The sequence below is a fragment of the Pseudomonas sp. SJZ080 genome (assembly GCF_007828295.1).
Classification (GTDB): domain Bacteria; phylum Pseudomonadota; class Gammaproteobacteria; order Pseudomonadales; family Pseudomonadaceae; genus Aquipseudomonas; species Aquipseudomonas migulae_A.
In genome coordinates this window covers 1-57,315 of record NZ_VIUK01000007.1, presented here as the reverse complement: position 1 = coordinate 57,315, position 57,315 = coordinate 1, and the positions used below count along the sequence as shown (strand labels likewise).

Below are 57,315 nucleotides of genomic sequence, written 5' to 3'. Positions count from 1 at the left end.
GATGCCGTTCGACGGGCAGCGTCTGGTGTTCGGTGGTTTTGAAATGATCGTGAAAGCGTGAGCCTCAACCGCAGGATCACTCCGGCGCCGGGGTGATCCTGCAACTTTTTCGATTACGGATCTCGCTGTCCGTCGGTCGCTCCCTGACGAACTCGAAACGCGGCTCACCTTCGCTATAGTGAACCAGCCAGCCCCATTCCAGCTCTGACTCATCCTGACCCGGTTGCGGTGGCGTGGCCCACCATGGCTCTTTGCTGATGATCTCTCGCATGGGGCCCTCCCGTCGATTCGGTTGGTTCAACTATAACGTGCGTGTCAGGAGGTGCCAGGCGTGAGCGACGAAACCCCGGAGCCGGTCAAACGGCTGTTTTTTGCATTGGGTTGCCCGCCCGAGCAACGCAAGGCCATCGCCCAATGGCGCAGCGCGCTGCAATTGCGCAATGGGCGCCCGGTGCCGGCGGAAAATTTTCATCTGACATTGCTGTTTCTGGGCTCGGTGGGTGTAGCGCAGATTGCCGAGATCTGCGTGGCGGTGGCGAAGGTTCGTGTGCCGGGTGTGGTGTTGCGGGTGGCACTGGATCGGCTGGATGTCTGGCGCAGGGCAGGGGTGCTGATCCTCGCGCCGGAGCAGGCGCCGCCGGAGTTGTTGCGGCTGGTGTATGCGCTGGAGCAGGCGATGTTGCCGTTCGGCTTTGACGAGGCGTCGAAGGAATTCCGGCCGCACCTGACGTTGATGCGCGACTATCGGGCGCCGGTGCCTGAATCGGCGACGCCGCCGGAGTTTTTTCTGCGGGCAGACCGATTTGCTTTGTTCGAATCGCACAAGGGCCGCTATCGGGCGCTGGCCGAATGGCCGCTGGTTCCGGCATAAAAAAAGCGCCCGAGGAGGGCGCCAAACTCACCTTAACCGAGGAAGCCAGGTGAGGCCGTTCGTCAGAGAGGAGTGCAGCGGTGGTAAGGCGCTGCGTGAACGGAAAACGGTAAGTGGCCAGCATCTATGTTGAAGGTTATGGCCTCATCGCCAGCAAGCCGGCTCCTACAATGATCTGCGGCGCGACGCATACCCTGTAGGAGCTGGCTTGCCGGCGATGGCGATTTCGGATTCAGCGACTATTTCCCGAGCTTCACCCGCGTCCAGCCACGGGTCATCACCCGCTGAATCCCGATCGGCATGTCCGGAATCGCATACAACGTCGCCATCACGGCCAGAGGCGGATACGACCCCGGATCATTGCGGATCGCCTCATCCACCAATGGCGTCGCCGCTGCGTTGGCGTTGCTGTAGCCGATGTTGTTGGTGATTTCGGCAATGATGTCCGCACGCATCAGGAAGTTCATGAACAGGTAGGCGTTCTCGACGTTCGCCGCATCCCGCGGGATCGCGACCATGTCGTAGAAACTGCCGGCGCCTTCTTTCGGAATGCTGTAGTCGATCTTCACCTTGTCGCCCGCTTCCTGCGCGCGGGCCTTGGCTTGCAGCACGTCGCCGGAATAACCGACCGCCACGCAGATGTTGCCATTGGCCAGGTCGGAGATGTACTTCGACGAATGGAAGTACGCCACCGACGGCCGGATCTTCATGAACAGCGCTTCCGCTTCGGCGATCTGCGCCTTGTCCTGGGAGTTCACCGGGTAGCCCAGATAGTGCAGGGCCGCGGGCAGCATCTCGGTCGGCGAATCGAGGAAACTGATGCCGCAGGCTTTCAGTTTTTCCGCGTTTTCCGGTTTGAACAGCAAATCCCAGGAGTGGGTCGGGGCGTTGGCGCCAAGCACTTCCTTGACCTTCTGCGGGTTGAAACCAATACCGATCGAGCCCCACATGTACGGGAAGGCGTGACCGTTATCCGGATCGCTGGCAGAGGCGTTTTTCAGCAGGACCGGGTTGAGGTTTTTCCAGTTCGACAGCTTCGACTTGTCCAGTTCCTGGTAGACGCCAGCCTTGATCTGCTTGGCCAAAAAGCTGTTGGACGGCACGACGATGTCGTAGCCGGATTTGCCCGCGAGCAGGCGTGCTTCAAGGGTTTCATTGCTGTCGAACACATCGTAGGTCACGCGGATGCCGGTCTCGTCTTCGAACTTCTTGACGGTGTCCGGGGCGATGTAATCCGACCAGTTGTAGACGCGCAGTACCTTGTCATTGGCCTGGGCGCCGGTGGCCATTGCGCCCATTAAGGACAGTGTCAGCAGAGTCCTGCCAAACATTTTCATCGGTACAACTCCATTCTCTTTTTATTCAAAATCACACAGCAAGAAAGCTTGCACGTTACTTGTAGGAGCGAGCTTGCTCGCGAAAAACCTGAGGACGCCGCGTTCAATCAGACAGCCCGCGTTATCGTTGAAGTCCATCGCGAGCAAGCTCGCTCCTACAGGTGAGGGGGCGGTGTTACGCCGTCGCTTCTACCACCTGCTTTTTCGGCTGTTGCCAGGATTCGCTGGCGGTCTGGTCCATCGCTTCCTGGATCGCCCGTTTACGGGTGGCTTCGGCGCGGCGGCTGAAGTACCAGACCATGAAGGTCACGATCGAAACGGCGAGCAGAATCAGGCTGGCCACGGCGTTGATCTCAGGCTTCACCCCCAGACGCACCGCCGAGAACACTTCCATCGGCAGGGTCGTCGAACCCGGGCCGGACACGAAGCTCGCCAACACCAGATCATCCAGCGACAGGGCAAACGACATCATGCCGCCGGCCGCCAGCGACGGCGCGATCATCGGAATGGTGATCAGGAAAAACACCTTGAACGGCTTCGCCCCGAGGTCCATGGCCGCTTCTTCGATGGACAGGTCCAGCTCACGCAAACGCGCCGACACCACCACCGCCACATACGCCGCGCAGAACGTGGTGTGGGCAATCCAGATGGTGACGATGCCACGCTCCATCGGCCAGCCGATCAGCTGCGCCATGGCCACGAACAGCAGCAACAGCGACAGCCCGGTGATCACTTCCGGCATCACCAACGGCGCGGTCACCAGACCACCGAACAGCGTACGACCCTTGAAACGCGTCACGCGAGTCAGCACAAACGCCGCGAGCGTCCCCAGCGCCACCGCCGCAATCGCGGTGTAGCAGGCGATTTCCAGCGAGCGCACCACCGAGCCCATCAGTTGCGTGTTATCGAGCAACCCGGCGTACCACTTGAACGACCAGCCACCCCAAACGGTGACCAGCTTGGAAGCGTTGAACGAGTAGATCACCAGAATCAGCATCGGCAAGTAGATAAACGACAGGCCGAATACCAGCATGAACTTTGAAAATCCGAAGCGTTTCATCCCCGTGCCTCCATCTCTTTGGCCTGGCTGCGGTTGAACAGCAGAATCGGCACAATCAGGATCAACAGCATCACCACCGCCAGGGCAGATGCCACCGGCCAGTCGCGGTTGTTGAAGAACTCTTGCCACAGCACACGGCCAATCATCAGGGTTTCCGGGCCGCCCAGCAGTTCCGGAATCACGAACTCACCGACCACCGGAATGAACACCAGCATGCAACCGGCGATGATCCCGTTCTTGGCCAGCGGCACGGTGATTTTCCAGAAGTTGTTGAAGTTGCTCGAACCCAGGTCAGAACCCGCTTCCAGCAAGCTTTGATCGTGCTTGACCAGGTTGGCGTACAACGGCAACACCATGAACGGCAGGTAGGCATAAACCACGCCGATGTACACGGCTGTGTTGGTATTGAGGATCTCGATCGGGTGATCGGTCAGCCCGGTCCACATCAAAAACGCGTTGAGCAAACCGTTGTTGCTGAGGATGCCCATCCACGCATAAACGCGGATCAGGATCGCGGTCCAGGTCGGCATCATGATCAACAGCAGCAAGACGTTTTGCGCTTCCTTGCTCGCTTTGGTGATCGCGTAGGCCATCGGGAAGCCGATCACCAGGCACATCAGCGTGCTGAAAAACGCGACCTTCAACGAGCCGAAGTAGGCCGAGATGTACAGCTCATCCTCGGTCAGCAGCAGGTAGTTACCGACATTCAGGAACAGCTGGAATTTCTGTTCGGCGAAGGTATAGATCTCGGAGTAAGGAGGAATGGCCAGCGCCGCTTCCGAGAAGCTGATCTTCATCACCAGGAAGAACGGCAACAGGAAAAACAGGCACAGCCACAGGAATGGAATCCCGATGACGAGCTTTCGACCACTCGGCATCAGCCGCATGAACTGCTGATTGAGTGTTTTCATGAGCGCAGTACCACGCCGCTGTCGTCTTCCCACCACACGTAGACCTTGTCGTCCCAAGTCGGACGCGCGCCACGGCGTTCGGCGTTGGCCATGAACGACTGCACGACTTTGCCGCCAGGCAGTTCGACGTAGAACACCGAGTGTCCGCCGAGGTAGGCGATGTCATGCACCTTGCCCTGGGACCAGTTGTAGCGGCTTTCGGGCTGGGTGGTGCTGACCAGCATTTTCTCCGGACGGATCGCGTAGGTGATCGACTTGTCCTGCACCGAAGTGCTGACGCCGTGACCGACGTAGATCTTCTGTTCCAGATCCTTGCTGTGAATGATCGCGTGACCTTCAAGGTCTTCCACGACCGTGCCTTCGAAGGCGTTCACGTTGCCGATGAATTCGCAAACCATGCGGCTGACGGGGGCTTCATAGATGTCGACCGGGCTGCCGATCTGGGCGATCCAGCCCAGGTGCATGATCGCGATGCGCTGGGCCATGGTCATGGCCTCTTCCTGATCGTGGGTCACCATAACGCAGGTCACGCCGACGCGCTCGATGATTTCCACCAGTTCAAGTTGCATTTGCGAACGCAGCTTTTTATCCAGCGCGCCCATCGGTTCGTCGAGCAGCAACAGCTTCGGACGCTTGGCCAGGGAGCGGGCGAGGGCCACACGTTGACGCTGACCGCCGGACAACTGATGGGGTTTGCGTTTGGCGTATTGGGTCATGTGCACCAGGCGCAGCATTTCTTCTACGCGGGCGTCGATTTCACTGGCGGGCAAACGGTCCTGCTTGAGGCCGAACGCAATGTTCTGCGCCACGGTCATGTGCGGGAACAGGGCGTACGACTGGAACATCATGTTGATCGGCCGTTCGTAGGGCGGCATGTCGGTGATGTCCACGCCATCGAGCAGAATCCGCCCTTCGGTCGGGCGCTCGAAGCCGGCGAGCATGCGCAGCAGCGTCGATTTGCCGGAACCGGAACCGCCGAGCAGGGCGAAGATTTCCCCTTGATGAATCTCAAGCGAAACATCGTCCACTGCGGTGGTTTCGTCGAATTTCTTGGTGACGCGGTCGACTTTCACCAGCACCTTTTTCGGTGACGGGTGACCTTCAAGAGCCTTCCTGTAAATGCTGGAGGCGTTTGCCATGTGAAACTCCCAACAGGTTTCAGTCGTCGGGCCAACGCGGCCTGACTTAAGAGTGGATTGCAAGCCCGGGGTGCAGTGATCCCCTGTGGGAGCGGGCTTGCCCGCGAAAGCGGTGTATCAGGCAACAATGATGTCGACTGACACGCTGTCTTCGCGAGCAAGCCCGCTCCCACAGGGATTTGCGTTTGGATCAATTGCTTCATCCATACCGCTCGGGCTTATTCGGCGCCGCCGTCCTGGCTGCCTGGGTCGTACTTGTTGTTATTGCAGTGTGTTGTTGTCGCGAGCCACGGACGCGCAAAGGCACGCCCGCCAAACTCGCGGGGGCAGTAAATGGGTGTTTTGGGTCAGCGGGTTTTACGCAGCGCGGCCCGTCGCCGGCAGGCATCGCCGAACGCCTGGAAAATTCTCAAATAGGGCGGATTCGAAAGCACCTGCCATTCCGGGTGCCATTGCACGCCGACGGCGAAGGTCGGGCTGTGGTCCACCGAGATCGCCTCGATCAGACCGTCTGGCGCAATCGCTTCGGCACGCAGGCCGGGCGCCAGGCGATCGATGCCCTGGCTGTGAATCGAATTGACCATGAATTCGGCCGGCAGCTCCAGCGCTTCGAACACGCCACCCGGTCGCACCGTTACCGCATGCGCCGGGGCGTATTGCACCGCCAGCTCGGGGCTGTCCGCTTCGCGATGATCGAGCATGCCCGGCAGTTCATGCACCTTCTGGTGCAGGCTGCCGCCGAACGCCACGTTCATTTCCTGAAAGCCGCGGCAGATGCCGAGCACAGGAACGCCCGCCGCAATGGCCGCACGCAATAAAGGAAGGGTCGTGGCGTCTCGCGCCGGATCGTGATCCGTGCCGGGGGCGCTGGCCGGGCCTTGATAGTGGAAAGGCTCCACATTCGACGGCGAGCCGGTCAGCAACAGACCGTCGAGGTGCGCGAGCACATCCTCGATTTCGGTCAGTTCGCCTAAGGAAGGAATGACCACAGGCAGCCCCAGAGCCGCGACGCTGACAGCACGCAAGTACTTGTCGCCGCTGATGTGGTAGGGGTGCGGGCCAATCTGTTTGATGCACGCAGTAACACCGATCAATGGCTTGAATGCCATTTTTATCACCTCGAAGTTTCACACTTGAACGAGCTTTTCCGGAGCTTAGCCTTGTTGATTTTAATTAACAACTCTCATGTAAAAAATTCTAAACGCCACACGTCCGATCGCTAGTCTTTGCGCGGCGTCCAAGGCTCATCTGGCACTCTCGTGCCCAAAAAAGCCCCGAAAATAAAGGATGAGAGGCTGAGTGTTCGCTATTGACTTCACTTTGCCGTTCGGGTTGACTGGGCTCGCAACAAGGTAGCGAACATAATAATTAACAGCTAATAGGTGCATCATGTCGGTCCCTCTGCGTGCCGTTCAACTCAACGAAGCAAACGCATTCCTTAAGAAATATCCTGAGGTTTTGTACGTCGACCTTCTGATTGCGGATATGAACGGTGTGGTGCGCGGCAAGCGCATCGAGCGCACCAGTCTTCATAAGGTTTACGAAAAAGGCATCAACCTCCCGGCGTCTCTGTTTGCCCTCGACATCAACGGCTCTACGGTGGAAAGCACCGGCCTGGGTCTGGACATCGGCGACTCCGACCGGATCTGCTTCCCCATCCCTGGCACCCTGAGCATCGAGCCGTGGCAGAAGCGCCCAACCGCTCAGTTGCTGATGACCATGCACGAACTGGAAGGCGAGCCTTTCTTCGCTGACCCGCGTGAAGTGCTGGCCAACGTGGTGCGCAAATTCGACGAACTCGGCCTGACTATCTGCGCGGCGTTCGAGCTGGAGTTCTACCTGATCGACCAGGACAACGTGAACGGTCGTCCGCAGTCGCCGCGTTCGCCGGTATCGGGCAAGCGTCCTGTGTCGACCCAGGTGTATTTGATCGACGACCTGGACGAATACGTCGATTGCCTGCAAGACATCCTCGAAGGCGCGAAAGAGCAGGGTATTCCTGCCGACGCCATCGTCAAGGAAAGCGCCCCGGCGCAATTCGAAGTGAACCTGCATCACGTCAATGACCCGATCAAGGCCTGCGACTACGCGGTGTTGCTCAAGCGTCTGGTGAAAAACATCGCCTACGACCACGAGATGGACACCACGTTTATGGCCAAGCCGTATCCGGGCCAGGCGGGCAACGGTTTGCACGTGCACATTTCGATTCTCGACAAGCAGGGCAACAACATCTTCGCCAGCGAGGATCCCGAGCAGAACGCCGCGCTGCGACACGCGATCGGCGGTGTGCTCGAGACCCTGCCGGCGCAGATGGCGTTCCTCTGCCCGAACGTCAACTCGTACCGTCGTTTCGGCGCGCAGTTCTATGTACCGAACTCGCCGAGCTGGGGCATCGACAACCGTACCGTCGCGGTACGTGTGCCGACCGGTTCAGCGGACTCAGTGCGCATCGAACACCGCGTTGCCGGTGCGGATGCCAACCCGTACTTGCTAATGGCTTCGGTGCTGGCCGGTATCCATCACGGCCTGACCAACCAGATCGAACCGGGTGCTCCGGTCGAAGGCAACAGCTACGAGCAAAACGAGCAGAGCCTGCCGAACAACCTGCGCGATGCACTGCGCGAGCTGGACGACAGCGAAGTCATGGCCAAGTACATCGACCCGCTGTACATCGACGTGTTCGTGGCCTGCAAGGAAAGCGAGCTGGCCGAGTTCGAGAACTCCATCTCGGACCTTGAGTACAACTGGTACCTGCACACCGTTTGACGAGATCTGCGTCGTCCACACCTCTCGTGCACGACACAAAACTCTGTAGGAGCCGGCTCGCCGGCGATGGCGGCCGCTCAGCCACCACAAATGCCCAAGGCCACCCAACATTCCTCTGCGTCGAGTCACAACCATGACAAACACTCGCAGCGACTGGGAACAACGCTTCCAGTCCCTAACCATCGAAGGCCGTGCCTTCATCGATGGCCAATACCGCGCCGCCCTCAGCGGTGACACCTTCGAATGTGTCAGCCCGGTCGACGGCCGATTCCTGGCCAACGTCGCCAGCACCGACGAAGCCGACGCCAACGAAGCCGTCGCCGTCGCGCGTAGAACCTTCGACTCCGGCATCTGGGCCAACCTCGCTCCGGCCGAGCGCAAGCGCATCCTGATCCGCTTCGCCGACCTGATTCTGGCCAACCAGGAAGAACTCGCCCTGCTCGAAACCCTCGACATGGGCAAGCCGATCAACGACTCGATGAACATCGACATCCCGGCGACCGCCAACGCGATCCGCTGGACCGCCGAAGCCATCGACAAGATCTACGACGAAGTCGCCGCCACGCCACACGACCAACTCGGCCTCATCACCCGCGAACCTGCCGGTGTTGTTGCCGCCATCGTGCCGTGGAATTTCCCGCTGATCATGGCCAGCTGGAAGTTCGCCCCGGCGCTCGCAGCGGGCAACTCGTTCATCTTGAAGCCCTCGGAAAAGTCGCCACTGACCGCGATCCGCATCGCGCAGTTGGCACTGGACGCCGGTATCCCGAAAGGCGTGTTCAACGTCCTGCCGGGCTACGGCCACACCGTCGGCAAGGCGCTGGCGTTGCACATGGACGTCGACGTGCTGGCCTTCACCGGCTCGACCGCGATTGCCAAGCAGCTGATGATCTACGCCGGCCAAAGCAACATGAAACGCGTCTGGCTCGAAGCAGGGGGGAAGAGTCCGAACGTGGTGTTCGCCGATGCGCCGGATCTGCGCGCGGCAGCACAAGCGGCGGCCAGCGGCATCGCCTTCAATCAAGGCGAAGTCTGCACCGCCGGTTCGCGATTGCTGGTGGAGCGTTCGATTCGCGAGCAGTTCATTCCGTTGTTGGTGGAAGCGCTGCAAGCCTGGAAACCGGGGCACGCCCTCGATCCGCAAACCACCGTCGGTGCGGTCGTCGATCAGCGTCAACTGGACAACGTGCTGCGCTACATCCAGGTCGGCAAAGACCAGGGCGCGCAACTGATCGCGGGCGGCAGTCGCACCCTCGAAGCCACCGGCGGCCTGTACGTGGAGCCGGCGATTTTCGACGGCGTGACCAACGCCATGACCATCGCCCGTGAAGAAATCTTCGGCCCGGTGCTCTCGCTGATCACCTTCGACACCGCTGAAGAAGCCCTGGCCATCGCCAACGACAGCATCTTCGGCCTGGCCGCCGGCGTCTGGACCAGCAACCTGAGCAAGGCCCACACCTTCGCCCGCGGCTTGCGCGCCGGCAGCGTCTGGGTCAACCAGTACGATGGCGGTGACATGACCGCGCCGTTCGGCGGGTACAAGCAGTCGGGTAACGGTCGGGACAAATCGCTGCACGCGTTCGACAAATACACCGAACTCAAAGCGACCTGGATCAAGCTCTAACACTTCTACAACGGCGGCCGCCGGCACATGCCAGCGGCCATCGGAGAAACCTATGAAACAGACTCATGTAAACAGTTACTACGCCGCAACCCGCAACTTCACCGGCGATTTCCCTGTGCTGGAACAAGCGGTGGACTGCGACGTCTGCGTGATCGGCGCCGGCTACACCGGTCTGTCCTCGGCGCTGTTCCTCGCCGAAGCCGGCTACAGCGTGACCGTGCTCGAGGCCGCCAAAGTCGGGTTCGGTGCCAGCGGTCGCAACGGTGGCCAACTGGTCAACTCCTACAGTCGCGACGTCGATGTCATCGAAGAACGCTACGGCGACAAGACCGCCGAAGTCCTCGGCAGCATGATTTTCGAAGGCGCCGACATCATCCGTCAGCGCATACAACACTACGACATTCAGTGCGACTACAAGCCGGGCGGCATCTTCGCTGCACTGAACAAAAAACAACTCAAAGGCCTGGCCGAGCAGAAAAACAGCTGGGAACGCTACGGCAACAAAAACCTGACCCTGCTCGACGCCGCCGACATCAAGCGCGAAGTCGGTTGCGACAACTACGTTGGCGGCCTGCTCGACATGCAGGGCGGCCATATCCACCCGCTGAACCTGGCCCTCGGCGAAGCCTCGGCCATCATCGGCCTGGGCGGCAAAATCTACGAACAATCGGCAGCGGTGGAAATCACCTACGGCGAACCGATTACCGTGCGCACCGCCAAAGGCCTGGTCCGCGCCAAATACCTGTTGATCGCCGGCAACGCTTACCTGCCGCAGGGCCTCGACAATCGTGTGACCGCCAAAAGCATGCCGTGCGGCTCGCAAATCGTCGTCACCGAACCGTTGTCGGAGAAGGTTGCGCGCAGCCTGATCAAAAACAACTACTGCGTCGAAGACTGCAACTACTTGCTCGACTACTACCGCCTCACCGCCGACAACCGCCTGCTGTACGGCGGTGGCGTGGTCTACGGCGCCCGTGAACCGGACGACATCGAGCAACTGATCAAGCCGAAAATTCTCAAGACCTTCCCGCAACTGAAGGACGTGAAGATCGACTACCGCTGGACCGGCAACTTCCTGCTGACCATGTCGCGCATGCCGCAATTCGGTCGCATCGAGAAAAACGCCTACTACATGCAAGGCTACAGCGGCCACGGCGTCACCTGCTCGCACCTGGCCGGCAAACTGATCTCGGAAATGATCCGCGGCGACGCCGAACGTTTCGATGCTTTCGCATCCTTGCCGCACATGCCCATGCTCGGCGGCCGCACCTTCCAGGCCCCGCTCACCGCCATGGGCGCCGCGTACTACGCGCTGCGCGACCGATTCGGCATCTAACCCTGGTGTAGATAATGGGGGGGATAAACATTGATTAACTGTGGGAGCGGGCTTGCTCGCGAAGGGGTCAAGCCAACCACCACCAATGCCACCTGACACACCACCACCTGTAGGAGCCGGCTTGCTGGCGATGGCGCCCGTTCAGCCAACAATTGCCTTGGCTGACACACCGCCATTGCCAGCAAGCTCAGTTCCTACAGTAGATTTAGGGTGTACACAAAACCTGTGACCAACCCGAACCAAACTGTGGGAGCGGGCTTGCTCGCGAAGAGGCCATAACAACCACCATCAATGCCACCTGACACACCACCACCTGTAGGAGCCGGCTTGCTGGCGATGGCGCCCGTTCAGCCAACAATTGCCTTGGCTGATACACCGCCATCGCCAGCAAGCCTGCTTCTACAGCAACACCCACAAACGTGATTTAATACCCGCCTTTCACAATTACGGGACAGGGAAGCGGTACTTTCGCGGCCAAAAGTCGCCCGCCATCCACCCCCATAACCCTTAAGTTTTCCTCGCATAAGGCTGTCATGGACACGGGCTCACGACTCAAATTAGTACGCGAAAGCTACAAACTCTCCCAGCGCGAGCTGGCCCGGCGTAGCGGCGTCACCAATGCCACCATCTCCCTGATCGAACAGAATCGCGTCAGTCCCTCCGTCAGCTCCCTGAAAAAACTGCTCGAAGGCATCCCCATGTCTTTGGCGGACTTCTTCACCTTCGACCAACCGCCACGCGAGCATCAATACGTGTTCCGCGCCAACGAACAGCCAGATCTAGGGCGTCATGGGTTGCGGTTGCTGTTGATTGGCGCTTCGGTGCCGAGCCGGCAAATGCGTTTGCTGCGCGAGCAATACGCGCCGGGCGCGAGTTCGGGGGAAGAGCCGATTGTGCATTCTGAAGGCGAGGAGTGTGGGCTTGTGACCCGTGGCACTGTGGAACTGACGGTGGATGGGCAGATTAGTGTGCTTAACGCTGGGGATGGCTACTACTTCCCGACGACCTTGCCGCACAAGTTCCGCAACATCGGCCAGGACGAAGCAGAAATCATCAGCGCCAACACCCCGGCGAACTTCTGATTTCTCCGGGGCTTGAACGCTGTACCCCCTAATGGATCGTGTGCGTATGGATGCCCGAACGTTTCGCTACTACCTCTGTGCATGGCTGATGGTCTTTGCCAGTTCAGGTTTTTACTCCGTGATATTGATGGCGGGGCTGAAGCAAATTTTTGGTGTGGATGACGCGTATCTCAAGGCGGTGGGACTTGCCTCTTTCGTGGTCTTTTGCATTTTCGGCGTGTGTTACCTGGCGCCGAGGTTGAAACGGATTGAGTTCGGCGAAGAGGAGCGATACACGAGTGTATAGGGTTCGAGGGTAGGGATTGTCGTCGGGGCTTCGATTGGGACCGTTCTCAGTTTTCCGGTCATTGATAAAGTCGGGTTTTTGAGAGAGTTGCCGCATTGGGGCTCGGTTGGAATTTTGTTTATTGTTTTCGCGTGTCCTGTGTCCGTGTTCTCTCACTATTTCTGGAAACCCGGCCGCAGACATTGATTAGCATCGTGACCGGTACACACTCTGCCAAGTAAATGGGCTTCACCTCATGACCACACCCCGCATCCGCCCCCTCGCACTCTGCATCTTCCATCACGATGGCAAGATACTGGTCAACGAAGCTCGCGACCCCATCACTGAAAAGCCGTTTTTCCGTCCTATCGGTGGTGGAATCGAATTTGGCGAAACCAGTGCCCAGGCTGTTACGCGAGAAGTACGGGAAGAACTCGGTTTGCCCATTACTGATGTTCGCTTGCTCGGCACGCTTGAAAGCCTATTTACGTATAACGGCACACCAGGGCACGAAATCGTGCAGGTGTATGACGCGAAGTTTGTGGATGCCAGTGTCTATGAGTTGTCGCACTTGAATGCTCAAGAAAGCGATGGTGCGGCCTTTATCGCCAAGTGGCTTCCTTGTGCTAGCTTTACTGAGGAAAAGCCATTGGTGCCTGATGGGCTCTCTGAGTTATTGAAGAAAGTCGCGTTACGAGACTAATCCCGTCATTCAGTCATATAGGGTGAAACAGTGACAGGTTGTTTTCAGGAAGGTCAGGGGTGTGCGTGATGATAGTAATTATGTAAGTCGCAAAAAATTTCGATTAGGCATCGTATTTTTATCATACGCTTAAAGGCTCTTAATAAAATTTGGCAGGCTGGTTTAAAGCCACTATGTCATTGCGTAAGGGTTCTGCACTGATTGCGCATATCGTCATTACGGATGTTTTCGCAACCATGGCCACTCTGTTTGGCTTCGCACAAATTACGTTGATCATCGTCGCGGATGTTATTGCACCCGCTACCGGTTGTTTCCCCTTTGCAAGCATTTCTCATGTCGTCGTTTTTGATGTTATCGCAACCACTGCCGCTCTGTTTGGCTTCGCACAAGTTACGTTGATCATTGTCGCGGATGTTATTGCATCCGCTACCGGTTGTTTCCCCTTTGCAAGCATTTCTCATGTCGTCGTTTTTGATGTTGTCGCAACCACTACCACTTTGCTGGGCCCTGCAATAGGCACGCTGGTCATCATCTTTGATGTTTTCGCAGTTGGCATAGGTGTACCCACTGAACATCAACAAAATCAAAAGAATGGCTCTCATCATTGGCATCCATGATTTGTCAGGAAGCAGCCTGACGCTGATTGATCCCGAATTTTTTACATCTGTGCGCCATCATATCGACATCACTTTGCAGAAAAGTTCCGTGATGGAAAGCTATTTGAGGAGGCTGTCAAAAAAACAGGTAAGTGCTCTATTCATGCTGTATAGCGTGTGAAAGAAGGTGACTAAAAAGGTGGCCGATCTACTTGGAAAATGGTCGGCCACCTTTTTTACTGGTAACCCCTTGTAGATGCTAACTGAGTACAGGCCAGGGTTAAGTCCCGGACAACCGCGGATAAGGAGTTACGAGGTAACAAAAAACGCGTCAACGCGGGTTTTTTTGAATGAAATTTGGTCACTGACCTTTGGATGTCTCAAACCCACGCTGCTCAATCACCCCAAACACATCGCTCACGTCCTGAACCAAAATCCGGGCGATGTTGGTGACGGTGTTGATGTCGTTTTCGGCGTAGTCCGGCAGGCTGGTGCAGGCCATGAGGTTGAGATACTTGAGGACGGCGTTGAGGCGTTCGCTGACGACGTTGTGCAATTCGCGGAGTGGGGCGTCGCTGTCGATGAGGAGGACGGGGTAGTCGGTGGCGAATTGGGACATGGGGGTGAAGCGGCGTGGCGGGTGTTGGGTTGTCATGGATGTAGTCCTAAAAAGATGAATCACAATCGCCATTACTCGTTTGCCGACGGAGGTCGGCTGCGCGCGTCTGGCGGTCTTCGGTGTCTTCTCTTTTGGGCTGCGAATCCCGGTCACCGACAATGGCAGCGACGGGGAAACTATAGGCTGCGATTTTGGCGCTCACAACCGGGCTGTAGGACTGTTGGGCGTTTGTTGTGGCAAGGCTGAATGCCACTGTTTTCGGGCTTGTCGCGGTGATTCGGGCCGTGTGGAGCGCCTTGGGAAATAGGGGGCAGGTTTTGGTGCCGCTTCGCGTCCCAATGGGGATAAATACCCTCACCACAAAGGGTGAATTCCTACGAGTTTTTCGGAGCTGAAGATTGAAAGATCGCAGCCTTCGGCAGCTCCTACACGGATTGAGTGGCGGCTGATCATTCAAGCTATCCAGCCAGAAACGACAAAGCCCCGAATCCTCGGGGCTTTGTCGTTTCAAATCGTGCGGTTTCCAAATCGTTAGCGCGGATTGTCCGGCGTCATTGGCGAGCCTGTGGTGAATGTGGATTCGGATCGGTGTGTTTGGGGCCGGCCAATACCCACGCGATCAGTCCGAGCAGCGGCACAAACACGATGACCACCATCCATACGAGTTTGTTGCTGGATTTGCCTTCGGCTTTGCGTACCCGGGTTATCGCCCACAACTCAACCAGCAAAAGTACTGCCGCGAGTACGATCCAGATCGTTTCTATTTGCATGAGTCACCTCCTGATAGTCATTCAGTTAGGTGGAGAGCGGTAAGTGGGGTTCATTAAATTTTGAGGATTTGTGGGTGTTTGGTGGGTGTGTTCGCGAAAGGTGTGACAGTCGAGGGTGATGTTGAATGTCCGGGCCCCTTCGCGAGCAAGCCCGCTCCCACAGTGGGGTGGTTTAGGCGGGCGCATTGTTGCGTCCGCCTGTGATCCCTTTATGCGGCGTTGCCAATCACTTCGATGATGCGCTGCGCGATGTAGTCCACGTGTGTTTCGAGGGCGAAGTGTCCGGTGTCGAGTAGTTCGACTACGGCATTGGGGTTGTCGCGTTTGAACGCTTCTGCGCCAGGCGGGATGAAGAAGGGGTCGTTCTGGCCCCAGATGGCCAGTGTCGGCAGTTGGGTCTCACGGAAGAAGCGCTGAAAGTCCGGGTAGCGTTTGAGGTTGTTCGCGTAGTCCAGGAACAGGTCGAGCTGGATGTCTTTGTTGCCCGGCCGCTCCAATAGCAGCGCGTCGAGGGTGTAGGACTCGGGGGCGATGAGCTCCGGCGTGCTGACGCCGTGTTCGTACTGCCAGCGCGTGCCTTCCAGGTGCAGGATCGCATCGGCGATGACTTGGCGGTTCTCGGCCGACGGTTCTGCCCAGTAAGCTCTGATCGGCGCCCAGGCATCGCCCAGTCCTTCGAGGTAGGCGTTGCCGTTTTGCGAGATCAGCGCGGTCATTCTTTCGGGGTGTTTGACCGCCAGTCTCAGGCCGGTCGGTGCGCCGTAATCGAAGACGTACATCGCGTAGCGTTTCAGCCCGAGGGTCTCGACGAAATGGCCCAGCGTTTCTGCCAGTGCGTCGAAGCTGTACGCGTATTCGCGCTCCGCAGGCACCTCGGTGAATCCAAACCCGGGCAGGTCCGGGGCGATGATGTGGAAGTGCGCAGAGAGCAACGGGATGAGCTGGCGGAACTGGTGGGATGAGCTGGGAAAGCCATGGAGCAGAAGGAGGGTCGGCTTGCCTGGTTCTCCTGCCTCACGGTAGAAGACGCGGACGCCGTCGACGTCGGCGAATGTGTAGCGAATGGGTGCAGTGGTGGTCGTCATGATTATTGTCCTCGTAACCGCCTGGATGAGTTCAAGCCGGTTTGCGAGGCTGAATCTGGCACGATAAAAGTAACCTGTCAAAGTAATTTTAAGGGGTTACTTATTTTCGACCTCAAGCATCGATGACTTTCTTTTGCCGTTCGCGATGGGCCGCCGCTTTCGCCCTGTTTCCGCAGACCGCCATGCTGCACCAGCGGCGTTTTCTGCCACGGGTGTGGTCGACGAACATCAGGGTGCAACCCGGTCCTTCACAGCATTTGACGTTGGTAAAATCTTCATCGCTGACGAACTGCGCGAGCACTTCGCCCAGGGGCAGCAGCAGGGAATCCGGGCTGCGCCAGCGGCGTTTCAGTTCCCAGGCGAGTTTCGGTGTTTCACCGTCCTGCAGCGTGATCTGTGTGTACTTCTCGTCCCGTTCGAGCAAGCGGTTCAAGGCGTCGAGCTCTGTCAGGGCTGCGGCCTCCAGCGGTTTGCCTTTGTATTTCAGGACAAAGCCGCGAAACCACTCGCGCAATGAACGTGCCTGCGCCGCAACTGTTTCCAGCTCGCCCGGCATCGCTTGGGCTTGAAGCCGTTGCAGTATCTCGTCTTCCACCCAGCCCGATTGTTTCAGCCAATCGAGCCAGCCGTTGCCGTCGTCGATCCAGTCGACGGGTTCATCGACGGGCGTTGCTATCGAGTTCAGGAAATCGAGAGCGGCGGCGTCGGCGACGAAGAGGGCCGGTCCACGGGAAGTGCTGTTCATGAGGGGGTCCACTAAAGCCTGGATTGATAAGGTTTAGCGTAACCACTCAAAAGGCATTCGACAAGTTACTATTGAATTGATAACCTCTTTGTGATTCTCAGTGTGGTTACTGATCCGGCTCAGCTCTTTACCTCCTGGTTCCTGCCGTAGACATCTTCCAGACGCTTGATATCGTCCTCGCCCAGGTAGCTGCCGGTCTGCACTTCGATAACTTCCAACGGGATTTTTCCGGGGTTGGCCAGCCGATGTACCGATGCGATCGGGAGGTAGGTGGACTGGTTTTCAGTGAGCAGGAACACCTTGTCGTTGCATGTCACCTGGGCGGTGCCTGAGACCACGATCCAGTGTTCGGCGCGGTGGTGATGCATTTGCAGGGACAGTTGCGCGCCAGGCTTCACGGTGATGTGTTTGACCTGGTGGCGGATGCCGTTGTCCACCGAATGGTAACTGCCCCAAGGACGATACACCGCACAGTTGTTCTGGGTTTCCGAGCGGTTTTGGGCGTCGAGCGTATTCACCAGTTTTTTCACGTCTTGCACGTTGTCGCGGTGCGCGACCATCAGTGCATCCTCGGTTTCTATCACGACCAGATTTTCCACCCCGAGCAGGGTCACCAGCTTGCTACTGCCATGTACGTAGCAACTGCGGCTGTTGTAGCTGACGACATCGCCCTTGAGTACGTTGCCGTTGGTGTCCTTTTCGTGCACATCCCACAGCGAAGACCAGCAACCGACATCGCTCCAGCCAGCGCTGAGCGGGACGACCCAGGCGCGCTGGGTGCGTTCCATTACCGCGTAGTCGATGGAGTTGTCCGGGCAGCATTCGAAGGTGGCCCGATCGATGCTGGTCACGCCTTCGCTGCTGGGGCTACGCTCCAGGGCGAGCACGCAGTTCTCGTACATGTCCGGTTCGTGCGTGCGCAGCTCTTCGAGATAGCGGCTGGCACGGAACAGGAACATGCCGCTGTTCCAGAAGTACTCGCCGGAGCGGACAAATTCGGCGGCGGTTTGCGCGTCGGGTTTCTCGATAAATTTTTCGACCTTGAAAGCACTGGCGTCGGCATCACTGCAGTCGGCCTTGATGTAGCCGAAGCCGGTTTCCGGGCGCGTTGCCGGAATGCCGAACAGCACGAGGTTGCCTTTGAGCGCTTCCTCCTGCGCGTTTGCCAGTGTGGCGCGTAAGGCGGGAACGTCGCTGATCACATGGTCGGCAGGCAGTACCAGCATGAGCTCGTCGCGACCATCGGCGATCAGTTTCAGGGCCGCCAGCGCCACCGCCGGTGCGGTGTTGCGACCGAAGGGTTCGAGCAGGATCGCCTTCGGGGTGCAGCCGATGGCGGCGAGTTGCTCATTGACGAGGAAGCGATGCTCCTGATTACAGACCACGATCGGCTTGCCGATGCCATCGAACGCCAAGCGCTGCAGGGTTTGTTGAAACAGCGATCCTTCGCCGGCCAGGCTCAGGAATTGTTTGGGGTACAACTTGCGCGACAGCGGCCACAATCGCGAACCACTGCCGCCGGACAGGATGACTGGAATCATTTTTCTTACCTCTCGCACCTTCATCAATCGACATAAAGGCGCTTCGCACAGCGAAGGACTGCCTTCCATTATTCAAAACACAAGCCCGATCCAGAATGGCCGCATCGGCTGATGCAGTTATTCCTTCTGGTCAGCAAAGAGCTGGGTGATGTCGCCGCCCAGGCGGTAGTTTTTCATCGGCTCGACTGACTGGCGCCAGCGGTCGGTTTGCGCCGAGCAGTCGTACAGCGCGCAGTAGGGCTCCAGCCAGGCAAACTTGCCGTCCTCGTTGAGGTCCTCAAGTGCCTGCTTGTAGCCGGTTTTGCGTTCAAACAAACCTGGGTCCTTGATGCCTTCTTCCACCCGTGCGGCCAGACGCCGCATGGCGCCATTGTTTTCTTCGCGCAGGTCGACGCCGTTGGCTTGGGCGAAGGAGGCGATCATCATCAGCGGCCCCATCGCGTAGTTGTGGTAAGCCAGTGCGCGGGTTTCGCGGCCCAATTCGTTGGGCAGATAGCCGTCCGCATCAACCTGGGAAGCGCCGATGCGAAACTGCGCAACCGACCAGTCGAACAGATCGCGTCGATCGACCACCACTGAGGCCGCCATGACCGACCATGCCGCCCAATACTGGTGGTTGTTGAGCCGGTCCAGCGGCTGATCGCGCCAATCGCGCACCACCTGTTCGGCAACCTTGCCGATCCAGGCTTCGATCGGCCGGGTCTGCGCCTCGCGGCCTTTCAATGGTTGCGAGCGCGAAAACTTGAGACGCAAATACGCCGAAGAAATACTGCCCAGCGCCCATTTGCGCATCGACTTGCCGGTATGGGTGTAGGTGGTACTCAGCAGCGCCTGCGCCTTGGCCCAGTCGCCCAGCCAGCTCAACGTGCAGTCCACATGACCGGCGCGACCTTGCCGCAAATAGGCGGCGACTTGTTTGTTGACGCCTTTTTCCAGTTCGTTGATATCGCCTGACATTTCTTTGTAGCGTTTGTTGGATTCGGCGTTGAGCTGATCCCGCGCCTTGCCTGAGCCTTCGTACTTGCTGGGGATCAACAGGTCACCGGTATAGGGTTTGGGTGTCGTCGGGCAGCTCGGCGCGTCGCCTTTTTTGTCTACGGCCGGCGCGTAATAGCCCTGGGGCGGGCGAAGTTGAGCGGCCGTCACCGGCACGCTCGACACCGCCAGAATGAAGGCCACGCTGATGGCGGCCCAGTGCGCCTGACGGATCATTGTCCCTCCGACTGCGCGGTGCGCAGAGACGGTGCCGCCGTGATGGCGGGTTTGACACACAAGCGGGTCGAGAGCGACGTGGCGTTCATGCCCGGCGGTGGCTGCACGTCCATGGACAGAAACGTCTGATCGTCCCAGTCACCGTCGCCGCGCAGCTCGAAGGCGAAGCGGCCCTGGGTATTGACCGTCGGGGAACGGCTCAAACTGATATTTTCCTGGCGACCGTTCATGTAGGTCAGGGTCGCGTTCATCATGCGCACGCTCGGGTCGGCGAACCTGAGGTCGACCTGATAACGATTGCCCTTGATCGGATACACATTGCCGCCACCGCCGTTGAACAACACCTGGTTGCGTCCGCTGTGCAGGTTTGCCTGGCTTCTGAGCAGCGGCGTCTGGTTTTCGCAGCCATCGCTCAGCGCCGCCATCGCCTGCCGGTAGAAGCTGGATTTGCCGAGGCTGTCGAGATTATCGGTTTCCCAAACCAGCACGGCTGGCGGGTCTTTCTGGAAGTCGTCGCCGAGCAGGTAGGCGATCATCGAATCATCGTAGCCACCGCCCGGTACGCTGAAATTTCGCACCGGCGTCTCCAGGTATTGTTCGAGGAAACCGGCAAAGTTGAACAGTTCGCCGCTGGCACTGGTGCCGATCAAGGAGACCTTGGCGGGGCCTTTGGCGTTGCCCTGGGCCCGGGTTTGATAACGGGTGACGTACTGCGCCGCATAGCCGTTGCCGCAGATCTGCGCGGCGGCTTTTTGCAACGTACCCGAGCGTCCCAGCAGGCCGGTCGGCTGGCTGGTGAAGGTCTGGTGCGGCAACGCCTTGAGCACATCGCTGCCCTTGAGCGTCTGCGCCACCAACTGGGCACTGCGGTCGGCGCCAAAGGGTGTCCAGTTGTGGTCGCCCTTGAAGTAGAAGGGCTGCCCGGCGGGCTGGGGCGCACCCAGCAGGTTGCTGAAGTCGGCGACCTGAATGCCCAAATCACGCACCCGGTCCAGCGTTTGCACGTAGTTCTGCCGTGCCCGGGCCTGATCGAAGGTGGCCAGTTCCAGCGGCGTCAGGCGGTCGGCGTGCAACAAGCCGCGACTGGGTGGCATCACCAGCACCAGTTCGACCCCGCGTTGGGCGAGCCCGTCGCGCAAGCGCTTGAGGGCTCTGTAACCGTTGTCATCGAGGCCGAAGTCAGTGCGCAAATCGCTACGGGTGCGGAAGAGCCACTGGTCTTTGGCCTCCACCAGCGTCGCATAATTTTTCAGCTCCGGTTGCTCGTAAAATGTTGCCTGCGCCGCTTGCGGGCACAGCTTGCAGCAGGCTTCGGCCGTGTACTCCGGCAGCGCCTGTGCCCCCATCGACATGGACAGCAGGTACACAGCGGCAAATCCATGAAGGGTGTTCATCGGCAGGCTCCTCACAGTGTCTCGGGCAAAATCAGCGCGGCGGCATGGCGGCGCAGGAGGATGTCCATCAAGTCGCCCTGAACCTCTCCCAGCAAACCGGTGAAGGCCAGGCCGTCCTGTTTCTGTGGCGCCAGAAAGGTCAGGTCATAGAGTTCCAGGCGCGAGGGTGAAAACACAGCGATGGGGCTGGAACCGTTACCGATCAGCTTGCCGCCGACCACGGTGAGCGACAGTTTTTCTTCGTAAGGGTCCTCTTTAAGATCGCGGTCGCTGCCACGCAAATCCTTGATGTGACCGTAGATCCCGGTCAGGGCATTGGCCATCAGCTCGTTTTCATACAGCCGCACGCCGGTGCTGTTGCGCACCCGGATCCCGTGCCGGTCATTGTCCGCCGCGCGGTTGCGCCACATCAGGTTATTGCCGCTCTCGTACAAGGTGATGCCGTCGGAGCGATTTTTGTAGGTCTCGTTGTAGGCCAGCAGGTTATTTGAGCTGGAACGGTCCAGGACAATGCCGGACAGCTGATTGTTGTAGGTGCGGTTGTAGATGATCCAGCTGTCGTTGACCTCGCGCGAGAGGATGATGCCGTGCTTCTTGTGGGTGTCGAAGACATCGTTATGGGCAATGATCAGCCGACGCGAACGATCGTGCGGGTCGATGCCATAGACGATGTTTGCGCGATAGGTGTTGCGCAGAATCACCACGTCGTCGGCTTCGTAGCAATAGAAGCCGAAATAGTTGTCGACGAACTGCGAATTGATCAGCCAGCCGGTCGGTTTTTTGCGCTTCATCTTCGGCGCCATGCTCGGGCTGTACTGGGAAATACTCACCCCATAGCTCTTGCTCTCGGTGTAGCCGAAGCTGGTGATGGTGCTGTTGACGATGTAGGTCTCGGTGCCGCCCCAAGAGATGAGAAACGGCCGAAACACGTCGTCTTTTTTGAACCAGGCCGGGCTGTTGTCTTTCTCGCTCCAGGCGCTGACCTTGGTATCGGTAATAAAGAGTTTGCCGTCATTGACCAGGAAGGAACCGCCGTCCTGGGACAAGCGCAACTCCTTGACCGATTTGTCGATATGCAGAGTCCCGCCGGGACGAATGACGATCGGCAGGCGCGCCAGAAACACCCCCGGCGCGGTTTCGCGCAAGGCGGTCTGCGGCAGGCTGCGGGCCAGTTGCGTCAGGCTCATGTAGCCACGGTCGATGAAGATCGCCACGGGCATTTGCTTCTGGCGCACCACCCATTCCTTGAAGCGATCCTGTCCGCCGATGAACTCGTCGAGTGCGTTTTCCTTGAGCATCGGCTGGATCAAGGCGCGGCCGGCGGGTTTGTAGGTAATCTTCGCGGCGACTGCCTCGGCGGTATAGCCGGACAGGTCGGGCATTTTCGGTTCCTTGATCAGCAACGGCTTTCCCGGAGCCTCGGTGATGGAGTAGCGCGGTATCAGAACGTCACCCGCCGTGGCGCCTGCCGTCTGCATCAACAGCATTGCGGCGAGCAATAGTCCTATCTTGACGACACGGTCCATAAGTTTCACTCATCAAAAATGCAGCCTGGTGTGATCAATGTGCGGTTGCCCACGGTGGCATCACCGTGGGCAATCACCGGGTCCTAGATTTTCCAGACAAAATCAATGAACGCCCGATGCATGCTCGAGTCGGTGTCGTTGGCGTAGGCATCACCCGGGAAGAACACGCCCAGGCGCAAGCGGATCAGCGCCGAAGGTTCGTCGACCCAATCCACCATGCTCGCGGGCAACAGGCCTTGCTTGAAGTACTTGGTCATGACCAGATCGACTTCCTGGCCCAGGTCCTTCTCGCCGTCCACCAGCGCGGCATTGACGATCCCGTCGTCGCCGGTTTGCTGCTCGTCGTCGACCCGCCAGAAGCGGTGGTAGACGAGGCTGGCGTCGTAGTCCTCGCGCATCTGCCAGGAGCCGAACAGCGTCGCCGTCTGGAGGTTGCTCAGTTCACCGCGAAAGGCTTCACCGAAACGGTGTACGCGTGAACGCGTGCCGGTGAAGTTGGAGCGGTTGCTCTGCAGGCCGGTTTGCTGGTACTGATTTTCCTGGTCATTGCCACCGCCGTCGCCGCGGGCGGCGGCAGCACCGACGCGCCAGCTTTCATCGATGTTCCAGCGCAGGCCCAGGTCCGCGGCCCAGGCGTTGACGTCGCCACTGGTGTGGCCCGTCGCGATTCGATCGCCGACGGGGTCGATCACGCTGGTGAGGTTTTCGCGATCACCGGTCAGCCAGGTCGCGGAGGCCCAGTAATTGACCGGCATCGTCGAGCGATAGTTGTAGCCGTCGCCGTTCGCTTCGAGGCCGACCCAGGTCAGGCTGCCGGTGTTGGTCTTGTCGAGTGTATCGACCTGCTCGCCAGGATCGGGCAGGCTGCCGCTGTCCTCAGAGTGATGGACACGCAGGCCCACCCAGTTATTGGGCGTCCATTGCGTAGAGATGTCGGCGAAGACATGGGAGCGATCTTCATCTTCGGGCGCCAGGTCGTCGAAATCGGTGCGATAGTCGGAAAAGCGTTGGGCGGCGCCGATGTGGGTGCGCAGCAGCGTGGTTTCGAAAGTCCAGTTGAGCGCTTCGATGTTGGTGTCCATCCACTGGCCACTGTCCTCCCGCAGACGCTGGCGTCCCAGGCGCAGATGCTCGCCCGGATAGGCCGTGATGCCCGAGTAATCAACCCAGAACTCGCGAAGCGCGAGGTAGCTGTCATCCGCTTCACGGGTGTTGTTCTGGTCGGCGCCGTTGTTCACCGTATCGGTGTCGATGGTGTCGGTCGCCGCCACCGCCTGCGCCATCGTATAGGCACTCCAGTTGCCCCATTGGCCAAAGGCCCAGGGGCGCAAGTCGATGCCTATATCGTTGAGGGTGCCACCGGATGCCGTGCCAAGGTCCCGGTCGTCCTGCGACTCACCGGTAATCTTCACATCCAGGCCGAAATTCTTCGGCGCCACTTCCGCTGCCAACACCAGACCGGCGCTGCACAACAGCGAAACTCCCAGACCACAACCAGCCAATAATGCTTGCTTCATAGTAAGTCCTGTCCATTTTCCGGAGTTTGCAGTCTGGCTAGAGTCGCGCCCGTCAGACGAGCCTGGGCTTCTTCCTCAAGCAAGGGCTGCGCGATTTTCCTTTCCGCCGGGGTCATACCCGACTGCAGGGCCGACAGCACTGGCCCTGCATTGACCGCGCCCTGGCGTTGCGCGAGTTGCGCAAAGACATAGGCGTTGATCCGATTGACCTTGACCCCGCGGGAGTCGGAAAACATGTGGGCCAGGGCCAAATCGGCGTTGGGCGAGCCATTGCGGGCTGCCAGCAACAAATGTAGCAGCGCTTTTTGTGGTTCGACCTGGCCCAGATAACCGCGTCGGTACAACTGGCCCAGGTAGTAATGCGCCCCGACTTCACCGGCTGCGGCCGCCTTGAGCAAATGCTCTTGCGCCAGGCGCGGATCCTGTGGCAACCATTTGCCGAGGTAGTACAGCCGCCCGGTCAGCAGTTCCGCCCGTGGATCGCCCGCTTCGCGCCCGCGCTGCAAGGCCGAGAGCAATTGCGGCGCGTCGCCTTGCGCGGGGTAGTCGTCGATCAACCGTGCCAGGCTGGTCCAGGCCGGCGGATAGACCGGTGCCAGTTCCTCGAGCAGACGCTGGGCGCTTTGCGGATCGGGCGGGCCTTCGAGGGCGGGCGACGACAGCACGCGCGCCACTGATTCGACTCGCAGGGGCGCGACTCGTCCCTCGCGAAAGCCTTGGCGCAACTGCGCCAGCAGGTCTGCCTGCGCCTTGGGCTGGGCACGCATCCGGTTGATGGTGGCCAGCTCCACATAACAGGCATCGAGTACCGCCAGCCGAGCCCGGCACAACTGTTCGATCTGCGGCAGGTGCGCGTTATAGGTGCCTTGATTGCGGTAAATCAGAATCTGCGCCAGGTCCGCCTCGACAATGCCTTGGGCACGCCAGCTATCGACTTTCTGCTGCGGATCCACCACGGGCGCCATTCGCGGGTAGCCCAGGTACAACAACGTCAGCGGCACCACCGCACTGAATTCGCCTTTATCCAGCGCACCTTCCAGCAACTGCCGGGCTTCTTGCACTTTCTGGGGATCGCCCGGGCTCTGACGCAGCAACAAACGGCCCAGGCGCGACTGCGCCTTGACCGATTCCGGCGCGGCCTGCCGGTACAAGACCTCTGCTTCTTTCAGGCTCGCCGGGTCGCCCGCCGATGCGGTCAAGTCGCCCATCCCGGCCTGGGCATCGGCATAGCCGTCCTCGGCCAGCGCCGCGTAGTTCTTGCGCGCCGTTTCATAATCGCCGCGCTCCATGGCCTCGCGCGCCAACCCTTGATCGGGCAGGGTGCCGCAACCGTGGATTATCGTCAGCGCAGCGGCCAGCGCTGAAAACTGCAGCCCCGATCGCCATGCGCCGTTCATTTTCCGGCCGCCATGACTTTATTCATCCAGGCGTTTTTCACCCAGGTATTGGCTGCCGTGGCGTTCTGCACCAAAGCGTTGCCCTGCAGCTCTTCGATACTGACCTCCACCGGACGCCCGGCCTGATCAGTCTGCAAGGGGCTGTCAGGCTCAATGGTGACCCGCAGGTCGGAGGCCAGGCCGCCGTTGTCCAGCGCCACCGCGGTGATTTTGCCCGTGCGAGGCTGTTCTTCACCGATCAGCTGGAAGTTCACCACTTTGCCAGGCTGGATCTTGGCAAAATTCTTGTAGGGGAAGCGCGCCTCGATGGTTGCCACACCGTCAATCGGCATCAATTCGTACACCGTGGTGCCCTTGCCGACGACCTGGCCATCCGGCACCAGCTGCGACACCACCCGGCAATCACAAGGGCTGGTCAGCGAGCCTTGCAGGGTTCGGCTGAACAGGCGCTCAAGGTTCTCCGGGGTCGCCTGCCCGGGCGGCAAATTGCCTTTCATCACATCCAGCAGCGAGGCGGAAAAGGTCGCCAGCGGCGCCCCCTTGGACACCACCGATCCGACCTTGACCAACGAATTGACGCTGCCATCGCGCGGCAGGCCAATCAACTGACCGGGGACATTGACCCGCGCCGATTCGGCATGAGTGACGTAGTAAATGCCATACAACTGATGCACCACATACCCAAAGGCAGCCAGTCCCACCAGGAACATCAGCAGGCTTATCGTGGTCGCCCGCAAGCGTGCGAAAATGCCCATTCCGTTGCCGCTTTCGTGCTTGCGCGGCTTGGTGAAGTTGTCGCGTTGCTGGGTCGCAAGCATGTCACCCAGGCTGATCACCCCGCCTGAGAGGTAAGAGGTGATCACGTAGCGCAAGGCGGAAATCGCACGAGGGCGCAGGTTGTGAAACTCGCAACCTATCCGCTGCCCATCTTCGTTGATCGAGCGCACGACAAATTCCACGTCGATGGCAAACCCGAGCGCATCGACCTGGAACACCAGTTTGCCTTTGTGTTGCCGGCCCACGATCAGCGATGTACCCGGCTGACTCAGGCTGAATCCGCCGGCCGACAAGTCGATCAGCTCGCAATCGAGCGCCTCCCGGTCAGGTCCGTGGAACTTGATCCTCGCCGGTAGCGTCAGCCGCGCATGCTGACGCTGCACCTCCGACTCATGCACGACATTGTCATCAGCAGCAACAAAAGCTGTGTTCATAACGCGTTCCTTCCCATCGATGGATACCGATCCGGCACGGCCTGCCGACTGCCCTGACACCTGTGCTACACAATCCACATCAGCAGTGCGCAAAACACACTGCCCGCCGAAAACGTCATGGCCCGCGACGACCAGGTATTGAACCAGCGCTGATAGCTGGCCAGGCCGCGGTCGAGTCTGGTTTTCTGGCGCGTCCACGATTGCTGGTCGAGACGGAAGAACACATAGATTTTCACCATGGCGCCGACCAGCTGGTTGTAATAGAGAATCAGTGGGTAAGCCGGACCGACCGGGTGTCCCGAAGCCAGCAACAGAAGACTCAGGATCAAGCGCGTCACGCCGATCCAGAGCACATAAATCATCAGGTAGGCGAAGGTGTATTTGAGGCTGGCAATGATCGCCACTGAAGGCCCGAGCAGGCTGGCCCACATCGATACGCGTTGGTCCAGCAGCACCAGCGAGGTGAACCAGCCCAACCGCCGCACACCCAGGTGCAGGGCCCGCGAGTTCTGGCGCAGGTTATTGCCATACCAGCGGAACATCAGCTTGCGGCTGGCCTTGAAGAAGTTTTTTTCCGGGGGATGCTCGACGGTGTTGATCGCTGCATCGGGCACATAAAAGGTGTCGTAGCCCAGCCGCATCAAGCTGTACCAACTGGACTTGTCATCACCGGTCAAAAAGCGGAATCGTCCCAGGCGCCAGTGCTCCAGATAATCGCGCTCAACGTCCTGGATAAAGCCGGGGTTGGTCACCACCTGGGCGCGGAACACCGACATCCGCCCGGTCATGGTCAGCACGCGCTTGCCCAGTGCCATCGAACACATATTGATGTGCCGCTGGGCGAACCGCAGCTTGTGCCATTGGCTCATCAGGTAGCTTCCGCGTACCTCGCAGAACTCATTGGTGGTCAACCCGCCGACGTTCGGAAACAGCTTGAACCAGCAGACGGTCTGACGCACCAGTCCGGCGGAGAGCACGGTATCGCCATCGACCACCGCCACCACTGCATCGGCATCCGGCACGTGCCGGGAAATCGCCCGAAAACCGTGGGCCAGGCCATCGCGCTTGCCGGTGCCGGGAATCCGCACAAAGCTCAACTTGACCCGACTCGGTGGGGTATAGCTGTCCCAGAGTGCCTTTATCAGCAGCTCATCGGCCAGCTCTACGATGGAACAGACCACCGTGGTCGGGTAACCACAACCGATGGCCTCTTCGATCACCGAGCGGTAAACCTGCGACGTGGTCAACGCATCGATACGAAAACTGGTGACCAGCAAAAACACGTGGGACGGATCGGCACTGCTGCCGAGCCGGGTGACTTTGCGCCGGTAGTAAGGGAACACCAGATAAAGGAACAGTAATCCGCGAAGGTAATGGATCGCGCCCATCGTATAGCGCCAGATACCGACCGCCCCCAGCAACAGGAGAAAGTCCCTGGATTGGGGATCGAACACTGAGCGCGGCAGCAACAGTGCAAGCCCCATCAACGCGGTGACGTAGAGCAGCCACCCCGCAGCTTCGCGCAAGTAATCCCTGGAATCATCCATACCTGTGGCCCCTGTTCGATAGACCCGTATCGCTCGGGTTGCAGTTCGGTGCTTCTCTTACCAGCAGATGCCTTCGAGCCGATCGTCACTGGCGTACGGCATGAAACCCACCAGGTCGACCACCTGCTTGCCTTCGGGCACATCGAGTGCGATGGCTTTGAAGGACTCGTCACCGTTACCCAGCACAATCACATCCGCCTCCTCGATCACTTTCGTAAGGTCGGCGCGTAACAGCGAAGCCAGGTGCGGGATCTTCGACTCGATGTAGTCCTTGTTGGCCCCGTAGATGCGCGCGTATTCAACGTTGCGGTCGAAGATATGCAGGTCATAGCCCTTGCCGATCAGCATTTCGGCCAACTCGACCAGCGGGCTTTCGCGCAGGTCATCGGTGCCCGCCTTGAAGCTCAGGCCGAGCAGGGCGATACGCCGTTTGCCGTAGCTGGTGATAATGTCGAAGGCTCGCTGTACCTGCGCCGCATTGCTGCGCATGATCGAGGCCAGCAGCGGGTGCTCGACATCCAGTTGCCCGGCGCGATAGTTCAGCGCACGCACATCCTTGGGCAGGCAGGAACCGCCGAACGCGAAGCCGGGGCGCATGTAATAACGCGAGAGGTTGAGTTTGGTGTCCTGGCAGACCACGTCCATCACATCGCGACCGTCCACGCCGGCGGCCTTCGCGATATTGCCGATTTCATTGGCGAAGGTCACTTTGGTCGCGTGCCAGACGTTGCAGGTGTACTTGATCATCTCCGCCACTTCGATGCTCCTGCGCAGGAGCGGGGCGTCCAGCTCTTGATAGAGCGCGACGAGCATGTCACCGCTGCGTTGGTCGAGTTCACCGATCACCGTCATGGGCGGACAGTTGTAATCCTTGATCGCGGTGCTTTCACGCAGGAACTCCGGGTTGATCGCCACGCCGAAGTCGACCCCGGCCTTCTTGCCGGAGCAGTCTTCAAGAATCGGGATCACCACGTTCTTCACGGTGCCCGGCAGTACGGTGCTGCGCACCACCACCGTGTGCCAGCTGTCCTTGGTGTGCAGGGCTTCGCCGATTTCGCGACAGACTGACTCTATGTACACCAGATCCAGATCGCCGTTCTTCTTGCAGGGTGTAGCGACGGCGATGAACGACATATCCGTGTCCATCATGGCGGCCTTTACATCACCGGTACCCCGCAGCCGCCCAACATGCACCCCCTGCTCGAGCAGAGTCTCCAGGCCTGGCTCAACGATGGGCGACTTGCCCTGATTGATCAGGTCGATTTTTACCTGCGAGATATCCACCCCGATTACGTCATGACCGCGAGCACAGAGACAGCCCGCGCATACAGCGCCCACATACCCCAAACCAAATATGCTGATACGCATTGGTGAGTTCCCCGTATACCCTGATTTCGAAAGGCCATCGGCATGCCATACAGGCCGACAGTTGCTCTATCTGGCTAACTAAGCGGCAGTTTGGTTCAACGTGTTTTTCGGGCAGAACTTGCAGAAACAAGAGTGTAGACAAACATTGCGCCGGCACTGTCATTTTTTTTAACAGAAATTTCGAACAGTTCAAGCTGCCAATATAAGTGGTAGGGCTTACAAGGAAAGTGCCAAAAGACAAAATAATAAAAAATGTTAATAAAAACAGTTAGATGACAAACTTATCGAGATTGATTCTATAAGCTGGGTATGTGTTTTTGCACCAAAAACAGGCGAGTGGCTATATCGATTTTTTGAGCGGGCACTGGCGCAGTGCAACACCAGCTTTACAGTTTTTTAATCAGCGAAATCAAATTTTACTTGGGGTGTAAAGTTGCTGAGACATGTCAATTTTTTAATAACAGTTTTATTGGCGTTTTGAGGGTGTTCGATAGTCAAAGTCTTGGAACTGCGGAAAACGATCAAGCAATAAAAAAACCGCAATCAATGCGGTTTTTTTGCGATCGAAGTGTGGAGGGCTAGAGGCTGTTGGCGAGTTTTGCGGTGGAGAGGCGGCGTTTGTATGCGGTGTCGCAGTTGGCCAGCCAGTAGTAGAGCGGCGAGGTGATGATCAGGCCCACCAGCCAGGACAAGTCGGCCCCATTGATGTGCTCCGAAATCGGCCCGACATACAACGGCGTGTTCATGAACGGAATCTGCACCGCAATCCCGATCGCATAGGCCAGCAACGCCTGGGGGTTGTACCGGCCATAGATCCCGCCATCCACCTTGAAGATCGAGTTGATGTCGTACTGACCTTTGTGAATGGCGTAGAAGTCGATCAGATTGATCGCGGTCCACGGCACCAGCACCACGAGCAGCACCAGCACCATGTCGACGAAGTGGCCGATGAAATTGGCGGAAGCACCGACGGCGGCGAAGCAGCAGGCGGCGAGAATGATGATCGAGAGGATGGCGCGGCTTTTCGCGGTGGGAATCCAGCGGTAGGCGAACGTTTGTACCAGGGTGATCAGCGACAGCACGGCGCCGTAGAGGTTGAGGGCGTTGTGGCTGATGACGCTGAGCAGGAACAGCACGAGCATCAGCGGGCCGATGGAGCCGGTGGCGAGTTTGACGGCATCCATGGTGTCCATGCCGACAGGTGTGGCGAGCACGGCGACGGCGCCGAAGATGAACGAGAGGCTGGAACCGAGCACGGTGCCCAGATAAGTCGTCCAGAACGTGGCGGCCACGGGCACGTTGGCCGGCAGGTAGCGCGAATAGTCGGAGACGTACGGCGCAAAGGCGATTTGCCAGAGCGCGGCGAGGGAGACGGTGGCGAGCCAGCCGGAGATGTTGAAGCTGCCGCGGGTGAGGAAGTCGGCGGTCTGCACGTGGGTGAAGATGTAGCCGAAGCCGAGCACGATGCCGGCGCCGAGCACCCAGGTGCCGATGCGGTTGAGTACATGGATGAAGCGATAGCCGATGATGCCGATGATGCCGGAACCGAGGGCGCCGATGACGATGCCCACCGGCACCGGCACGCTGTCGACCACGCCATGCAGGGATTTGCCGGCGAGGACGATGTTGGAGGCGAAGAAGCCGATGTACATGATGCCGGCGATCAGCACCACCAGCAGCGCGCCGAGGGAGCCGAACTGGGCGCGGCTCTGGATCATCTGCGGAATGCCCATCTGCGGGCCTTGGGCCGAGTGCAGCGCCATCAGCACGCCGCCGACCAGGTGGCCGACGAGGATGGCGACGATGCCCCACACCAAATTCAGGTGGAACATCTGCACGCCGAGGGCGCCGGTGACGATGGGCAGCGGGGCGATGTTGCCGCCGAACCAGAGGGTGAACAGGTCACGGGTTTTGCCGTGGCGATCTTCGGGCGGCACATAGCCGATGGTGTGTTTTTCGATGAGCGGGGCGGAGGTTGTTGCTGCGGTAACCATGACGGACTCCAAGGCAATTTGAGTACGTGGACGTACTTCGGTGAGCGCCGCGCGGGGGCGACGCTTTTCTTGTTGGAGTTGATGATGTGCGGTGGATGGGGATAGATAAATTACAAAGATTGTTGGTATAGACGTTAAAAAATGTAGGTCGCCGGGCAGCCGAAAACCCTGTGGGAGCGGGCTTGCTCGCGAAGGCAGAGTGTCAGGCAACATCATTGTCGACTGACACTCTGCCTTCGCGAGCAAGCCCGCTTCCGCAGGGTTTTCGGGGTGTTCAAAATCTTTGTTATTCGCTGATCGTTAGCAGCATCCGTTGCAGCATGGCGTCACAGCCATTCAGTTGTTCGAGGCTGACGAATTCATCCGGTTTGTGGCCCTGATCCATACTGCCGGGGCCGCACACGACGGTGGGAATTCCGACGGCATCGAAAAGGCCGCCCTCGGTGCCGAAGGCCACTGTGCCGAACTCTCGGGAACCGCAGAATGCGGCGATCAACTCAGCCGCTTCGCTGTGGGCATCCGTCGCCAATCCGGGATATGCCGAGAGTTCACTGAAGCGAATCGCGCTCTGTTCACTCACCGCACGCATTCGCGGCAGCACTTGCTGCTCGGCATAGGTTTTCAGTTCCTGGGCGACGTCGCCTGGATCGTGGGAGGGAAGGGTACGGATCTCGAAGTCGAAGCGGCAATCGGCAGGGACGATGTTCAAGGCCTTGCCGCCGTCAATCACGCCGGTTTGTACGGTGCTGAAAGGCGGATCAAAACGCGCGTCTTGATGCTCGGGTGCTTTGAGCCTGTCGCCGATCCGTCCCAGCTCACCGATCAGTTCGGCGGCGTATTCAATGGCATTGACCCCAAGCGGCGCATACGCCGAATGGCACGCGTGACCCTGAATATCGCAGCGCATCGCCAGTTTGCCTTTGTGACCGAGCACCGGTTTCAGCTCGGTCGGCTCGCCGATGATGCACAGCATCGGCTTGACTGGCCGTTGCTCCAGCTCCGCCAGCAACGAACGCACGCCGAGGCAACCGACTTCTTCATCATAGGAGAGCGCGATATGCACGGGCAGCCGCAACGAGGCGTTCACCAAGGATGGAACGAGGGCAAGCACACAGGCAATGTAGCCCTTCATGTCCGCCGTTCCACGACCGTACAACTTGCCATCGCGCTCAGTGAGATCGAACGGTGCAACGGTCCACGGCTGGCCGTCGACGGGCACCACATCGGTATGTCCCGAGAGTACGATGCCCGGCAACTGCGCCGGGCCGATGGTGGCGAACAGATTGGCCTTGCTGCGTTGCTCGTTGTAGACCCGCTCACACGGCACGTCAAAGCTCGCGAGGTAGTCGCGGACAAAGTCGATGAGGTGCAGGTTTGATTCGCGGCTTGTGGTGTCGAATGCAACCAGCGTCTTCAGCAAATCGCGGCTGGTGCTCATCGGTCGTCTCCGGCGACACCGTAGCCGGGGGATTTGTCCGGGGCGAGGGCGCGGTCGATGTAGTCCTGGACTTGTGGGCGATAGGCGTCCCACAGTTTTTCCAACTGGCCGATGGGGTCTTTGTCCGCCCAGTCGACCCGCAGGTTGATGATCGGCCAGGTCAGTTCGCCGACTACCACCATCGCCGCCGAATGCACCGGCCCGGCTTCGCCACCGGCAGCGATGGCGGCTTTCATCGCGGCCAGCAAGCGGTCGGCCAGTTGTCCTTCGCCGTGCTCGAAGGCTTCAACCATGGCTTCAATCACCGAGCGGTCCGCAAGCATGTTGCCGGCGGCGACGCATTGTTCGCCGGACACGGCGTTGTGGTTGCCCAGGGTTTGCGCGCCGCTGAAATGGGCGGTCTGGCAGAGGTGGTCAATCGCAGTGATCTGCCGGTATTGGCTGTAGCCGTTGCGCGTGAGCACTTTGTCCAGCGCTTCGGCTGGGGCGAGGCCTTGCTCCAGGAGGGCGAGGACGTCCGGTCCTAGGGACGGGAGGGTGATGTTCTGTGTGGAGACGGCACCGACACCCGGCAGCAGCCAGGGGCAGCGGGCGCCGACGGCGATGCTGGAGGAACTGATCGCAATGCCGAACTGACCGGTTTCGGGGCAACGGGCGGCGATGGAGAAGGTCATGTTTTTTGCTCCTTGGTTTGCCTTGGCAAAGTGGTTGTCAGATCTGACGCCTTCGCGGGCAAACCCGCTCCCACAGGGATCTTCAGTGGCCCAAAAATGTGTACACGACGACTGACCTGTGGGAGCTGGCTTGCCTGCGATGGCCGCGACGCGGTCTACCGGTTTATTCGGGAATCACCGCAATCACATCAATCTCCATCAACCACTGCGGCTGCCCTAACGCCGACACCACCAACCCGGTCGAAATCGGAAACACGCCTTTCAACCACTTGCCCACTTCCTGATAAACCGGCTCGCGATACCGCGGATCGATCAGGTAAGTCGTGGTTTTCACGATGTGGCTCAGGTCGCTGCCAGCTTCTTCCAGCAACTGCTTGACGTTGCGCATGGCCTGCTCGGCCTGGGCTCTCGGGTCACCGAGACCCACCAGATTGCCTTCGAAATCAGTCCCGACCTGGCCGCGAACATAAACCGTGTTGCCCGCGCGGACGGCTTGGCACAGGTCGTTGTCCAGGCTCTGGTTCGGGTAGGTTTCCTTGGTGTTGAACATGCGAATACGGGTGTGGGTTGGCGTGGACATTTAAAGCTCCTGACAGAAAAAGGCTTAGGCATTGACCGTTGTTTTGTGGGCGGCCGGGGCTTTTTCGGCCTCGCGTTGCGCCGCCTCGTGGTAGTCGAGATAGGAACGCTGAATGGCGATGTGATCAGCCACATACTTGGCGTCGTGCCAAACGCCCCAGATAAACGAAGACCCGCGACGCGACTGCCAGGGCAGCCCGAGGAAATACACACCCGGTTCACTGGACACGCCGCGTTGATGTTGCGGTTTGCCCTTGTCGTCGAAGGCGTCAACGTTGAGCCAGCTGTAATCCGTGGCAAAACCGGTGGCCCAGATGATCGAGGTCACGCCGGCCTTGGCCAGGTCGAGTTCAAGAATCGGGTGGGTTACGCATTCAGGGTCGGGGAAGGTAATGCGCGCTTCAGGTTCTTCCGGCAGATCGAGGCCATTGCGTTCGATGTAAGCGTCGGCAGCGTTGAGCAACGCCAGATAATTCTCATCACCACGCGCCAGGTTCTCGGCCAGGTTCGGTTGGAACGTCGCCACACCGCCATTGAATGATTGAGTCAGGCCGACCAGCGTCATTCCGCGATGAGCGAGGCCACGGAAGTCCACGGTGCGGCCGCCATGCGCGCCACTTACCGCGATGGTGACGTGTTCCCGGCCCGGCTTCATCGCCGCCTGGTCCCATTCGCCGAGCACACCCAGCCACCAGCAGAAATCCCGGTTGCGATAGGCGCGAGGAGGGCGGTCGTGGGCGCCGACGGAGAGATAAACCTGCTTGCCGGCACGCTGCAATTCATCGGCGATCTGCACGCCCGACGAGCCGGCACCGACGACCAGAACAGCGCCTTCCGGCAATTGCTGCGGGTTGCGGTAATCGGCGGAGTGAATCTGCAGGAACGGCTGATCTTGCGGTGCAATCGGCGGGATGACCGGACGCTGGAACGGCCCGGTGGCGGCGACCACGCGGTTGGCTTCGATCACGCCTTCAGAGGTTTCAATGGTGAATCCCGCGCGACCGACGTTGCGTTCGACCTTCAGCACCTCCACACCGGTGCGGATCGGCGCGTTGAATTTCTTCGCATAGGCTTCGAAGTAATCGGCGACACGTTCTTTGGGCGCAAACGCGTCGGGGCTGAGGTCGTCAAAATCAAGGCCCGGAAAGCGGTCGTGCCACGCCGGGCCATTCGCCACCAGCGAATCCCAACGCCCGGTGCGCCAGCGCTCGGCAATACGGTTACGTTCCAGCACCAGGTGCGGCACGCCCAGTTTGCTCAGGTGTTCACTCATGGCCACGCCAGCCTGACCGGCGCCAACAATCAGCGTATCTGTTTTTATTTTTTCAGTGGTCATCTCAATACCCTTCGACGTTGGAGTCAGGTCGCGAGCGGCCTGCCATTTCTTGGGCTCAAGACTAGGGATGACCCTGGTATCGGTAAAATATTATTAAGCTGGCATTTGAGTATAAATAACTGAGGCAGAGCGTTTGACTCAGCGCCTGTTGAACCCCTGCGCCAGGATATGGTTGTATAGTGCAACTATTTTCAGGGGAGGCCTGAAGTGACTGCTCATCCCGCTCTGGTTGAAGAAATCCGCTCTGCCTCGCGCACAATGGTTCGTGAGTTGGGCTTTATGCGTGCCACATTGGCGGCCACCGACTATTCACCTTCCGCTGTACACACACTGTTGGAAATCGAGGCACGAGTGGCCCTGACTGCCGCTCAGCTCGTGCAGTTGCTCGACCTGGACAAGTCCAGTGTCAGCCGCATGGTGGCCAGGCTCATCAAGGCCGGAGAGTTGTTGGAAAGTGCCGGCACCGATGGTCGCGTCAAGCGACTGCAACTGACGAAGCAGGGCCGGCGCACGGTTGCTGCGATCCATGCCTACAGTCAAACGCAAGTCAAAACGGCGTTGGACTACTTGAATCCCTCGCAACAACAGGCGGTCGCCCAGGGGCTTTCTGCGTATGCCCATGCCTTGACTGCGCGTCGTACAGGCGAAGGCCAAACGCCGCACACCTCGGTCGAAATCAGCGCCGGTTACCGCCCTGGAGTGGTTGGGCGCGTGACGGAAATGCATGCCGCCTTCTACGCCAGGAATTCCGGATTCGGGCAGTTTTTTGAGAGCATGGTCGCCAGCGGCGTTGCCGAGTTCGTGGGGCGTCTGGATCAGCCATGCAACAACCTCTGGGTGGCGACAGTGAATGATCGCATCGTCGGCTCGATCGCCATCGATGGGCAAGATCTGGGCAACAACCAGGCCCACCTGCGCTGGTTCATCCTTGACGATGGTTGTCGTGGTGGCGGGGTTGGCCGCCAGTTGTTGCGCGAGGCGGTCGAGTTCTGCGATCGGTTCGGCTTCGAGGCCATCGAGCTTTCGACGTTCAAGGGCCTGGACGCCGCGCGTCGACTCTATGAATCGGCTGGATTTGTGCTGACGCAAGAGGAGCAAGGGAGTCAGTGGGGCCGCGTCGTCACCGAACAGCAATTCACCCGCCGCAGGCCCGATGCTCTGTCAGAAGGCGCAAGTCACCATATGACGCTGTAAACTGCCCACACTTTTTATTCCCTCAAACAAGAGAACCCCATGGCCAACCAAGACATCACCTTTACTCCCGATCCCGACGCGGATTCCATCTCCTCCGACGTTGCCGGCTTCAACGGTATCCTGGTCTCCACGCAGATCCCTACCCGCGCCGATGGCAGCCTGGAACTGGGTGACATCACTCTGCAGAGCGAGTGCACGTTGCAGGCATTGAAGGTTGCGCTGGAGCGCGCCGGCAGTTCCATGGACCGCGTCATGCACCTGACCATCTACCTCACCGACATGGCCGACCGCGCCGCGTTCAATGAGGTTTACACGCGTTTCTTCGCCAAACCGTGGCCGGTTCGCGCTGCGGTTGGCGTGGCTTCGCTGGCGGTTGAAGGCATGCGTGTGGAAGTCACCGCAATGGCGGCCAAGGGCTGAGTTCGCGAGCGTGATACACGACCTGTAGGAGCCGGCTTGCTGGCGATTGAGTAAGCCTCGGTTTTTCAGGAACACCGCGGTGATGCGATCGCCAGCAAGCCGGCTCCTGCAACGATGGCGCTTTTTGGAAAACTGTTCGTTACATCGTCTCGCTGGCGGGTGCCAGGTTGTCCAGCAACCACTCGACAAAACTCCGCGCCAACGGATTGTTCTCGCTGTCCCGATGCGTCAACAACGCCCAGTTCGGCCCGCGAATGGTTTCCTCTACCAACGGTTGCAACAGTCCATCGGCGCGCGCCTGCCGACTCAGTAACTGACTGACCAACGCAATCCCCAGCCCCGCGCACGCCGCATCCAGCAGCAAGCCAGGATCGGAAAAATTCAACCCCTGATCCTTCTGCCCCACGTCGATACCAGCCTCCACGGCCCAATGACTCCAGTCCATTTCGCGCTCGCCGTGAAGGGTGGTGCGCTGTTCGATGGGCACCGCCAACACATCCGGGTGACAGGCCGGATAGAGGCGGTCTGCGTGCAGGACCTTGAAGCTGCATTCGGCCTGGGAGCTGATGTCATCGCGTACCGCGAGGTCGATGGTCTGGGTGGTCATGTCCGGGACTTCGTCGGTGCTGAAAATCCACAAATCGACTTCCGGATGTTGCCGACGAAAATCTCCGAGGCGTGGCAACAACCAATGGCGGGCAAACGTCGGCGTGGTGTTGAGCACCAGTTGGTTGGGTTTCTGGTATTGCCCCAGACGGCGAATGCCGACCGCCAGTTGCTGCAATAGCGCCTGAGTGGTGCTGAGCAAATCGTGACCGGCATCGGTCAGGCTGACACTGCGCCCACTGCGGAAAAACAGCGGCTGCTCAAGGTACGCCTCAAGGGTTCGAATCTGCTGGCTGATGGCCGACTGAGTCAGGTGCAACTCGTCGGCGGCCTTGTGAAAACTGCCCAGCCGAGCGGCTGCTTCGAAGCCGCGAAGGGTGCTGAGCGGCGGCCAGTGCTTGAGCATATTGATAAGTTCCTCTAATCACTTTTCTGCAAAATCCATCGTTTGTTCGCCCGTTTTTACGGCCGTAGCATGCATGCCAAGACCGCCAAGGCAGTTTTCATTGAACACAATGACTTAACTAAGGGCTTTTAACATGCAGCAGCACGCACATCAAAACAATGGCTGGTGGATGCCGGCAGAATGGGTAAAACACGCCGCGACCTGGATGGTCTGGCCGCACAACCAGGCACTCTGGGAGTCGGGTTGGCGCGTTACCCTGGCGCAAGTGCAGAACGATTTTGCCGGGGTGGCCAACGCCATCGCCCGTTTCGAACCGGTGAAAATGGTGGTCGATCCGTCGGCGGTGGCGAGTGCCCAGGCGCTGTGCGGACCCGGCATCGAGCTGATCGAATTGGCGGTGAACGACAGTTGGTGCCGTGACTCCGGCCCAAGCTTCGTCTGCCACCCGCAACAAGGCCTGGCCGGGGTGAGCTGGCGCTTCAACGCGTGGGGCGGCAAGTCGGCGCACGATCTGGATGAAGGCCTGGCGCGGCGGGCACTGAATCACCTTGGCTTGCCGTGCTTTGGCACACCGTTGAGCAACGAAGGCGGCGCAATTCATGTGGACGGCGAGGGCACGCTGATCACCACCGAGTCGGTGTTGCTCAATCCCAACCGCAATCCCGGAATGAACAAGGCTGAAATGGAGGAGATCTTCACGCGTCTGCTGGGCGTGAAGAAAACCATCTGGCTGCCGGGCGATCCGGACTATGTGACCGGCGACATGACGGACGGCCATGTCGATGGCGTTTGCGCGTTCGCACGCCCCGGCGTGTTGCTGGTGGATGCCACCCATGACAAGCAGTCGGTGTATGCCGAAGTGGCCCGCGAGAATCGCCGCGCGCTGGAACTGGCCAGCGATGCCCAAGGACGCAAGTTCGAGCTGATCGAACTCTATGAAGCCACTGATGCGGTGGACACCGAAGCCGAAGTGTTCTGCGCTTCCTACACCAATTTCTACATTGCCAACGGCGCAATCATCATGCCGGCCTATGGCATCGATGCCGATAACGCAGCGGCCGAGGTATTGGCCAAGGCATTCCCGGGGCGCGAAGTGTTGCCGGTGCGGATCAATCACCTGGCCCATGGCGGCGGCGGGGTGCATTGCATCACCCAGCAGCAGCCCGCCTGGCCAGTGAAGGGGTGATGCCATGACCCTGATGACGATCGCTACCACCCAAATGCCCTGCACCTGGGACTTGCCCCATAACCTCGATCTTGCCGAGCAGCTGGTTCGTGAGGCGGCTGCGAAGGGCGCTCAGGTCATCCTGTTGCAGGAGCTCTTCGCCACGCTGTATTTCTGCATCGAGCAAAGCCATAAGCATCTGGCACTGGCTGAAGAATACCGCTACAGCCGCGTACTCAAACGCTTTGCCGCATTGGCCAAGGAGTTGGGCGTGGTGCTGCCGCTGAGCTGGTTCGAGAAGGCCGGCAATGCATACTTCAATTCCTTGAGCGTGGCGGATGCCGACGGGCGCCTGCTGGGGGTGTACCGCAAGACCCACATCCCCAACGCCATCGGCTATCAGGAGAAGGAATACTTTAGCCCCGGCGATACCGGCTTCAGGGTCTGGGACACCGCGTTCGGGCGCATCGGTGTGGGGATTTGCTGGGATCAGTGGTTCCCCGAGACCGCGCGCTGCCTGGCGTTGATGGGCGCCGAAGTCTTGCTGTTTCCCACCGCGATCGGCTCTGAACCTGGCTGCTCAGCACTGGATTCACGCGATCACTGGCAGATGACCATGCGCGGTCATGCGGCGGCGAACATCCTGCCAGTGGTAGCAGCCAATCGCGTCGGCCGAGAAATGGCAACCACCGACCCGACCTTGCAAATGAGCTTCTACGGCTCGTCCTTCATCTGCAACCACAAGGGCAAATTGCTCGCCGAGGCCGACCGTGACAGCACCGGCGTGCTGGTGCACAGCCTCGACCTGGCCGCCATGCGCGAAGAACGCCTGAGCTGGGGCATCTACCGCGACCGCCGCCCGGACATGTACGGCGCGCTGTTGAGTCAGGACGGTCGTCACCTTCATGCACGCTGGAACACTCAAGGAGTTTGATATGCGTATTCCGCACACGCTATTACTCGGCGCCTTGGGCCTGGCACTTGTCTCGTCGTCGCTGCACGCCGAAGAGAAAACCCTCAGGCTGTACAACTGGGCCGATTATTTTGCCGAAGACACCCTGAGCCGATTCACCGCTGAAACCGGGATCAAGGTGATCTACGACGTCATGGATGGCAGCGAAACACTGGAAGCCAAGATGCTCGCCGGCGGCAGCGGATATGACTTGATCTTCCCCGGCGATACGGTGGCGGAGCGCTTGATGCGCGCCGGCAGCCTGATGCCACTGGATCGCACCAAACTCACGGCGCTGGATGACATCGAACCCGGTTTGCAGAAGCTGCGCCGCCAGTATGAAACGTCGAGTCAGGCTACCGTGCCTTACACGTGGGGCACCATCGGCCTGACCTACAATGATGAGCAGATCAAACAGCGATTGCCGAATGCACCGGTCAACAGCCTCGATATGTTGTTCAAACCGGAGCTGGTCGGCAAATTTGCCGATTGCGGTATCTCGATGATCGACTCACCGGATGAAGTGCTTGCCGTCGTGCTCAATTATCTGGGCCGGGAACCGCGTAGCGCCAAACCCGAAGACCTCGCGGCGGCGAGTGAGCTGCTGATGAAGCTGCGGCCACACATCCGCAAGTTCCAGTCGCAACCGGTGACCGATCTGGTGAATGGCAACCTGTGCGTGTCGCTCGGCTACAGCGGCGACATGACCCAGGCGCAAAGGACGTCAGACAGTGCCGGCAAGCACACGAAATTCGAGTACCGCATTCCCCGTGAAGGCACCACGGTGTGGATGGACACCATGGCCATACCGGTCGACGCCAAACATCCTGAATACGCCTACGCGTTCATCAACTTCGTCATGCGTGCGGAGAACATGGCGGCCATCAGTAACTTCACCGGCTACCCGACTTCCAATGCCAAGGCACGTCCGGGCGTCGATGCGACGATGCGCAACAACCCGGACATTTATCTAGATGAAGCCACTTATGCGCGGCTGATTCCGGGCAAGGACATTCCCCAGTCCGAAATGCGCGCGCGGATGCGCACCTGGACCAAGTTCAAGACGGCTACGGCGAAATGAGTCAATTTTCAAAGGATCACTGCATGTCGACGCGTCGCGATTTCATCAGACAGGTATCGGTACTGGTGAGTGTGGGCGCGGCAGCGTCCTCCGGATTGGGCCTGATGCCCCTGCCAGTGCACGCGGCGACGCAGGGCCGTTGGCGCATGCCGGAGGAGGGCGACCGACACGAGCGGGCCTTCATTGCCTTTGGTGCACAAGAGGCCATCTGGGAAGACTTCACGGCTGACGTGCAAGCGGCGCTTGGTCGGATCGCGCGGAGCATCGCCCGCTATGAGCCGGTCACTGTTTTCTGCCGTCCGCAAGAGCGGAGTCTGGCGGAACAACATTGCGGTACTTCCAATATCGCCTACGTCACCACCGGGCTCGACGATATCTGGATGCGCGATACCGGCGCCAATTTCGTCATCGACGGGCAAGGCAGGCTCGGTGCCGTGGATTTCAATTTCAACGGCTGGGGCGATAAACAACAGCATGACAACGATGCTCGCCTGGCGGCTCAGGTCGCCGACACGACGGATGCCCGCTATCTGCGCAGCGAACTGGTGGGCGAGGGCGGCGGTATCGAAGTGGACGGTCACGGCACCGGGATCATGACCGAGAGCAGCTGGATCAACCGCAATCGCAACCCTGACTGGAGCAAAACTGAAGTCGAACAAGAACTGAAGGACCGTCTCGGCCTGCGCAAGATCATCTGGCTGCCGGGCATCAAAGGCAAAGACATCGCCGATGCCCATGTCGATTTCTACGCCCGTTTCGTCAAGCCCGGCGTGGTGATCGCCAACCTCGACAACGACCCCGAGTCATACGATTACAAGGTCACCCGTGCCCATCTGGATATTTTGAAAAATGCCACGGATGCCGATGGTCGAAAGCTGCAGGTCCATACCGTGTCGCCACCGCTGAATCCGCGAAAAAGCCAATTCAATCGCAACAACCCGGACTTTGCGGCGGGCTACATCAACTACTTCGTGATCAACGGCGCGGTCATAGCGCCGGAGTTTGGTGACGAGACGGCAGATGCCAAAGCTTTCGATCTGTTGTCCGAACTCTATCCGGATCGAGAGGTGGTACAGCTGAACATCGACGCCATATCCGCTGGGGGGGGCGGTATACATTGTGTGACCAGTCACCAGCCGTATGCTTCAGTACTACTTCTCGATCAGTAAACAGGTTCGGGCACAAAGTATGAGCAGTCAGTTGGCGCGCATGGCGGATCTGGACAGGCGTTATGCCGTCTGCGAACGCTTCTCTGGCTGCTGGAAGAACTGACTGCGCGAGCACGGTGTTTTGAGTCTCGACAATCGTCTGGAGCCTTGCATGAAAGTAGGCGTGATCTCCGATACCCATGGCCTGCTCCGCCCGGAAGCCGTTGCTGCTTTGCAGGGATGTGAGCGGATCATTCACGCGGGCGACATCGGCAACGTCGATATTCTTGATCAGCTGGCGTTGATCGCCCCACTGTATGTCGTACGCGGGAACAACGACCTGGACGCCCCTTGGGCCGAACATCTCGCAGACAATTTGCGTTTCGATCTCAACGGGTTGGAGACGTTGCTGGTGCATGACATCGCCGATGTCCCGGTCGTGCTTGATGCGGCCATCAAGCTGGTGGTCACCGGCCATTCGCACAAGCCACTCATCGAATGGCGTGGTGAACGGCTTTACCTCAATCCCGGCAGTGCGGGGCGCAGGCGCTTCAAACTGCCGGTGACGCTGGCGTTGCTGGAGGTGCTTGAGGCTTCAATTGAGCCGCGTCTGGTCTCGTTGCTGGAGTGATTTTCACAAAAAGAAACGGCTCGTTAAACGAGCCGTCGTTGTGAAGATTCCTGGCGGAGAAAGGTCAGATCAACCTCAAAGATGATCCGCATCAATCACCGCTTTGGCGAACGCCTTCGGATCTTCCTGCGGCAAGTTGTGACCGATGCCGCCGTTGATCAACCGGAACTCGTATTTGCCGGTAAAGCGCTTGGCGTAGTCCTCGGGGTTAGGGTGCGGCGCGCCGTTGGCATCGCCTTCCATCGTGATGGTCGGCACGCTGATCGACGGCGCCGTGGCCAGTTTCTGCTCCAGCGCTTCGTATTGAGGCTCGCCCTTAACCATGCCCAGACGCCAGCGGTAGTTGAACACGGTGATCTCGACATGGTCCGGGTTTTCCAACGCCTTGGCGCTGCGGTCGAACGTGGCGTCATCGAACGCCCATTTCGGCGAAGCCAGTTGCCAGATCAACTTGGCGAAGTCGTGGGTGTTTTTCTCGTACCCGGCGCGACCGCGGTCGGTGGCGAAGTAGAACTGATACCACCACTGCAATTCAGCCTTGGGTGGCAGCGGGTTCTTGCCGGCCGCCTGGTTGCCGATCAGATAGCCGCTGACCGAGACCAGTGCCTTGACCCGTTCTGGCCACAACGCCGAGACGATGTCGGCTGAACGCGCGCCCCAGTCATAGCCGCCGAGCACGGCTTGTTTGATCTTCAGCGCATCCATGAAGTCGATGACGTCGCTGGCCAGGGCTGCCGGTTGACCATTGCGCACGGTTTTCTCTGACAGAAAATGCGTATCGCCATAACCACGCGCATACGGCATCAGCACTCGATAGCCCTTCGCGGCCAGCAGCGGTGCGACCTCGTCATAACTGTGAATGTCGTACGGCCAGCCGTGCAGTAGAATCACCACCGGCCCATCGGCCGGGCCGGTTTCGGCGTACGCCACGTTCAGCAGTCCGGCCTTGACGTGCTTCAGCGGACCGAACGGGGACGGTGTTGTGTAAGTGGCATCGGCCTTGATTGCGGCTGGCTGTGCAGCGGTAGTCGATTGGGCGTTGGCTGCACCGATCGCGCCAAACAGGGCGAATGCGAGGACCGATGCGCCGACCAGACGGCGGTGGTTTTTACCGTTTTTGTTCTGCAGTGCCATCTTCATAGTGATGTCTCCGTTGCAAGCCGTTGGCCAGGGGTTCTGGCTGATCCCCTTGAAACCTTGGGTGCATTTGAACGCGGTGACGTGTCTGGGCTGTGTCGAATCGCAGGTCGGGTGAAAACTCATGTATCAAGAGGATAGACAGATACACAGTGATACATAGCGGGGCGCAGGAACGACATCCTTCCGCAACGGTGACGACAGCAAAATTCCGCCATCACAGTTACGTTCATTTCCATCCGGTACTCAGGCACTACACAAATCATCTGTAGGAGCCGGCTTGCTGGCGATCGCGGTGGGTCAGTCGACAAGATGATCGTCTGAACGGACGTCATCGCCAGCAAGCCGGCTCCTACAGGGGGGCGTACGTCTGGGGAGTTTTGTCGTACTGCAGGACGATAAAGGCTGCTTCCCTCGCTACATTGCCGGTCTCGACTCTCGCATCGACGTTGGCCGGGAATCTATCGAGCGTATGCCCAAGGAATTCTCTGGTTAATTGAATTTCATCCGGCACTCAGGCACTACACAAATCACCTGTAGGAGCCGGCTTGCTGGCGATCGCGGTGGGTCAGTCGACAAGATGATCGTCTGAACGGACGTCATCGCCATCAAGCCGGCTCCTACAGGGGGGCGTACGTCTGGGGAGTTTTGTCGTACTGCAGGACGATAAAGGCTGCTTCCCTCGCTAAATTGCCGGTATCGACTCTCGGATCGACGTTGGCCGTGAATCTATCGAGCGTATGTCCAAGGAATTCTCTGGTTAGTTGAATTTCATCCGGTACTCAGGCGCTACACAAATCATCTGTAGGAGCCGGCTTGCTGGCGATCGCGGTGGGTCAGTCGACAAGATGATCGTCTGAACGGACGCGATCGCCAGCAAGCCGGCTCCTACAGGGGGCGTACGTCTGGAGAGTTTTGTCGTACTGCAGGACGATAAAGGCTGCTTCCCTCGCTACATTGCCGGTCTCGACTCTCGGATCGACGTTGGCCTATCGAGCGTATGTCCAAGGAATTCTCTGGTTAGTTGAATTTCATCCGGCACTCAGGCACTACACAAATCACCTGTAGGAGCCGGCTTGCTGGCAATCGCGGTGGGTCAGTCGACAAGATAATCGTCTGAACGGACGCGATCGCCAGCAAGCCGGCTCCTACAGGGGGGGCGTACGTCTGGAGAGTTAAAGTGCAGTCTGCCGGAGGTATTTGAAACCCTGTGGAGTAATGTGCTCGGCCCAGCGAGAGAGCGAATTCTGCCGTTCGGCGTTTCGTCCCTGGGCGACGACGGCGATGACGCCAAGGTCGTGGGCTTGGCTACGCGTTCCTCGGACGATAATCAGCCCCCTGTCGGCGCTGAGCGTGCTTGCGATGGTCGTCAACGATAACGCGGGGCACCCGATTGCCCGCATCGTCCAGACGTTCTTCGCGAGCAGGCTCGCTTCCACAGAATCAGATCAGCGGCATCGGTCAGATTTGTTCCAGCAACCAGCTACGGAAGGCGATCAGCGATGGCAGCCTTTCGTTGCGCGGCGGGTAGGTCAGGTAGTAACTGCGTTGACTGGCGAAGGGCAGGCCGAGGCTGATCAGCTCGGCGTTGGCCAACTCGTCGGTCACCAGGATGCGCGGTACCAGACCGATGCCGATGCCGGCCCTGACGGCCTGGATCAAGTGCGAGGTGAGTTCGAAGCTCGGTCCCAGGCGCATCATTCGATGGGGCAGGCCATGGTGGCTGAACCACTCGCCCCAGACGTTGGCATTGTTCGCGACGTTGAGCAGCGTCTGTCCGCCAATGCGCTCCGGGGTCCAGCTGTCATGGGCCTCGGCCGCTTGTGGAGACATGATCACCATCAGTTCTTCAGTGTGCAGACGATGGCTGATCAGGCCCGGCAGGTCGGAATTGCCGACGACGATCGCAGCATCGATGCCGCTGGTTTCGAAGTCGATGGCGTCGATCCGGGAGTTGATGTGCACCAGCATGCCGGGATGGGTTTTGTAGAAATCGTGAAGACGCGGCAATAACCACTTCGAACCGAACGTTGGCAGTGTGGCCAGGCGCAAGGTGCCGCTGCCCGATTGATAAGCCATCGCCTGCAACGTGGCGCTGCGGATGCGTCCGAGCGCTTCACTCATTTCCCGCTGATAAAGACGACCGACATCGGTCAACTGAACCTGCCGGCCTTCGCGGCGAAACAGCGTCAGGCCCAGTTGCTGCTCCAGCGCCTGGACTTGTCGGCTGACGGCGCTTTGGGTCAGTGAGAGCTCCATCGCGGCACGGGTGTAGCTTTCATGCCGAGCCGCGGCTTCAAAGGCCAGCAGCAACGACATGGAGGGGGTGAGATGGCGGTAATTCATTCGTAAAAGTCATCGATAGCGGCAGGATTATCCGTTTGTCCGGCGCCAGAACCTACGGGATCATTGATGCAGCCGACGACCTGAGGCTGACCGATTAATGCCCAGGCGACAAGTATTTTGATTTTTTTCGTGATTAGACCGACAAGAGAACAGCCTGCAATGATCGCCCAGTTGCCCACCGTTGCACTCGCGGCACAGTACCCGGGATTTCTTCAAGCCCTGCGTGCCAGCGGTTTCCGCGGTCAGCTCAGTGCCGACTACGCCACCCGCACCGTGCTGGCGACCGACAACTCGATTTACCAGCGCCTGCCGCAAGCGGCGGTGTTCCCGATGGACGCCGACGACATCGTGCGCATCGCTGCATTGATGGCCGAACCGCGCTTTCGCCAGATCAAGCTGACCCCGCGCGGTGGCGGTACCGGCACCAACGGCCAGTCATTGACCGACGGCATCGTGGTCGACCTGTCGCGGCACATGAACACGATTCTGGAAATCAACGTCGCCGAGCGTTGGGTGCGGGTGCAGGCGGGCGTGGTCAAGGACCAGCTCAATGCCGCGCTCAAGCCTCATGGGCTGTTCTTCGCACCGGAGTTGTCGACGTCCAACCGTGCCACCGTCGGCGGCATGATCAACACGGATGCCAGCGGCCAGGGCAGTTGCACCTACGGCAAGACCCGCGATCATGTGCTGGAACTGCACAGCGTGCTGCTCGGTGGTGAGCGTCTGCACAGCCATCCACTGTCCGACTCTGAGTTGGAGGCAGCATGCGCACAGCCCGGCCGCATCGGCGAGGTGTACCGCACCGCGCGGCAGATACAGGAAACCCAGACCGACCTCATCGAGTCGGTGTTCCCCAAACTCAATCGCTGCCTGACCGGTTACGACCTGGCGCACCTGCGAGACGAGCAGGGGCGTTTCAACCTCAATAGCGTGCTGTGCGGTGCGGAAGGTTCGTTGGGCTATATCGTCGAGGCCAAGCTCAACGTGCTGCCGATTCCCAAGTATTCGGTGCTGGTGAACGTGCGCTACAGCAGCTTCATGGATGCGCTGCGCGACGCCAATGCGTTGCTGGCGCACAAGCCGTTGTCCATCGAAACCGTGGATTCCAAAGTGTTGATGCTGGCGATGAAAGACATCGTCTGGCACAGCGTCGCCGAGTATTTCCCGGCAGACGCCGATCGCCCGACGCTGGGTATCAATCTGGTGGAGTTCAGCGGGGAAGACCTGTCGGACGTGAACGCTCGCGTGGCGTCGTTCGTCGAGCATCTGCAGGCCGACACGACGATCGAGCGCCTGGGCCATACGCTGGCCGAAGGGGCCGAGGCGGTAACCCGCGTGTACGCCATGCGTAAACGCTCCGTCGGGTTGCTGGGCAACGTCGAAGGCGAGGTTCGGCCACAGCCTTTTGTTGAAGACACTGCCGTGCCACCGGAGAAACTGGCCGACTACATCACAGAGTTTCGTGCATTGCTCGACAGTTACGGCCTGGCCTACGGCATGTTCGGTCACGTCGATGCCGGCGTGTTGCATGTGCGCCCGGCGCTGGACATGAAAGACCCGGCCCAGGCCGCGCTGGTCAAACCGATTTCCGATGCCGTGGCCAAGCTGACCCAGCGTTATGGGGGGTTGCTGTGGGGCGAGCACGGCAAGGGTTTGCGTTCGGAATATGTCCCCGAATTTTTTGGCGAACTGTACCCGGCGCTGCAATCGCTCAAGGGCGCGTTCGACCCGCACAATCAGCTCAACCCCGGCAAAATCTGCACGCCACCGAATGCCGTCCAGGGCTTGCTCAAAGTCAACGAAGTCACGTTGCGCGGTGATCTGGATCGGCAAATCGATGAGCGTGTCTGGCAAAGTTTCGGCAGCGCTGTGCACTGCAACGGTAACGGCGCCTGCTACAACTACGACCCCAACGATGCGATGTGCCCGTCGTGGAAAGCCACCCGTGAACGCCAGCATTCGCCGAAGGGCAGGGCGTCACTGATTCGCGAGTGGTTGCGCCTGCAAGGTGCGGCGAATATCGATGTACTGGAAGCGGTCCGGGGCACGTTGTCTTGGCTTGGCGGGTTGCCGACGCGGTTGCGCAACAACCTGGCGCGTTCGCGGGGCGAGGCGGATTTCTCCCACGAGGTGTACGAGGCGATGGCGGGTTGTCTGGCCTGCAAATCCTGTGCGGGGCAATGTCCGGTCAAGGTCAATGTACCGGAATTCAGATCGCGTTTTCTGGAGCTGTATCACGGTCGCTATCAACGTCCGCTTCGTGACTATCTGATCGGTTCGCTGGAGTTCACCATTCCTTATATGGCTTACGCGCCGGGCCTGTACAACGCGGTGATGGGCGCGAAATGGATGAGCCGCTTGCTTGAACGACACGTCGGCATGCTCGACAGTCCGTTGATCAACCGCTACGACTTTCAGGCCACCCTGACTCGCTGCAACGTCGTTGCCGCCAGCGTGCCGGCCCTGCGCGCACTGACCGTCGAGCAACGTCAGCGTAGCGTGGTGCTGGTGCAGGATGCCTTCACCCGTTACTTCGAAACCCCATTGCTGGCGAGCTTTATCGAGTTGGCGCACCAGTTGGGTTATCGGGTGTTTTTGGCGCCTTACAGTGCCAACGGCAAGCCTTTGCATGTCCAGGGCTTCCTCGGCGCATTCGCCAGGGCGGCGATCCGTAACGCCAGTCAGCTCAAGGCGCTGGCTGACTGCGAAGTGCCGCTGGTGGGGCTGGACCCGGCGATGACGCTGGTCTACCGCCAGGAGTACCAGAAAGTGCCGGGGCTCAATGCCTGCCCGAAGGTTTTGCTGCCCCAGGAATGGCTCTTCGATGTGCTGCCTGAAAACCCTCTTCCCGCTACGCAGACATTCCGTTTGCTGGCGCACTGCACCGAGAAGACCAACGTCCCGGCCAGTACTTCGCAATGGGAAGCCGTGTTTGCCCGGCTTGGACTCAAGCTGGTGACGGAGGCGACTGGCTGTTGCGGGATGTCCGGCACCTACGGCCATGAAGCACGAAACCAGGACACTTCGCGGACCATTTTCGAGCAGTCATGGGCCGGCAAACTGGACAAGATGGGTGAAGCGCTGGCGACGGGTTACTCGTGTCGCAGTCAGGTCAAACGCTTGGCCAGCAGACAACTTCGTCATCCGTTGGAAGTGGTGTTGGAGCATTCGCGCGTCAAGTGAGAGGGATTGAGTCGTCCTTTGGACGGTCAATGCTGGCTGAAACGCTTGCCTGCTCTTCTGTTTTAGAGGCAGCAGGCCATGCATCGATGACCGACTGCAGGAACTGCCTGGACAACTCAGGGTTGTCCAGCGCCCTGGCAATCAGCATCGCCCCCGCTATCGACGACAGTATGCGCAGCGATTCCTGGTGCTTCTCGTCATGGGTTTCGCCCTCGACCAACTCCATCAGCAAGTCGATCAATTGCTCGATGCCTTTGGTGAAGGAACTGCTGACAGCGCCGCCGGTGCGGGCAACATCGGCGGCCAATGCCGGAATGGGGCAGCCGTCGGTCCAGTTGTTCAGATGCCCTTGCGTCAGGTAACGCCTGATGAGTTCGGGAATCGATTTGGCGTCTTGCCAATCCTGAATATTGGACTCGAACGTCCGGGTTACAGCCTCCGATGCCAGCTGTTCCTTGCCGCCCGGAAACTGTCCGTAAAAACCGCCGTGGGTCAGGCCGACGGAACGCGACAGTTCACCAATACCGATGCCATCGATTCCCTTTTCCCGGTACATACGCGACGCAGCCGTGAGGATTGCCTCTTTGTTCGCGGCGGCCTGGTCTTTCGTGACTTTCATGAGACTGCTCCTGTAGCCCGTTTGGTTTCGCTTACGCAAAGCTTCGCTGAGAGGCTGGTATTGATGATGCGCGTCATATAAAGTCGCTGCAATGGCTTTGTCGGCATCGACGCCAGTCTGGCGATCCCGGGCCGGCGGCTCAAGTCAAAAATCCCTACGTGGACCTGACCCATGAAACGTAATGATCTGCGCAGTATCGATCTGAATTTGCTGGTGGTATTCGAAGCGCTCATCCAGGAACGCAACCTCACTCGCGCTGCTGAGCAGTTATCGCTGGGCCAGCCCGCTGTCAGCGCGGCACTGGTGCGACTGAGAAAGCTGTTCAACGACCCTTTGTTCGAGCGCATCGGTCGCCGGATGGTGCCCACCGCACGGGCATTGAGTGCGGCGCAGACGCTGGGGCCGGCGCTGGATTGCGTTCGTACTGCGATCACCAATACCAAGGTTTGACCGGGCCGATCCCTTTTTTTGCCCTTAAACATGATGCCTATCATTATTGATGATAGCCAACTTCATTTCATTCGATTCGTCGTGACCTCGCGCGAGGCCGAGAATCCGGAAAATTCATAAATCGTCTGGCGGACATACCCCATGGAACAGTCACTCAAACCTTTGCGTTATCCCCTTGCCGCGTTGGCGCTGGTGGCACTTGCCGCCTGTGAACGCACGCCCAGTGCCGCGCAGGCTCCGGGGGCGCCGCACGTCACCGTCGCCAAGGTGCTTGAGCAGCCCATTACCGAATGGGATGAAGTCACCGCTCGCCTGGAAGCACCGGAAACCGTAGAGGTTCGTCCACGGGTTTCGGGACAGATCGAACGCGTTGCCTTTACCGATGGGGCATTGGTGAAGAAGGGCGACTTGCTGTTCCAGATTGATCCACGTCCGTTCGAACATGAAGTGCATCGCATCGAGGCGCAGCTGCAACAGGCTCGCGCCACGCTGGTTCGTACCGGTAACGAAGCGCAGCGCGGCCAGCGGTTGTTGAGCAGTAACGCGATCTCCGCCGAGCTGGCCGACACCCGCACCACCACCGCGCAAGAAGCCAGGGCTGGCGTCGATGCCATTCAGGCGCAGCTGGATCTGGCGCGTTTGAACCTCAGCTTCACCCGCGTCACCGCACCGATCAGCGGCCGTGTCAGCCGTGCGGAAATCACCGCTGGCAACATCGTGACCGCCGACACCACAGCGCTGACCAGCGTGGTCTCCACCGACAAGGTCTACGCCTACTTTGATGCCGATGAACGCATGTTCCTCAAGTACAGCCTGCTTTCCCGTCAGGGCCAGCGCGGTCAAGCCACCCCGGTGTACATGGGCTTGTCGAACGAGGAGGGCAACAGCCACCTCGGGCAGATGAACTTTGTCGACAACCAGGTCAATCCGAAAACCGGCACCATCCGTGGCCGCGCAGTGTTCGACAATGCTGACGGTCAGTACACCCCCGGTCTGTATGCCCGGTTGAAACTGGTGGGCAGCGCCGCTTATCCCGGCCTGCTGATCAAAGATGAAGCGGTGGGCACCGACCTCGGCAAGAAATTCGTGCTGGTGGTCGATCAGGACAACAAAGCGGTCTATCGCAGCGTCGATCTGGGGCCGAAGCTTGAAGGCTTGCGCATCGTGCGCAGCGGTCTGAAAAAAGAAGATCGCATCGTCATCAATGGCCTGCAGCGTGTGCGGCCCGGCGCAGTCATCGACCCTCAGGATGCGCCGATGGCCAGCCCGGAAACAGTCGCCACACTGGCCCGCCAGCGTCAGGCGATCGATGCCTCCAATCAGACGACCTCCGCTAAATCACCCGCTCTGGTGAAAGCGGAAGCTGCCGCTGCGCCTCGCGGATAAGGAGCATCGACATGAAGTTCTCCCAGTTCTTTATCACGCGCCCGATCTTCGCGGCGGTGCTGTCGCTGCTGATTCTGATCGCTGGCGCCATCTCGCTGTTCCAGTTGCCGATCAGCGAATACCCCGAGGTGGTTCCACCGACCGTCGTGGTCCACGCCAACTATCCGGGCGCCAACCCGAAAGTCATCGGCGAAACCGTGGCGGCTCCTTTGGAGCAAGCCATCACCGGCGTCGAGAACATGCTGTACATGTCCTCGCAATCCACGGCTGACGGCCGGCTAACCCTCACCGTGACGTTCGCCTTGGGCACCGATCTGGACAATGCCCAGGTTCAAGTCCAGAACCGTGTGACCCGCACCGAGCCAAAACTGCCCGAAGAAGTGACGCGCATCGGTATTACCGTCGACAAGGCGTCACCCGAACTGACGATGGTTGTGCATCTGACCTCGCCGGACAAGCGCTACGACATGCTGTACCTGTCCAACTACGCAATCCTCAACGTCAAGGATGAGCTGACGCGCCTGAACGGTATCGGTGACGTAAAGATGTTCGGTATCGGCGACTACTCGCTGCGTATCTGGCTCGATCCGAACAAGACCGCTTCACGCAACCTGACCGCGACAGACGTCGTCAACGCGGTGCGTGAACAGAACCGTCAAGTCGCGGCCGGGCAACTGGGTTCGCCCCCGGCGCCCAATGCCACGAGCTTTCAGATGTCGATCAACTCCCAGGGGCGGCTGGTCAGCGAAGAAGAGTTTGAAAACGTGATCGTCCGCAGCGGTGCGAACGGCGAGATCACTCGCCTCAAAGACATCGCACGGATTGAACTGGGTTCCAACCAATACGCATTGCGCGCCCTGCTCAACAACCAGGAAGCGGTAGCGATGCCGATCTTCCAGCGCCCCGGTTCCAATGCGATCGACGTCTCCGACCAGGTACGGGAGACGATGGCCAGGCTCAAGCAGAATTTCCCGGAAGGCATGGACTACGAGATCGTCTATGACCCCACCATTTTCGTCCGCAGTTCGATTGAAGCGGTGGTCCATACGCTGTTCGAAGCGCTGGTCCTGGTAGTGCTAGTGGTGATCCTGTTCCTGCAAACCTGGCGTGCCTCGATCATTCCGTTGGTGGCGGTGCCGGTGTCGCTGATCGGTACGTTTGCGGTGATGCATTTGTTTGGCTTCTCGCTGAATGCCTTGTCGCTGTTCGGTCTGGTGCTGGCCATCGGCATCGTGGTCGACGATGCGATTGTGGTGGTGGAGAACGTCGAGCGAAACATTGAGTTGGGCCTCGACCCGAAGGAGGCCACCCAAAAAGCCATGGGCGAAGTGACCGGGCCGATCATCGCCACGGCGCTGGTGTTGTGTGCGGTGTTCGTGCCAGCGGCGTTCATCTCCGGGCTGACAGGACAGTTCTATAAACAGTTCGCGTTGACCATTGCCATCTCCACGGTGATCTCGGCGTTCAACTCGCTGACCTTGTCGCCGGCATTGGCGGCCGTGTTGCTCAAGGCCCATGGCTCCCCGAAAGACCGTTTCTCCAAAGTGCTGGATCGCATGTTTGGCGGTTGGCTGTTCAAGCCGTTCAACCGGGTCTTCGAAAAGGCCAGCCATGGTTATGTGATTGGCGTGGCCAAAATCATTCGCGGCAGCAGCGTGGCCTTGCTGGTATATGCCGGACTGATCGCCATGACCTACATGGGTTTCAGCACTACGCCGACCGGCTTCGTACCGACTCAGGATAAAAAGTACCTGGTGACCTTCGCGCAACTGCCGGATGCCGCGAGCCTTGATCGCACGGAATCGGTGATTCGCCGCATGAGCACCATCGCCATGAACGAGCCGGGCTTCGACAGCGCCGTGGCATTCCCCGGGCTGTCGATCAATGGTTTCACCAACAGCCCGAACGCCGGCATTGCGTTCATCGGCTTGAGTTCTTTCGATGAGCGTAAAGACCCGAGCCTGTCAGCCCGCGCGATTTCCGCCTCGCTCAATGCCAAGTTCGGTGGCATTCAGGATGCTTACATCGCTGTATTCCCGCCACCGCCGGTGCAAGGCCTGGGCACCATCGGCGGCTTCCGTCTGCAGATCGAGGACCGCGGCAACCTGGGGTATGACGAGCTGTATAAAGAGACGATGAACGTCATCACCAAGAGCCGTAGCGTTCCGGAACTGGCCAACCTGTTCACCAGTTACACCGTCAACGTGCCGCAGGTCGAAGCCGCCATTGACCGGGAAAAAGCCAAGACTCACGGCGTGAAGATCAACGATATCTTCGACACCTTGCAGGTGTACCTGGGCTCGCTGTACGCGAACGACTTCAACCGTTTCGGCCGGACCTATCAGGTCAACGTGCAGGCCGAGCAACAGTTCCGCCAGGAGCCTGAACAGATCGGTCAGTTGAAGGTGCGCAATGATCGCGGCGAGATGATTCCGTTGGCCACGTTCGTCAAGGTCAGCCCGACATCGGGCCCTGACCGGGTTTCGCACTACAACGGTTTCCTCACCGCAGAAATCAACGGCAGTGCAGCCCCCGGCTACAGCTCCGGCCAGGCACAGGCCGCCATCGAAAAACTGCTGAAGGCAGAATTGCCTAACGGCATGACCTACGAATGGACCGACCTGACCTACCAGCAGATCTTGTCCGGCAACACGGCTCTGCTGGTGTTCCCGCTCTGCGTGCTGTTGGCGTTCCTGGTGCTGGCTGCGTTGTATGAGAGCTGGAGCCTGCCATTGGCGGTGATTCTGATCGTGCCGATGACCCTGCTGTCGGCGATTGCCGGGGTGATCATTTCCAAGGGTGACAACAACATCTTCACCCAGATTGGCCTGATCGTGCTGGTCGGCCTGGCTTGCAAGAACGCGATCCTGATCGTCGAATTCGCCAAGGACAAACAGGACCAGGGCCTGTCGCCGCTGGATGCAGTGCTGGAAGCCTGCCGCCTGCGTCTACGGCCGATTCTGATGACGTCCTTCGCCTTCATCATGGGCGTGATTCCATTGGTGACATCCACTGGTGCCGGCTCGGAAATGCGTCGTGCAATGGGTGTCGCGGTGTTCTCCGGAATGCTCGGTGTGACCTTCTTCGGATTGCTGCTTACGCCAGTGTTCTTCGTTCTGATCCGTCGCTACATCGAGCGCAAAAACGCGCGCAATGCCACCAAGGCTCATCAGGCAAACGCACTCAATCAGGAGGCGCATTCATGAATACCTTGAAGCTTTTTTTACCCAGCCTTCTGGTCGTCGCGCTCGCCGCCTGCACGGTGGGCCCCGACTACAAAGCGCCCGACACCGCGCCTGCCAACATCGTGTCGGCGCAAGCCGGACACTACGATCAATCGCGTTTTGAAACGGTGTGGTGGCAGCAGTTCGATGACCCCACGCTGAACCAGTTGGTAAGCAAGTCCCTGGAAGGCAACCGCGACTTGCGCGTCGCGTTTGCTCGCTGGAAAGCGGCCCGGGCGATTCGTGACGACATCAGTAACGACAATCTGCCGGTCGTCACCAGCCGCGTCAGCAGTCAGCATGGCAAGTCGCAAGTGCCGGGCCAGACCGACAGCCGAGTCAATATCGAGCGTTACGATCTGGGCCTGGACATGGCGTGGGAAGTCGATCTCTTCGGCCGGATCCAGCGCCAACTGGAATCCAGCGACGCCCAGGAAGATGCTGCAGCGGCAGACCTGTATCAGCTTCGCGTGACGATGATTGCCGAGCTGGTGGATGCCTACGGCCAATTGCGCGGCGCGCAGCTGCGGGAAAAAATCGCCCTGGCGAACCTGAAGAATCAACAGGACTCGCGCACCGTGACGGTCAGCCTGCGCGACGCGGGCGTGGGCAGCGAACTCGATGTGGTGCGTGCCGACGCACGTTTGGCGGCTGTCGAGGCAACTGTTCCGCAACTGCAAGCGGAGCAGGTGCGGCAGAAAAACCGCATCGCCACGCTCTTGGGTGAACGCCCGGATACATTGAGCGTGTCGTTGAACCCCGCCGAGTTGCCCGCTATTGCCAAAGCGCTGCCGATCGGTGATCCCGCCGAATTGTTGCGCCGGCGTCCCGATGTGCTTGCCGCCGAGCGCAGGCTGGCTTCCGCTACTGCTGATATTGGCGTGGCCACCGCCGACCTGTTTCCGAGAGTGAGCCTGAGTGGATTCCTCGGTTTCACTGCAGGCCGTGGTTCGCAGATTGGCGCCAGCGCGGCCAGGGCCTGGGGGGTGGGTCCGAGCATTACCTGGGCGGCATTTGACCTGGGCAGTGTACGGGCGCGCATTCGTGGTGCCGACGCCAATGCCGAAGGCGCCTTGGCCACCTATGAACAGCAAGTGCTGCTGGCGCTGGAAGAATCGGAAAACGCTTTCAGTGATTACGGCAAACGCCAGCAGCGGTTGCTGTCGTTGATCAAGCAAAGCGAGTCGAGCCGTGCGGCGGCAGACCTGGCGGCTATCCAGTACAAGGAAGGCACGGTGGATTATCTGGTACTGCTGGATGCGCAGCGTGAACGGCTGAACGCCGAGGATGCTCAGGCGCTGGGGGAAATTGATCAGTACCGGGGAATTGTTGCTATCTATAAGGCGCTGGGGGGAGGGTGGGGCAGTGGTGGCCAACGAACTGATGGTGGCGTGAAATCTATCGCCCAGCGCTGACGGTGTGGATCGGCCTGGCGGATACCTTCGATAGGGAAAAGAATTTTTAAGCGGGGGTTGACCGCGTATTTTAATCCTGTACTATTCGCCTCCCGCTAGCGAGCAGCTTGATGTTGCTTCTGGCCTAAGCGATTGATTTTGATAACAAAATCATTAGTTTTTAAGGGTTGCAACTAGAGGAAGCGTGCTGTAAAGTGCGCGCCTCGGTTGAGACGAAAGGCTCAACCAACCGCTCTTTAACAACTGAATCAAGCAATTCGTGTGGGTGCTTGTGGAGTCAGACTGATAGTCAACAAGATTATCAGCATC

At 59.3% G+C, this 57,315-nt stretch carries 49 protein-coding genes (1 of these 49 only partly in view); 21 read left to right on the top strand and 28 right to left on the bottom strand.

The window, feature by feature from the left end; genetic code table 11:
• On the top strand, positions 1-61 hold the end of the coding sequence (locus FBY04_RS11950; RefSeq protein ID WP_084322843.1) for a DUF1428 domain-containing protein. 293 nt of this gene lie to the left of the window's left edge; only the last 61 of its 354 coding nucleotides appear in the window; the start codon falls outside the window, past its left edge; the stop codon is at positions 59-61.
• Positions 62-76: 15 nt separating this feature from the next.
• On the opposite strand, the gene FBY04_RS11945 is transcribed toward FBY04_RS11950, so the two are convergent.
• Positions 77-271 (bottom strand): hypothetical protein, encoded by a 195-nt coding sequence (locus FBY04_RS11945; protein WP_084322844.1) that lies wholly within the window; start codon positions 269-271, stop codon positions 77-79.
• 60 nt (positions 272-331) lie between these two features.
• On the opposite strand from FBY04_RS11945, the gene thpR reads away from it, so the two are divergent.
• Entirely contained in the window at positions 332-871 is a 540-nt protein-coding gene (gene thpR / locus FBY04_RS11940) for an RNA 2',3'-cyclic phosphodiesterase (RefSeq protein WP_145315314.1), read from the top strand.
• A 239-nt stretch (positions 872-1,110) separates the two neighbouring features.
• Here the strand turns inward: thpR and FBY04_RS11935 are convergent, their stop codons facing one another.
• From FBY04_RS11935 to FBY04_RS11910, 5 genes are all read right to left on the bottom strand, one after another.
• Positions 1,111-2,208: a polyamine ABC transporter substrate-binding protein gene (locus FBY04_RS11935; RefSeq protein ID WP_145315313.1), complete on the bottom strand. Its 1,098-nt coding sequence runs from the start codon at positions 2,206-2,208 to the stop codon at positions 1,111-1,113.
• Positions 2,209-2,383: 175 nt separating this feature from the next.
• Complete coding sequence (locus FBY04_RS11930) at positions 2,384-3,268, bottom strand: ABC transporter permease subunit (RefSeq protein ID WP_084322847.1); 885 nt, start codon at positions 3,266-3,268, stop codon at positions 2,384-2,386.
• Positions 3,265-4,146, bottom strand: a complete 882-nt coding sequence (locus FBY04_RS11925; RefSeq protein WP_162491080.1) for an ABC transporter permease subunit — start codon at positions 4,144-4,146, stop codon at positions 3,265-3,267. The genes FBY04_RS11930 and FBY04_RS11925 overlap by 4 nt, the downstream gene beginning before the upstream one ends.
• A gap of 29 nt (positions 4,147-4,175) precedes the next feature.
• A complete protein-coding gene (locus FBY04_RS11920) occupies positions 4,176-5,318 on the bottom strand; it encodes an ABC transporter ATP-binding protein (protein WP_017338191.1) in 1,143 nt (380 codons plus the stop codon).
• A gap of 347 nt (positions 5,319-5,665) precedes the next feature.
• Positions 5,666-6,427, bottom strand: coding sequence for a gamma-glutamyl-gamma-aminobutyrate hydrolase family protein (locus FBY04_RS11910; RefSeq protein WP_084322848.1), 762 nt, complete (start codon positions 6,425-6,427; stop codon positions 5,666-5,668).
• Positions 6,428-6,707: 280 nt separating this feature from the next.
• Here FBY04_RS11910 and FBY04_RS11905 point away from each other — a divergent pair, with 280 nt between their 5' ends.
• The 7 genes from FBY04_RS11905 to FBY04_RS33175 all read left to right on the top strand — a co-directional run bounded on the left by FBY04_RS11905 (position 6,708) and on the right by FBY04_RS33175 (position 13,711).
• On the top strand, positions 6,708-8,084 hold the full coding sequence (locus tag FBY04_RS11905; RefSeq protein WP_084322849.1) for a glutamine synthetase family protein: 1,377 nt from the start codon (positions 6,708-6,710) through the stop codon (positions 8,082-8,084).
• Between the two features lie 133 nt (positions 8,085-8,217).
• Positions 8,218-9,708 carry an aldehyde dehydrogenase gene (locus FBY04_RS11900; protein WP_084322850.1) on the top strand — a complete coding sequence of 497 codons (1,491 nt, stop codon included), beginning with the start codon at positions 8,218-8,220 and terminating at the stop codon, positions 9,706-9,708.
• A gap of 52 nt (positions 9,709-9,760) precedes the next feature.
• The gene (locus tag FBY04_RS11895) at positions 9,761-11,044 is read left to right on the top strand and encodes an FAD-binding oxidoreductase (protein WP_084322851.1); all 1,284 of its coding nucleotides are present in this window, start codon (positions 9,761-9,763) and stop codon (positions 11,042-11,044) included.
• Positions 11,045-11,577: 533 nt separating this feature from the next.
• Positions 11,578-12,126, top strand: coding sequence for a cupin domain-containing protein (locus FBY04_RS11890; RefSeq protein WP_007946335.1), 549 nt, complete (start codon positions 11,578-11,580; stop codon positions 12,124-12,126).
• Positions 12,127-12,172: 46 nt separating this feature from the next.
• A complete protein-coding gene (locus FBY04_RS11885; RefSeq protein WP_145315312.1) occupies positions 12,173-12,412 on the top strand; it encodes a hypothetical protein in 240 nt (79 codons plus the stop codon).
• 235 nt (positions 12,413-12,647) lie between these two features.
• Complete coding sequence (locus FBY04_RS11880; RefSeq protein ID WP_145315311.1) at positions 12,648-13,094, top strand: NUDIX hydrolase; 447 nt, start codon at positions 12,648-12,650, stop codon at positions 13,092-13,094.
• A gap of 173 nt (positions 13,095-13,267) precedes the next feature.
• Positions 13,268-13,711 carry a hypothetical protein gene (locus tag FBY04_RS33175; RefSeq protein ID WP_178118276.1) on the top strand — a complete coding sequence of 148 codons (444 nt, stop codon included), beginning with the start codon at positions 13,268-13,270 and terminating at the stop codon, positions 13,709-13,711.
• A gap of 340 nt (positions 13,712-14,051) precedes the next feature.
• On the opposite strand, the gene FBY04_RS11870 is transcribed toward FBY04_RS33175, so the two are convergent.
• From FBY04_RS11870 to FBY04_RS11780, 18 genes are all read right to left on the bottom strand, one after another.
• The gene (locus FBY04_RS11870) at positions 14,052-14,345 is read right to left on the bottom strand and encodes a fructose-bisphosphate aldolase (protein WP_145315309.1); all 294 of its coding nucleotides are present in this window, start codon (positions 14,343-14,345) and stop codon (positions 14,052-14,054) included.
• Positions 14,346-14,860: 515 nt separating this feature from the next.
• A complete protein-coding gene (locus FBY04_RS11865; RefSeq protein WP_145315308.1) occupies positions 14,861-15,079 on the bottom strand; it encodes a PLD nuclease N-terminal domain-containing protein in 219 nt (72 codons plus the stop codon).
• A 209-nt stretch (positions 15,080-15,288) separates the two neighbouring features.
• Positions 15,289-16,164, bottom strand: coding sequence for an alpha/beta fold hydrolase (locus tag FBY04_RS11860; RefSeq protein ID WP_145315307.1), 876 nt, complete (start codon positions 16,162-16,164; stop codon positions 15,289-15,291).
• A gap of 112 nt (positions 16,165-16,276) precedes the next feature.
• Positions 16,277-16,909 (bottom strand): CGNR zinc finger domain-containing protein, encoded by a 633-nt coding sequence (locus FBY04_RS11855; RefSeq protein ID WP_145315306.1) that lies wholly within the window; start codon positions 16,907-16,909, stop codon positions 16,277-16,279.
• Positions 16,910-17,028: 119 nt separating this feature from the next.
• On the bottom strand, positions 17,029-18,450 hold the full coding sequence (locus tag FBY04_RS11850; RefSeq protein ID WP_084322866.1) for a mannose-1-phosphate guanylyltransferase/mannose-6-phosphate isomerase: 1,422 nt from the start codon (positions 18,448-18,450) through the stop codon (positions 17,029-17,031).
• Positions 18,451-18,567: 117 nt separating this feature from the next.
• On the bottom strand, positions 18,568-19,662 hold the full coding sequence (locus tag FBY04_RS11845) for a mannuronate-specific alginate lyase (protein WP_256666862.1): 1,095 nt from the start codon (positions 19,660-19,662) through the stop codon (positions 18,568-18,570).
• Positions 19,659-21,056, bottom strand: a complete 1,398-nt coding sequence (locus FBY04_RS11840; RefSeq protein WP_145315305.1) for an alginate biosynthesis protein AlgX — start codon at positions 21,054-21,056, stop codon at positions 19,659-19,661. Before FBY04_RS11840 ends, FBY04_RS11845 begins: the two co-directional genes overlap by 4 nt.
• A gap of 11 nt (positions 21,057-21,067) precedes the next feature.
• Positions 21,068-22,582 carry a mannuronan 5-epimerase AlgG gene (gene algG, locus FBY04_RS11835; RefSeq protein WP_084322868.1) on the bottom strand — a complete coding sequence of 505 codons (1,515 nt, stop codon included), beginning with the start codon at positions 22,580-22,582 and terminating at the stop codon, positions 21,068-21,070.
• An 83-nt stretch (positions 22,583-22,665) separates the two neighbouring features.
• Positions 22,666-24,099: an alginate export family protein gene (locus FBY04_RS11830; protein WP_084322869.1), complete on the bottom strand. Its 1,434-nt coding sequence runs from the start codon at positions 24,097-24,099 to the stop codon at positions 22,666-22,668.
• On the bottom strand, positions 24,096-25,496 hold the full coding sequence (locus FBY04_RS11825; protein WP_145315304.1) for an SEL1-like repeat protein: 1,401 nt from the start codon (positions 25,494-25,496) through the stop codon (positions 24,096-24,098). Before FBY04_RS11825 ends, FBY04_RS11830 begins: the two co-directional genes overlap by 4 nt.
• Complete coding sequence (locus FBY04_RS11820) at positions 25,493-26,707, bottom strand: alginate biosynthesis protein Alg44 (RefSeq protein ID WP_145315303.1); 1,215 nt, start codon at positions 26,705-26,707, stop codon at positions 25,493-25,495. Before FBY04_RS11820 ends, FBY04_RS11825 begins: the two co-directional genes overlap by 4 nt.
• Positions 26,708-26,772: 65 nt before the next feature.
• Positions 26,773-28,254 carry a glycosyltransferase family 2 protein gene (locus FBY04_RS11815; protein ID WP_084322872.1) on the bottom strand — a complete coding sequence of 494 codons (1,482 nt, stop codon included), beginning with the start codon at positions 28,252-28,254 and terminating at the stop codon, positions 26,773-26,775.
• 57 nt (positions 28,255-28,311) lie between these two features.
• Complete coding sequence (locus tag FBY04_RS11810; protein ID WP_084322873.1) at positions 28,312-29,622, bottom strand: nucleotide sugar dehydrogenase; 1,311 nt, start codon at positions 29,620-29,622, stop codon at positions 28,312-28,314.
• A 578-nt stretch (positions 29,623-30,200) separates the two neighbouring features.
• On the bottom strand, positions 30,201-31,616 hold the full coding sequence (locus FBY04_RS11805; protein WP_145315302.1) for a cytosine permease: 1,416 nt from the start codon (positions 31,614-31,616) through the stop codon (positions 30,201-30,203).
• A 286-nt stretch (positions 31,617-31,902) separates the two neighbouring features.
• Positions 31,903-33,054 (bottom strand): acetylornithine deacetylase, encoded by a 1,152-nt coding sequence (gene argE / locus FBY04_RS11795; protein WP_145315301.1) that lies wholly within the window; start codon positions 33,052-33,054, stop codon positions 31,903-31,905.
• Entirely contained in the window at positions 33,051-33,728 is a 678-nt protein-coding gene (locus tag FBY04_RS11790; RefSeq protein WP_145315300.1) for a DUF1028 domain-containing protein, read from the bottom strand. The genes argE and FBY04_RS11790 overlap by 4 nt, the downstream gene beginning before the upstream one ends.
• A gap of 163 nt (positions 33,729-33,891) precedes the next feature.
• Positions 33,892-34,308, bottom strand: coding sequence for a RidA family protein (locus tag FBY04_RS11785; RefSeq protein ID WP_046027689.1), 417 nt, complete (start codon positions 34,306-34,308; stop codon positions 33,892-33,894).
• A 24-nt stretch (positions 34,309-34,332) separates the two neighbouring features.
• On the bottom strand, positions 34,333-35,643 hold the full coding sequence (locus tag FBY04_RS11780; protein ID WP_145315299.1) for an NAD(P)/FAD-dependent oxidoreductase: 1,311 nt from the start codon (positions 35,641-35,643) through the stop codon (positions 34,333-34,335).
• Between the two features lie 207 nt (positions 35,644-35,850).
• On the opposite strand from FBY04_RS11780, the gene FBY04_RS11775 reads away from it, so the two are divergent.
• Together FBY04_RS11775 and FBY04_RS11770 are read left to right on the top strand one after the other, a co-directional pair.
• A complete protein-coding gene (locus FBY04_RS11775; RefSeq protein ID WP_145315298.1) occupies positions 35,851-36,837 on the top strand; it encodes a helix-turn-helix domain-containing GNAT family N-acetyltransferase in 987 nt (328 codons plus the stop codon).
• Between the two features lie 39 nt (positions 36,838-36,876).
• Entirely contained in the window at positions 36,877-37,257 is a 381-nt protein-coding gene (locus FBY04_RS11770) for a RidA family protein (protein WP_084322879.1), read from the top strand.
• A 139-nt stretch (positions 37,258-37,396) separates the two neighbouring features.
• Here FBY04_RS11770 and FBY04_RS11765 read toward each other — a convergent pair whose 3' ends face one another.
• Positions 37,397-38,269, bottom strand: coding sequence for a LysR substrate-binding domain-containing protein (locus FBY04_RS11765; protein WP_084322880.1), 873 nt, complete (start codon positions 38,267-38,269; stop codon positions 37,397-37,399).
• A gap of 133 nt (positions 38,270-38,402) precedes the next feature.
• Between FBY04_RS11765 and FBY04_RS11760 the strand changes: the two genes are divergently transcribed.
• The 5 genes from FBY04_RS11760 (at position 38,403) to FBY04_RS11740 (ending at position 43,246) form a co-directional block, all read left to right on the top strand.
• Positions 38,403-39,455 (top strand): agmatine/peptidylarginine deiminase, encoded by a 1,053-nt coding sequence (locus FBY04_RS11760; protein WP_145315297.1) that lies wholly within the window; start codon positions 38,403-38,405, stop codon positions 39,453-39,455.
• Between the two features lie 4 nt (positions 39,456-39,459).
• Positions 39,460-40,368 carry an N-carbamoylputrescine amidase gene (aguB, locus tag FBY04_RS11755; RefSeq protein ID WP_145315296.1) on the top strand — a complete coding sequence of 303 codons (909 nt, stop codon included), beginning with the start codon at positions 39,460-39,462 and terminating at the stop codon, positions 40,366-40,368.
• Position 40,369: 1 nt separating this feature from the next.
• A complete protein-coding gene (locus FBY04_RS11750; protein WP_145315295.1) occupies positions 40,370-41,467 on the top strand; it encodes an extracellular solute-binding protein in 1,098 nt (365 codons plus the stop codon).
• Between the two features lie 23 nt (positions 41,468-41,490).
• Positions 41,491-42,636 carry an agmatine/peptidylarginine deiminase gene (locus tag FBY04_RS11745; RefSeq protein WP_145315294.1) on the top strand — a complete coding sequence of 382 codons (1,146 nt, stop codon included), beginning with the start codon at positions 41,491-41,493 and terminating at the stop codon, positions 42,634-42,636.
• Between the two features lie 151 nt (positions 42,637-42,787).
• Positions 42,788-43,246: a metallophosphoesterase family protein gene (locus tag FBY04_RS11740; protein WP_145315293.1), complete on the top strand. Its 459-nt coding sequence runs from the start codon at positions 42,788-42,790 to the stop codon at positions 43,244-43,246.
• Between the two features lie 75 nt (positions 43,247-43,321).
• On the opposite strand, the gene FBY04_RS11735 is transcribed toward FBY04_RS11740, so the two are convergent.
• Positions 43,322-44,386, bottom strand: a complete 1,065-nt coding sequence (locus FBY04_RS11735; RefSeq protein ID WP_145315292.1) for an alpha/beta fold hydrolase — start codon at positions 44,384-44,386, stop codon at positions 43,322-43,324.
• 1,458 nt (positions 44,387-45,844) lie between these two features.
• Positions 45,845-46,729 (bottom strand): LysR substrate-binding domain-containing protein, encoded by an 885-nt coding sequence (locus FBY04_RS11730; RefSeq protein WP_084323814.1) that lies wholly within the window; start codon positions 46,727-46,729, stop codon positions 45,845-45,847.
• 159 nt (positions 46,730-46,888) lie between these two features.
• On the opposite strand from FBY04_RS11730, the gene FBY04_RS11725 reads away from it, so the two are divergent.
• Positions 46,889-49,912 (top strand): FAD-binding and (Fe-S)-binding domain-containing protein, encoded by a 3,024-nt coding sequence (locus FBY04_RS11725; protein WP_145315291.1) that lies wholly within the window; start codon positions 46,889-46,891, stop codon positions 49,910-49,912.
• On the opposite strand, the gene FBY04_RS11720 is transcribed toward FBY04_RS11725, so the two are convergent.
• Positions 49,905-50,531, bottom strand: coding sequence for a TetR/AcrR family transcriptional regulator (locus tag FBY04_RS11720; protein WP_145315290.1), 627 nt, complete (start codon positions 50,529-50,531; stop codon positions 49,905-49,907). The two genes, FBY04_RS11725 and FBY04_RS11720, sit on opposite strands and share 8 nt — an antisense overlap.
• Positions 50,532-50,702: 171 nt before the next feature.
• On the opposite strand from FBY04_RS11720, the gene FBY04_RS11715 reads away from it, so the two are divergent.
• The 4 genes from FBY04_RS11715 to FBY04_RS11700 all read left to right on the top strand — a co-directional run bounded on the left by FBY04_RS11715 (position 50,703) and on the right by FBY04_RS11700 (position 57,006).
• Entirely contained in the window at positions 50,703-50,981 is a 279-nt protein-coding gene (locus tag FBY04_RS11715; RefSeq protein ID WP_084323811.1) for a LysR family transcriptional regulator, read from the top strand.
• A gap of 141 nt (positions 50,982-51,122) precedes the next feature.
• Positions 51,123-52,367 carry a multidrug efflux RND transporter periplasmic adaptor subunit MexE gene (gene mexE, locus FBY04_RS11710; RefSeq protein ID WP_084323810.1) on the top strand — a complete coding sequence of 415 codons (1,245 nt, stop codon included), beginning with the start codon at positions 51,123-51,125 and terminating at the stop codon, positions 52,365-52,367.
• Positions 52,368-52,378: 11 nt separating this feature from the next.
• Positions 52,379-55,573, top strand: coding sequence for an efflux RND transporter permease subunit (locus FBY04_RS11705; RefSeq protein WP_084323809.1), 3,195 nt, complete (start codon positions 52,379-52,381; stop codon positions 55,571-55,573).
• The gene (locus tag FBY04_RS11700) at positions 55,570-57,006 is read left to right on the top strand and encodes an efflux transporter outer membrane subunit (protein WP_145315289.1); all 1,437 of its coding nucleotides are present in this window, start codon (positions 55,570-55,572) and stop codon (positions 57,004-57,006) included. Before FBY04_RS11705 ends, FBY04_RS11700 begins: the two co-directional genes overlap by 4 nt.
• The last annotated feature ends 309 nt before the right edge of the window (positions 57,007-57,315 follow it).

What these genes read in the sequence shown, in the direction of transcription:
- aguB (WP_145315296.1), top strand. Translation starts at nt 39,460, where the DNA reads ATGACCCTGATGACGATCGCTACCACCCAAATGCCCTGCACCTGGGAC.
- algG (WP_084322868.1), bottom strand. Translation starts at nt 22,582, where the DNA reads ATGGACCGTGTCGTCAAGATAGGACTATTGCTCGCCGCAATGCTGTTG.
- FBY04_RS11810 (WP_084322873.1), bottom strand. Translation starts at nt 29,622, where the DNA reads ATGCGTATCAGCATATTTGGTTTGGGGTATGTGGGCGCTGTATGCGCG.
- FBY04_RS11730 (WP_084323814.1), bottom strand. Translation starts at nt 46,729, where the DNA reads ATGAATTACCGCCATCTCACCCCCTCCATGTCGTTGCTGCTGGCCTTT.
- FBY04_RS11815 (WP_084322872.1), bottom strand. Translation starts at nt 28,254, where the DNA reads ATGGATGATTCCAGGGATTACTTGCGCGAAGCTGCGGGGTGGCTGCTC.
- FBY04_RS11895 (WP_084322851.1), top strand. Translation starts at nt 9,761, where the DNA reads ATGAAACAGACTCATGTAAACAGTTACTACGCCGCAACCCGCAACTTC.
- FBY04_RS11790 (WP_145315300.1), bottom strand. Translation starts at nt 33,728, where the DNA reads ATGACCTTCTCCATCGCCGCCCGTTGCCCCGAAACCGGTCAGTTCGGC.
- FBY04_RS11765 (WP_084322880.1), bottom strand. Translation starts at nt 38,269, where the DNA reads ATGCTCAAGCACTGGCCGCCGCTCAGCACCCTTCGCGGCTTCGAAGCA.
- FBY04_RS11715 (WP_084323811.1), top strand. Translation starts at nt 50,703, where the DNA reads ATGAAACGTAATGATCTGCGCAGTATCGATCTGAATTTGCTGGTGGTA.
- FBY04_RS11870 (WP_145315309.1), bottom strand. Translation starts at nt 14,345, where the DNA reads ATGACAACCCAACACCCGCCACGCCGCTTCACCCCCATGTCCCAATTC.
- FBY04_RS11910 (WP_084322848.1), bottom strand. Translation starts at nt 6,427, where the DNA reads ATGGCATTCAAGCCATTGATCGGTGTTACTGCGTGCATCAAACAGATT.
- FBY04_RS11850 (WP_084322866.1), bottom strand. Translation starts at nt 18,450, where the DNA reads ATGATTCCAGTCATCCTGTCCGGCGGCAGTGGTTCGCGATTGTGGCCG.
- FBY04_RS11750 (WP_145315295.1), top strand. Translation starts at nt 40,370, where the DNA reads ATGCGTATTCCGCACACGCTATTACTCGGCGCCTTGGGCCTGGCACTT.
- FBY04_RS11880 (WP_145315311.1), top strand. Translation starts at nt 12,648, where the DNA reads ATGACCACACCCCGCATCCGCCCCCTCGCACTCTGCATCTTCCATCAC.
- FBY04_RS11740 (WP_145315293.1), top strand. Translation starts at nt 42,788, where the DNA reads ATGAAAGTAGGCGTGATCTCCGATACCCATGGCCTGCTCCGCCCGGAA.
- FBY04_RS11760 (WP_145315297.1), top strand. Translation starts at nt 38,403, where the DNA reads ATGCAGCAGCACGCACATCAAAACAATGGCTGGTGGATGCCGGCAGAA.
- FBY04_RS11845 (WP_256666862.1), bottom strand. Translation starts at nt 19,662, where the DNA reads ATGATCCGTCAGGCGCACTGGGCCGCCATCAGCGTGGCCTTCATTCTG.
- FBY04_RS11890 (WP_007946335.1), top strand. Translation starts at nt 11,578, where the DNA reads ATGGACACGGGCTCACGACTCAAATTAGTACGCGAAAGCTACAAACTC.
- FBY04_RS11745 (WP_145315294.1), top strand. Translation starts at nt 41,491, where the DNA reads ATGTCGACGCGTCGCGATTTCATCAGACAGGTATCGGTACTGGTGAGT.
- FBY04_RS33175 (WP_178118276.1), top strand. Translation starts at nt 13,268, where the DNA reads ATGTCATTGCGTAAGGGTTCTGCACTGATTGCGCATATCGTCATTACG.
- FBY04_RS11885 (WP_145315312.1), top strand. Translation starts at nt 12,173, where the DNA reads ATGGATGCCCGAACGTTTCGCTACTACCTCTGTGCATGGCTGATGGTC.
- FBY04_RS11865 (WP_145315308.1), bottom strand. Translation starts at nt 15,079, where the DNA reads ATGCAAATAGAAACGATCTGGATCGTACTCGCGGCAGTACTTTTGCTG.
- FBY04_RS11905 (WP_084322849.1), top strand. Translation starts at nt 6,708, where the DNA reads ATGTCGGTCCCTCTGCGTGCCGTTCAACTCAACGAAGCAAACGCATTC.
- FBY04_RS11705 (WP_084323809.1), top strand. Translation starts at nt 52,379, where the DNA reads ATGAAGTTCTCCCAGTTCTTTATCACGCGCCCGATCTTCGCGGCGGTG.
- FBY04_RS11785 (WP_046027689.1), bottom strand. Translation starts at nt 34,308, where the DNA reads ATGTCCACGCCAACCCACACCCGTATTCGCATGTTCAACACCAAGGAA.
- FBY04_RS11725 (WP_145315291.1), top strand. Translation starts at nt 46,889, where the DNA reads ATGATCGCCCAGTTGCCCACCGTTGCACTCGCGGCACAGTACCCGGGA.
- FBY04_RS11900 (WP_084322850.1), top strand. Translation starts at nt 8,218, where the DNA reads ATGACAAACACTCGCAGCGACTGGGAACAACGCTTCCAGTCCCTAACC.
- FBY04_RS11855 (WP_145315306.1), bottom strand. Translation starts at nt 16,909, where the DNA reads ATGAACAGCACTTCCCGTGGACCGGCCCTCTTCGTCGCCGACGCCGCC.
- argE (WP_145315301.1), bottom strand. Translation starts at nt 33,054, where the DNA reads ATGAGCACCAGCCGCGATTTGCTGAAGACGCTGGTTGCATTCGACACC.
- FBY04_RS11805 (WP_145315302.1), bottom strand. Translation starts at nt 31,616, where the DNA reads ATGGTTACCGCAGCAACAACCTCCGCCCCGCTCATCGAAAAACACACC.
- FBY04_RS11830 (WP_084322869.1), bottom strand. Translation starts at nt 24,099, where the DNA reads ATGAAGCAAGCATTATTGGCTGGTTGTGGTCTGGGAGTTTCGCTGTTG.
- FBY04_RS11825 (WP_145315304.1), bottom strand. Translation starts at nt 25,496, where the DNA reads ATGAACGGCGCATGGCGATCGGGGCTGCAGTTTTCAGCGCTGGCCGCT.
- FBY04_RS11930 (WP_084322847.1), bottom strand. Translation starts at nt 3,268, where the DNA reads ATGAAACGCTTCGGATTTTCAAAGTTCATGCTGGTATTCGGCCTGTCG.
- FBY04_RS11935 (WP_145315313.1), bottom strand. Translation starts at nt 2,208, where the DNA reads ATGAAAATGTTTGGCAGGACTCTGCTGACACTGTCCTTAATGGGCGCA.
- mexE (WP_084323810.1), top strand. Translation starts at nt 51,123, where the DNA reads ATGGAACAGTCACTCAAACCTTTGCGTTATCCCCTTGCCGCGTTGGCG.
- FBY04_RS11700 (WP_145315289.1), top strand. Translation starts at nt 55,570, where the DNA reads ATGAATACCTTGAAGCTTTTTTTACCCAGCCTTCTGGTCGTCGCGCTC.
- FBY04_RS11735 (WP_145315292.1), bottom strand. Translation starts at nt 44,386, where the DNA reads ATGAAGATGGCACTGCAGAACAAAAACGGTAAAAACCACCGCCGTCTG.
- FBY04_RS11820 (WP_145315303.1), bottom strand. Translation starts at nt 26,707, where the DNA reads ATGAACACAGCTTTTGTTGCTGCTGATGACAATGTCGTGCATGAGTCG.
- FBY04_RS11945 (WP_084322844.1), bottom strand. Translation starts at nt 271, where the DNA reads ATGCGAGAGATCATCAGCAAAGAGCCATGGTGGGCCACGCCACCGCAA.
- FBY04_RS11780 (WP_145315299.1), bottom strand. Translation starts at nt 35,643, where the DNA reads ATGACCACTGAAAAAATAAAAACAGATACGCTGATTGTTGGCGCCGGT.
- FBY04_RS11920 (WP_017338191.1), bottom strand. Translation starts at nt 5,318, where the DNA reads ATGGCAAACGCCTCCAGCATTTACAGGAAGGCTCTTGAAGGTCACCCG.
- FBY04_RS11720 (WP_145315290.1), bottom strand. Translation starts at nt 50,531, where the DNA reads ATGAAAGTCACGAAAGACCAGGCCGCCGCGAACAAAGAGGCAATCCTC.
- FBY04_RS11860 (WP_145315307.1), bottom strand. Translation starts at nt 16,164, where the DNA reads ATGACGACCACCACTGCACCCATTCGCTACACATTCGCCGACGTCGAC.
- FBY04_RS11840 (WP_145315305.1), bottom strand. Translation starts at nt 21,056, where the DNA reads ATGAACACCCTTCATGGATTTGCCGCTGTGTACCTGCTGTCCATGTCG.
- FBY04_RS11770 (WP_084322879.1), top strand. Translation starts at nt 36,877, where the DNA reads ATGGCCAACCAAGACATCACCTTTACTCCCGATCCCGACGCGGATTCC.
- FBY04_RS11925 (WP_162491080.1), bottom strand. Translation starts at nt 4,146, where the DNA reads ATGCCGAGTGGTCGAAAGCTCGTCATCGGGATTCCATTCCTGTGGCTG.